The sequence below is a fragment of the Sphingobium cyanobacteriorum genome (genome assembly GCF_030580935.1).
Classification (GTDB): Bacteria; Pseudomonadota; Alphaproteobacteria; order Sphingomonadales; family Sphingomonadaceae; genus Sphingobium; species Sphingobium cyanobacteriorum.
In genome coordinates, this window is record NZ_JAUQOM010000017.1 from 1 (window position 1) to 41117 (window position 41117).

A 41117-nucleotide genomic window follows, 5' to 3' on the forward strand; every position below is an offset into this window, starting at 1 on the left:
CGTCCCGTCTCTCACCACGTGCTCAGCGTGACGAGGCGATGAAGCCAGAGGTTCGGCGCGTGTTCGACGCCAACTTCAAGGTTTATGGCGTGCGCAAGGTGTGGCGGCAGATGCAGCGTGAGGGGTTCGATATTGCCCGCTGCACGGTGGAACGGTTGATGCGTGACCTCGGCCTGCAGGGTGTGATCCGTGGCAAGCCGGTCAAGACGACGGTGAGCGACAAGGCCGCGCCCTGTCCGCTCGATCAGGTCAACCGCCAGTTCCATGCACCGGCGCCGAACATGCTGTGGGTGTCGGACTTCACTTACGTCGCGACGTGGTCGGGGTTCGTCTACGTGGCGTTCGTGATCGACGTCTACGCCCGCTATATCGTGGGCTGGCGGGTGAGCAGGACAGCGCATGCCAGCTTCGTGCTCGATGCGCTCGAACAGGCGATCCATGATCGGCGGCCCGTCCATCGTGGCGGCCTGATCCACCACAGCGACCGCGGCAGCCAGTATGTCTCGATCAAGTATACCGAGCGTCTTGCCGAGGCTGGGGTCGAGCCATCGGTCGGGAGCGTTGGCGACAGCTATGACAACGCCTTGGCCGAAACGATCAACGGTCTTTACAAGGCCGAAATGATCCACCGGCGAGGTCCGTGGCGCTCATTCGAGGCCGTGGAATACGCCACGCTCGAATGGGTCGACTGGTTCAACAACCGCCGGCTCCTCGCGCCTATCGGCAACATCCCACCTGCCGAAGCCGAGGAACGCTACTACGCCATGCTGGACGACACTCCCATGGCCGCATAACTTAAACCGAATGGCCTCCGGCAATCCCGGGGCGGTTCATTCCGCAATGCGGCTTCAACAAACGGTCTTTCTGCCATCCAACTTCCTCCCCTTATATGGACAACCGATTTGGGGAATGGTGGGCGCTCGATCAAGGTCTCTCGGGCAAGGGCTTCATCACGGGATCAATTCCGGTTCAGTCCAATGTCTCGGCTCATCAACTTCCTCTTCCACAAAGCCTCAATCTCGCCCAGGCGGCCTACGTCGTTCGTCCCAACCACCTTCAGCACGCTCACCTGGTAGTCGCTCGGGTCGCGCAAGCGAAATGGCATGGTCCAGCGGCTCCCGTTGGTCCGGCGCCCGTACATAAGGCGGGGGAAATTGCGAAGATCGCAAATCGAAAATTTGGATCGCGTCCGGTGCGAGGATCTAAATCCCGTGTATTCGGCGAGAGGCTGTGGTCGCGGGGGTCGATTCCGCCTCTTTTAACATCTTAAGAAAAAGAGAGGGCAGCCCGGCGGCCCCATGGCGCTCGTTGGTAAAATATGCGGTGCGACACCCGCGACGCCCGCGACCGCCGCATCGCTGGCGAATTTTGGCACCTATGCTAGAACCACGAATATGGACGAAAAGCTCCTAAATCTACCGTGGGAAATCCAACTGGCGCTGGGCAGCGGATATGTCGCTTATATGTTGGCGTATCTTGGGATACGCGAGCATCACAAAGCGATCGACGTTACCTTCCGCACGATCGCCTTCGGCTTGTGCGCAACGGCGGTCCTTACACTTTTGCCGGCAAGGTTCGGATGGTGGCGGGCTTCCGCCGCTATAGTGGTTGCAATTGTTGGCGGCGGCCTCTGGCGCTTCTTCCTGGCCGACGCGATGCTGTGGGTTGTCCGTAAAATCGACCTATCGTGGTCCGACGAAACACCCAGTGCTTGGTCACGAATTACCCAGCACAATCGCAAAATTTACTACTGTCAAATCACTGTCCATCTCGAAGACGACAGCGTTCTCTTCTGCAACGACACACGCCCGTTTGCGGACGCCCCGTTTGGACCATGTATCCTCGGCCCCAATGGCGACATTGCGCTATACGTCACCCACCGATGCGAGCCGGGCGCGAAGAAGTTTGTGGCCATAGACGGCATTCGCGATCAGTATCACGGCGACGAGCTTACGTTTATTCCAGCTTCGAAGGTCCGAAAGGTTAAGGTACGCCTTCTTAAGCGTCCTACCGGCTAGGCGGCGGGGGCGGAGGGGCTTCCGGCGGCGGCGGCGGCGGTGCTTTGGGTTCGCTAGACCGCTTTTCCCAGTCGTCACCCACAATCACGCATAGTTTGTGTCGCATCGCTTACCTGCTCGGCGGTGGTGGCGGCGGCGGCGGAGATGCCGGCGGGGGCGGCGCCTTCGGCTGTGTAGACGTGCCCGGATTTGGCCGATCGCGGTCAGGCATTAGCTGGCCCTTTTGCTTGGAGGTGGCGGCGGAGGCGCAGAGCTGGTGGTAGCTGGCGGAGGCTTGGGGCGAGCCGAGTCCTGGGCGATGGTCTTATTGTTCTTGGTCATGGTTTGGATTCCGGCTTCGGTGGCAGAGCTAGATGCGGCGGAAGGGGAGCTTTGGATCGAGGGGATACTGCACTTACCTTGTTCTTTGGAAGCGCCGGAAACACGGCTTTACCCGCCCCTTGCGGTCTGCATCCTAGCGCCGCAAACAAATCAGAGCTATCCGCTCTTGTTGGTTTTGCCGACAGCATGTCATTCTGTATCGCGAGACAGCGGCGATCATTAGCATTTGCCATGGCAATCATGTCGATGGTCATCCAGGTAAGTCCGAATAAACTTACGAGCGCAATCGCACTGTACACCACTTCCCAGGCAGTTCCCCATCTTTGCCTCAAGGCGAGCCAAGATCCTCCTGCGCCTATCCCTAAGCCAATACCCGCCAACGGAAACACGCCTAAATTTGCAAATCGCATTAGTGGCGACAAGAAATATGCCGTGGACGCGGCCACGATTGTGCCAGCAACCAGAAAAGCTCGAATTGCGGGATGCTCGTCGGACATTCTTTCACAATAGCATATCTGCGCCTCTATCGTCGATCAGTCTGCCAGGTGCGACAACCTCGCCTCGAACCGCACGCTCGGCACCTCTTTGGACGTGCCCCGCAGGTTAAGCCGGCCGTCGTCGATAAGGCCCGCCATCTCGATATGGATGTTCGGGTAGCCCAAGATATTCCCAATCCCGCCGGCGATTGCCCGATGCTGGGTCACGGAGAGCTGTACCGTTAGCAGGTCGCCGTCCTGCTCGTAGCTGCCGACGTAGGCCATGCCGCTGTCGCCGCCGCGCAGCCGGCCGTCTTGCATGTACGCAACGCCATAGTCGGTGCCCGATGCGGATCGAAAGGCGATCTTGTATAGGCCGTTGGGGAGAGGCATTTCTCGCTCCTTTGCCCGCACAACTTACCGCTCGCGTCAGGAGTGGACCAACTTTTATTGGCCATCTCCGGCTGTTTTGTGCGCGGCTATACCCTCGAGTAGCCCGAGAAAGTATGGCGCAAGCTGGCGGAAACGCTCACCTTGGGGCCAATTTTGCGCGCTGGCAACGCTTTGCGCTATAGCCCAGGCGATACCCGCACAGGCACTTGCAGCCTTATCTCCCCACCGGGGGAAGGCATGTAACCTACTGTTTTCTATCTATGATTTCTGGAGCGGGCGAAGGGATTCGAACCCTCGACCCCAACCTTGGCAAAACGATTCAAGCACTTTCGCCAGCCTAGCCGATTCTACGAAATAGCACGGTAAATCTGATAGTTGTTGCGGTTCACGTCGCGCCATCCTACTCTTGTTTTCGCCACGAAACGGCAAAAATTGGAGACAATACGGAGACAGAAAGCCTCGTTTCGAGCTTTGTCTCCAAATGGAGTGGTAACGATGCCGACTGCCAAGATCAATAAGCGCTCGGTCGATGCCTTCAGCGCGGACGGACAGGCGCAGGCAGTTCTGTGGGACAGCGAAATCCGGGGCTTCGGCGTCCGTGCGCTTCCGTCAGGACTCAAGACCTTCATCGTCCAGTACCGCAATGCCGAGGGCATCAAGCGGCGGATCAACCTCGGCCGATATGGGGTGATCACGGTCGAGCGCGCGCGCGATCTGGCAAAGATCAAGCTTGGAGAAGTGGCGGCGGGCGACGACCCGGCAGTGGCGGTCCACGAGGCTCGCAAGGGAATGACGGTCGCCCAGATGTGCGACTGGTACCTGACCGAGGCTCGCGCCGGGAATATTCTCGGACGCAAGAACCGGCCGATCAAGGAAACCTCGCTCAAGATGGACGAGAGCCGGATCAACACGCACATCAAGCCATTGCTTGGCAAGCGGCACGCCAAGCACCTGACGATCGCCGAAGTCGAGCAGATGCAGTCCGATGTGCGGGACGGAAAGACGGCCAAGGCGCGCGGCAGCGGACGCGGCGGCAAGGCCGCAGGCGGTCCGGGCGTCGCGGCGCGCTGCCTCGGCACGCTTCAGGCGATCCTGGGTCATGCCAAGCACAAGGGTCTGCTGACCGAGCACCCTACTCGCGGCGCGAAGAAGCTGGCCACCAACAAAAAAAACCGGCGGCTCAGTTCCGCCGAGATCGTCGCACTGGGCAAAGCGATGGCCTATGCCGAGCGCAACGGCGAGAACCCGACCGCACTTGCGGTGGTCCGCCTCCTGGCGCTGACCGGGTTCCGACGTGAGGAAGGCCAGGCAATGAAGCGCGCCTGGGCTCATGCCGAAGGAGGGTTCGTTGCCTTCCCCGATACCAAGACCGACGCCCAGGTTCGCGCGATCGGGCCGGAGGCGCTGCGGGTTGTGCTTGCGCAGGCAGAGATCGCCGGCAATCCCCATGTCTTTCCATCGTTGACGGGTGCCGGGCCGTATCAGGCCTCCAGCGCCTGCTTCATTCGCGTCTGCCGGCTGGCCGGGATCGAGGGCGCGACGCTCCACACTTTGCGCCACACCTTCGCCAGCATCGCCGGCGAGCTGGGATTCACCGAGCTGACCATCCGAGCCATGCTGGGCCACGCATCCCAGAATGTGACGCAGGACTACATCCACATTGACGAGGCGCTGAAGCTCGCCGTCCGGCGGACCTCCGACGAAATTGCCCGCCTGCTCGACGAGGGCGCGGCAGGGCTGCGGCGCGTCAATCTCGCCGCTTGATGAAGCGGTAACGTATATGTTACCATCCTGCGGCAGGTTATCCTCAAAGGGCAAAGACGTGGCGCTGACGCGGAATTTTACCGAGGCAATCAAGGCACGGGCAGCCCGCGACCCGGCTTTCGCCAGAGCCATGCTCGACGACGCTGCAACAACTTTCCTCAACGGCGAGCCGCAGATTGCGCGCCTGATCTTGCGCGACCTTGTGAACGCCTCGGTTGGGTTCGAGCAGCTGGCCGCTGAGACCAATCGGCCGAGCAAAAGCCTGCATCGCATGCTCTCTGCTCAGGGCAATCCAAGCATGGACAACGTCGCCGCCATCTTTGGCGCGGTCCGCAAGCGTCTGGGCCTGACTTTCGAAGCTCACGCAGTCGAGGCGGCATGATGCCACGTCGCACCTTGTGTGGGTCGGCCGGGCTTTCGCCAGATGAAGGTGGCACAGTCTCACCAGTGCAGGGCAGCAGGCATGCCTGGAGTGACAATGGCGCTTCTATTTTTCGGAGCCTTCACGTATCGCATAGTGCGTCGCCGATTTATCGACGCGAGGGGATGAGCGAGTAGAATAGATGTCAAACGCCAAGCAAATACTGGCGATGTTACGCAGTCGCGCCGAAGGTGACGACGCGCAATTCTATTCTATCGCCCTGCAAGTCGCGGCCTCGGAAGCACGTCAGGGTCACCGCGATACCGCAAACGAGCTCCGTTCCGCGGTCGATGCCGCGCGCGGTGCGGGCGGGGTCAAGCCGTCCATTCCCGTGTCCTTTGCCGCGCCGCGAGGCGATCTTGAAGGACTGCTCGACTATCGCGATCCCGTTGTTGATCTTCAGGATGTCATTCTGAGCTCGGCGGTGTCCGAAAGGCTCAATGCGATGCTCCTGCAGCAACGTAAACGCGATTGGCTGCGCGAGCATGCCAAGGTTCCCTCAAGAAGCCTCCTGTTCGTCGGCCCTCCCGGATCAGGCAAGACCATGACCGCCGAGGCCATCGCTGGTGAGTTGAAACTGCCGCTGTTCATCATTCGCCTCGAAACACTGATTACCCGCTACATGGGCGAGACTGCCGCGAAACTCCGTCTGGTTTTCGACGAGACCCGGCGTCGGCGCGGGGTCTATCTGTTCGATGAATTCGATGCCGTCGGCGGTCATCGCACCGCGACCAACGACGTTGCCGAAATGCGCCGTGTGCTGAACAGCTTCCTGCAGTTCATGGAAGAGAAAACGTCGACGGACAGCCCAATTATAGCAGCCACCAATCATCCTGAACTACTGGATCGGGCACTACTCCGGCGGTTTGATGACGTCCTCGAATTTGAGATGCCGACGGCCGCACAGATCCGCGCGGTCATCAAGGCCAATCTCAAACCGCTCAAATTCCTGCGCGCGGGATGGACTGCGATCGAACAGGCGGCACGCGGGCTCAGTCAGGCCGAGGTTGCTCGCGCCGCAGATGAAGTCGTGAAGACTGCGATCCTCGAGCAAAGGAATCAGACGACCACTCAAGAGGTCGTTGCCAAGCTCACTGAGCGCCAGGCCATGCGAACGGCGTTTTCAGTGAAGCGCTGAGCCCTGTGAGCGAACACAACCGACCGCACATTGATATCACTGCGCTCGCTCAGCGGCGCACATTCAAGTCGCCAAGCAGTAATGCGCGGCAGCGCGCGCTTAACAGGGTCCGCGCAGATCACGGCCTTCGCCTCATCGCGGAAATGGGCAATGCCTTTGCCGAGGCGGAGGCAGGACAGCGCGGCCTGCCCGGACAGCCCGCCGCCCTGGAGCCAGCCGCTGGGGTTTTCATCGAGGTTGAACTCAATCGGGCCGCAGGTGCCACCAACCTTGAACGGCAAAGGGAGGGGACGCGTCAAGCGGCCGAGATCGTTGATGAGAACGGAGTGCGCCGCATTGCCCTGTTCGTTCCCGATGACATGCGTGACGCTTTTTCCCAGGTCTTCGAGGATTACACAAACGGGGAACTGAGCGAGAAGGGATCGCCGCCCAAGAAGACCCGGGTCGAACCGATCGAGCACATTCGCGCGGCACGCCTGCAAAGCTTCTGGCGCGATGTTCCCGAGGCGCTGCCGGATGACCCCCAGGCGCAGATGTGGTGGGCACTCTGGTGTTTCAATGACCGCACCGACAGAGTTCTCGCCAGCGCCGCGGTGTTGGGACTGCATGTTGGAAACCCCGACACCTTCCTGCGTTTCCCGGAAACGACAGTGATCCCGGCATATGGGCGGCGCGCATCGATCGAGATGCTGTTGTTTGCAACCGCTGGAGTTTCCGAGCTTCGCCGCGCGAGCGACAATCCTTTGGTGTTCACCCGGGACCTGAAGGACGATGTGCCTGCATTTATCGATGATCTCGCAGAGCGAGTGACCTGGCCCGGCAATGACGCGCCAGCCGTCTGTCTTCTTGATACTGGGGTCAATCGCGCCCACCCCCTAATCGAGCCTGCCCTTTCTCCGGATGACCTTCTGGCGATCGAAACTGGTTGGGGCGGGGATGATCATGAACACGGCGCCGGACATGGCACCGGGATGGCCGGGCTTGCGCTGCATGGGGATCTCGTCGCACCGCTAGCCGGCAATCAGCCAATCCAGCTCAACCACCGCCTGGAATCAGTCAAGATACTGCCGCCCCCGGAATTGCCTGGCAATGATCCCCATTCCTACGGACCGATCACGCAAAGCGCTGTCCTGCTCGCCGAGATCAACAACCCTGACAGAGACCGTGTCTTCTGCATGGCGGTCACCAACGAGGGACGCAGTGGTGCTGACGCGACGGCGTGGAGCGCTGCTATCGATCAGGTGGCCGCTGGCGCGGAATCCGACGACCCTGAGAATCCACCGCCGAAACGGCTCGTACTGCTATCAGCAGGCAATATTCCCGATAATTCCGTAGCTGCCGAGATCGCTGATGCCGACGCCTTTCCGGCTGAAGACCCGTCCCAGGCGTGGAACGCTCTTACCATTGGCGGATACACCGAAAAGACCGGCATCGGCGAGGCGGGCTACGACACCTGGTCCGCGATGGCCCCGGTTGGCGCCGCCAGTCCCTACAGCCGGACGTCCTTCCTCTGGGACACCAGCCAATCTCCGTTTAAGCCCGAACTCGTTTTCGAGGCCGGGAACCGGGCGCTTAGCCCGAGCGGTGCTGAAGCGGTGGCCGGCCTCGACTCTCTATCCCTCCTTACGGCTTCTCGCCTTGTCGACCAGAAGCCGTTGGACGCATTCTGGGCAACAAGCGCAGCAACCGCTCAGGCCGCCCGAATGGCCGCCCAATTGACTGCTGCCTATCCGCAGTATTGGCCGGAAACGATCCGCGCGCTGATGGTGCATAGTGCGCGTTGGACCGGCCATATGGAACAGCAGGTCGCGCAGTGCGCGACCAAGCGTGACAAGGCTGACTGTCTCAGGCGCTTCGGCTACGGTGTTCCCGATCTCGGGCGCGCGATGGCCTCCGCTATCGATGATCTCGCATTAGTCGCACAAAGCACAATCCGTCCGTTTCGCATGGAAGGCGGAAGCGTTCGCTTCAATGAAGCCCATATCTACCAGCTTCCCTGGCCGCGGGATGTGCTCGAGCAACTCGACAACACCCGCGTCAGATTGAAAGTCGCGTTGTCCTATTTCGTGGAGCCCAATCCCAGCTTCGCGACCAATCTCGACCCAGCGCGCTACCAGTCGTTTGGCCTCCGCTTCGATCTGAAGCGCTCGCGCGAGACGCTCGGCAATTTCAACCGCCGCAACAACGCCGAAGGGTACGACCGCGACGCCCCGCGTGCCGTCAACGAAATCAACGACGGGTGGCTGTTTGGCGAAAGGCAGATTTCCTCCGGATCACTGCATGTCGATATCTGGGAAGGGCCGGCTGTCGAGCTCGCAGCCCGAAACGCGCTGTATATCCATCCGATCTCAGGATGGTGGAGAGAGCGCAAGTCGCTGGGAAGGTACGATCAAGAGGCGCGCTATTCTCTGGTGGTGAGCCTTGAGACACCAACCGTCGAAGTGGATCTCTATACCCCGGTCGCCACACTGGTGCCTGTACTTGTCGATGTCCCGATCGAAACCTGATCCACAGAATGGAAGCTGAATGACAGCCTGACTGGCGTCGGCGAGGGTTAGCGCCCGGCGATCGTTCGAATGTCCGACTATCCCCCCCACTCAGTAAGACTCTCGCCCGTGGCGGCATCTTCTAGGATCACCTGAGTGAATTCGACTGCTATGCCACAAATGGGCGGTTTGGAGGATGTATTCAGGACACAGTGAATGGGCTGGCCATCAGTAAACCCGGCAATCCGGCCAACTAGCTTTATACGAAGCCCCAGCGGCGGCGCCTGCCCTTCAGCGGCGATTTTCGCAGTGTAGGTATAGGGCCGATTGCCCCGCCGGAGTGTGCGAGGCGCATCAGGAGAGAAATACTGTACGAGGGCGAGAGAGCCATCGACGCTCCCGGATGTCACCGGTGTTGGAGCGATCCTGTTTCCGGGGTCGGTCTTCGATACTGGCGAAGGTTCCGGGACGGGGGGACATTGCTCCGCGCGGGTCCAGGGTCGTTCGATCCAGAAACCTTCGGCGGTATCATAGGCTGCCCCCGCCGCAATGCGGTTGAAAATTGGGTCATCCCCCCAGTTCTGCGGACGGAAGGTAACGCGCAATACGCGCGTTTTCGGATCAAAGCTCCATTCACCCCATTTGCCGAGAATGCCGCCGTCGCAGGCAAACGGCAGCCGAAGCTCGAAACTCCGGTTGGTCAACTGGAGATTGGATTTGGGCAACGAGTTTCCGGCGGCGACTTCGTCAGCAGCGGCAGCGGCGGCGGCGAGCAAATCGGAGCGACCAACGACAGGCAGTGGGCCGATCGTCGGGGTGTCTACGGCAGCGGAGGACTTTTCGGGTTTGGGAGCCGCCGTTTCCTCAGTGGTCGGATCGGGTTTCTGCTCGCACCCCGAGATGCCCGGCACCACGGCCGCGAGGGCCAGCGCGGCAAGAACATTTCGGCGTACTGGTCCGGCATTCCCGCGCGCGTGCATCATGGCAAAAACCTAGCATCGATTGTCCGCCTCGTCATCCGCCTGTAAGTCCTCAAGGAAATGACCCTTGAACAGATTATAACCTTGGCTGTCCTGATCGGCGTGGTGGCTGCACTCATTGCCGACCGGATGCGCGCCGACGTCGTCGCCCTCACCGGTGCCGCGATCCTGCTTGTCACCGGCGCGGTCAGGCCGAGCGAGGTCCAGGGCGCCTTCGCGAGCCCCGCGATTCTGACCCTGGCGTCGCTGTTCGTGATTGCCCATGCGCTGGAGTTGTCAGGCCTGCTCGACAAGGCGATCGACAAGGCGGTTCTGCTGTGCCGGCGCACGGGAGCGGCAGGGCTGTGGGGCCTGATTACCATGTCCGGAGTGGGGTCGGCGTTCCTCAACAACACCCCAATCGTGGTCGTGGCCGCGCCGGTCATTCGCGATGTCGCCAAGTCGATCGGCCTCGACCCTCGTCGCTTCCTGATGCCGCTGTCATACTTTGCCGTTCTGGGCGGCTGCTGCACCCTCATCGGCACGTCCACCAACTTGCTGGTTGACGACATGGCCCGTTCGTCGGGACAGGCGCCGTTCGGTCTGTTCGAAATCACGCCCGTAGGGTTCGCAATGGCGATTGCCGGAGGCATCTACCTGATGTTGTTTACCGGCCGGCTTGTCGCCAGCGGGAAAGGTGCGGACGCCCTGCCACCAGAGGATGCGGCCACATCGCTCGAGGTTGCCCGCCATCCCGTGAGCCACGTCGATCTCACGGGTGACTCCCTTGAAGACACTCGGGTCTTCGCCGAAGTCCATCCGTTTCGCCCCGCTATGGCCTTGATCTCCGTGACCGTGTTCCTGATCGTTATTGCGGTCGCGGCAGTGGATTTGGTGCCGATCGCCGCTGCCGCCTTTGCCGGCGCAGTGCTGCTCATACTCCTGCGGGTTATTTCACCGGACCAGGCCTATGCCGGCCTTAGACCTGAGATTCTGCTGCTGATTGCCGGGATGGTCGTCATCGGCATCGCCATGGAGCAGACCGGACTTGCTGCGGAAGCGACTGGGTGGATGGTTTCTTCAGTCAATGGCCTGGGACCGCTCGCAGCGCTTGTCCTGCTTTATGGGGCAACTCTGCTGCTCACCGAGCTCTTGTCCAACGCGACGGTGGCAGTCCTCCTGACGCCGGTCGCGGTTGCTTTGGCCGAGAGCCTCGCGGTCAGTCCGAGGCCCTTCCTGGTCACGATCATGATGGCGGCGAGCGCTGCCTTTGCTACGCCTTTCGGGTATCAGACCAATGTGCTGGTCTATCAGATGGGCGGCTATCGCTACACGGACTTCGTCAAGGTTGGCTTGCCGCTCAACCTGCTGACGTGGGCTGTCGCCGTACTGGCGATCCATCACTTCTTCCCATTCTGAAGTTGTGGCGAAGGGCGGCCGCTCGGACGCTCAATTCGAGCATTCAACCGGCTGCGACGAAGGTGATGAAGTGAGGCAAATGTGATTCCGGAGAAGATAACTATGAACCATGACCCTCGCTCGTCATCGGCCTTGCGCGAATTTCTGGCGAGTGAAGCCGCTGGCGGGGTCATCCTCATGATCGTGGCCGTGCTGGCGATGATCGTTGCGAACAGCTCGCTATCCGAGGCCTATTTCCATCTGCTCCACGCCCAAACCGGTCCGGTCCTGAGTGACAAACTGGGGCCGATGACCGTGCATCTGTGGATCAACGATGCCCTGATGGCGGTCTTTTTCCTGCTCGTCGGACTGGAGATAAAGCGCGAGTTCGTCGATGGCCGTCTCGTGACCTGGCAGCAGCGCCGCCTTCCGTTCATCGCCGCGCTTGGCGGCATGGCCGTGCCGGCAGCGGTATTCCTGGCCGTGACGGCGGGTTCGCGAGATCTCGCACAGGGTTGGGCGATCCCGGCAGCAACGGACATCGCGTTCGCCATAGGGGTTATGGCCCTGATCGGAAGCCGCGCGCCTACCGCGCTCAAGCTGTTCCTGACCACTGTCGCGATTGTCGACGACATGGGCGCCGTGGTGATCATCGCGCTTGCTTATACGGCCAGTATCAAAGGCGTCGCACTCCTTTCTGCCGCAGCGATCCTTGGCGGCATGATGACGATGAACCGCGCAGGTGTTCGCCATCTCGCGCCTTATCTTATCGGATTTGCCTTGTTGTGGTTCGCTGTTCTGGTGTCGGGAGTCCATGCTACAATCGCGGGCGTTCTGGCGGCTTTCACAGTGCCGGTCGTGGGAACGCCTGGTCGGCCGGATTCTCCGGACTCGCCCCTTCACAGGCTTGAGCACAGGCTGCATCCATGGTCGGCATTCCTGATCGTGCCGCTGTTCGGGTTTGCCAATGCCGGCATTTCGTTGACGGCCTTCGGACCAAGTACGCTGCTCGAGCCGCTTCCGCTTGGCATCGCTGCGGGGCTGTTCCTCGGCAAGCAGCTCGGCATCTTCTCCGCGATCTGGCTTTCGGTGAAGCTGGGCATTTCCCAGCGTCCGCGCGGCTCGACCTGGGTTCAAGTCTACGGACTGGCCGTACTGTGCGGCATCGGCTTCACGATGAGCCTGTTCATCGGCATGTTGGCCTACGCGACATCACCGGAATTAGTCGAAGAGGCAAAGCTAGGCGTTATGTCGGGCTCTTTGCTTTCAGGCTTGCTGGGTTATCTCGTCCTGCGGTTTGCAAAGCCAGCGGCGGATGCCGCGAGCGCCGAAGCGGAGATCGAAAAAGAAATCGCCGAGGATGGCGACGTCGCCGCGATCGAAACGCGCACCTGGTCGTAGGCTCTATTTCCATGTCCCCAACGACCTAGCATGCGCGACCTGGAATTGTGCGTAATGCGAAGAGTAGCGGACAACGTCTGTCTATGTGAATAATTGAGGCTGGATCTGTCCGTCGCTCTAGAATGCGATTTGGGCGCGGGTCACCGCTACGTAGACATGCTCCACCGGACCACCGATGCGTTCGCGAAACCGGCTCTGCGTCCCACTGACAAGCAAGCGGAAATTGCGTCCCAGATACAGCCCGGCAGAGACATCAACCGAGCGGGCGATGCCGCCGTCGATCGAGGCATTTTCTGCATCGAGCCACGACACTCGCGCGGCGAGTTCCAGGGCGGTCTTCTTGCGCCCAAGGTCTGGTCCGGTGAGAATACCGGCGCTGCGTGAATAGCGATAGGGCTGGCCGGTCGGAACCCAGCTCACTTGGGCATAGCCTCCGGAAAGCCGGCGGTTGCGGCCCGTCGTTTGCCGGATGTGCTGCTCGATATATTGGCCTTGCAGTGCGAGGTTGCGCGAGAAGAATGCGACCTCTGCGTTGTAACCAGTGCGCCGATCGATATTGCCCAGTTGAGGCGTACGCAGGATGCGTGGGCCAAACGTGCTGCCCGAATCTGCAACATATCGGATCGTGTCATTCGCACCGAATGAACGGCGCTCGAGCCCGACACCAAAATGGAGCTTTGTGCGCGCACGATCCACGGCAAGGACAGTGGCACGGCCGACAGCGCCGCGTCCTAGCGCAGGCGCGCGGCCTGTCGGCGTATCCATGGCATTGCCAAACCAGCCTGCACGCATCGTGAAGCGTTTTGCCGAATAGCCCGCCTGCGCACCCACAGCGAATTCCGAAGTCAGCCCCGCTGCAAGCGAGCGCTCCGGAAATGGGATGATGTTGGTGCTCTGCATGTCTTCGAGGCTGAATGGCACATTGAACTGCCCTGCCTGCAGCTGTACGCCTTTTGCTGGCCGGACCTGGGCGTAGAGGTTGCGCCATCCCCTGCTGCCGGCGAATTCTCGCTCAACGCGGACCGTTGCGATGTCCTTATAATCAATTCGCACATTCACCCGGGCACGCCGCACCTGCGCATCACTTGAGCTGCCGGTAGCACCGTCAACGGCCAGGGCATCGAGGTTCAGTTTACCTCCGAGATGAACAGTGAGGTCGCGGTCAAGAGCAGAGATTCCAACCCCCTGGTCATCGAGGACCACGACATCCTGGCCAAAGGCCGGTGAAGGCAGGGCAGGCAGGACCAGGGTAGCCACCAGGGCGGGGACAGGCTTAACCATCAATCGGCCCCCCGTGCCCCGGCAAGGTCCATCCTGCGGCCGATTACCAAAGCGAGTTCGTGCCTTTCATGTGCGGCAGTATAATCGTGGGTAAGGCCGCGCAGTTCGGTAAGGCTTACGGCAGGCAAGCCATTTCCTGCCCGTTCGCGGTTCATCTCACGCACCCAGCGGCGGGCGCGTGTCCTGCGGCCCACACCCTGCACCTCCACGACTGCCGGTGTCATGTTGAGGGCCTCCTCGATTGCCGTATCACGGCTGCCGACAACAACGTGGTGGGGCACGCTCCTCCAATCGGGGTGTACCGACATCCCCGCAGGCCCCAGATTATCCGCGATGCCGAAAGGGAACGCCATTTGCGGATCGGGAAAGGTGTACCAACCGGCCGAGCAACTGACGCAGCTTGCAACGAGATCGGCGTGATAGAAAGCAAAGCGATGCGCAAACTGGGCGCCGCCGGAAAAGCCGGTGATATGTATCTTTGAGGTCCTGATTCCGCTGCGCCGCCGCACGTCGGACAGGATGTCAATCAGCGCCAGGTCAGAGCGGATGCCGGTCCTGCTGTCCTCCAACTGTTGGTAACGGGGATAGAGCTTCTTGCGGAAACATGGGGCAATAACGGCTGCACCGACCGCTTCGGCCAGGCTTCGCATGCGTACCATATGCTCGGCCGCATTCATCGAAATCCCGTGCACCGAAACAATGATGGGCGAAGCCGCATCAAGCCCTGCCGGAAAATGGTAGAAGTACTCGCGCTGGACAGGTCCAGGAATTGTACGAAAGCCGGATTTGGCGGCGTCCAGGGCGTGAATTGGCTGATGGATCATTGCATTACGCCTTGAGAATAGATGGAAGTGGAAGCACGCTCGCAGGACGCAAGGCTGGCGCGGGACCTTCCTCGATCCCACTAGGGGTCAGCGTCCAGACGCGGTTGGCAATCGCCCGGATTTCCGGGCGCCGGCTGACCAGAATCACAACGCCGGGATGATCGCGAAGCAGTGAAGCCACCTGTTGCAGTGCGCTGTCATCGAAGCCGTCGAACAGGTCGTCGAGGATCAGGAGACGCGGATTTCCAGCCATGGCGCGAACGATTTGTATCGCCTGGATTTGCGCTTCTGGCAGCTGTTGGCCGCCGTCGTTGAGCCTTAGCGGGACAATGCCACCGTCTGCGGTGACATAGTGAGAGAGGCCAGTGGCCTTCATCAAGTCCGTCAGATCTTGCAGATCCATTGGCGGGCGCAGCCGATACTGCAAATTGGCTGCAAGCGTTGCCTGAAGCAACGGAGCCGCCTTGCCCGCAAAGCCGACAGCCTCGCGCCGAAGCTTCTGCGGCAGGCGGGTAGCGGCAAAGCCAATCGCAAGGATAAGGCCCGCAAACGGAGGTTGAAAACCGGCAATTGCAGCCAGTAGGGTCGACTTGCCGCAGCCAGCCTCGCCATCGACAAGAATGATATCGCCTGCCTTGGCGATCGTTGAAAATGGCAAAGCGCCGGTATCAGTTTTGAGCCCCTGGACACTCAGAATGGGTGCCTTGGCAGTTTTTGCGCGGCGTTTGCTGTCCACCCGCTGCATAAGCATCGGTTTGACCTCGTTCAGTCGGGTTTCCAGCCTTTGGCGCGAAATGTGCGCCGGTATTGCCAATTCGCAAGACCGGACGAGATCGCCGATGCATCCGCCCAGCAATCCGACCAAAGTCATCGAGCCGACGACCCTGTGAATTTCCATTGCTCCATTTCCGGCCAGAACAGTGGCGACAAGAAGCGTCACAAGCGTACCGGCCAGATGCGCGCTTGCGGCAATGGCGCGCATTGCGCCTGACCAGCGAGCACGGATCAATGCCGCCTTGTTCATCCGCGCGATGCGCCTGTCGATCTGACGCAATTCCCGTTGCAGTCCACCCAGAGCAAAAACGGAATGAGCGCTGGCAACTCGATCGGAAATCAGTCCGGTCATCGCGCCGCGCTCGCGGCGCTGGCTGCTGGTCGCGCGTCCGTATGGGATCGCCAGGAAGGCAATCAGGCAGAGCGCTCCCAAAACAAGCCCTCCAAGCGCAAGTGCCAACACCGGTTCATGCCAACCCAGATAGAGGCACAGGCCAATTGCGATGACGGTCGAAGATGTTCCCCGCGCCACCCCGTCAGCCCACCATTGGCGCAGGGCGGTCAGATCGCCGACGAACGGCAGCAGTACATTTCCCCGGCTGCGCGAACGGCCTCCCCGATAGGGCCGCCGAAGTAGGCGCTCGAAGAGAACCATGCGGACGGTATGGGCATAGTCGAGCCCCAGCGCCTCGGTTGTCCAACGGCGTCCGAATTCGGCCGAGCCAATCGCCAGGACCGCACCGACCAGGGTTGCAACCGCGAACCTGTCCAGCACTGCTGCCCGTGACAGCCCCGCAAACAGCTTGCTCACCGCGTCTGCAGCTGCGACCCCGAAGGCGACCTGAGCAAAAGACAACAGCAAGAGAACGGCGAACAGGAACCTGCGCCTGCCGGTGAAAAACGACGGCATATCAGGCGGCGCTGGCGAGAAGAGTTTCTCCGAAACAGAAGCGCGGCGCGATTTGCGGATCGCCAAGCTCGCTTAATGTCGCAACGGGCAGCCCGGTTGCGCAGGCGGCTTCGCGGAGTCCGAGCGGCGACGAGCCGACACAGCCAGCGATCAAAGAAATGGGCAAGCCCTTGGCCGCAAGCCATTGATACCCGAACGCTGCGCCCATGGCATCACCGGCAGCGAGAATGACCTTGTCGATGGCTCCCGCAAAGCGAGGTTCCTGAAGCAAGGCGGATGTTTCCGTTTGAAATAGCCCGTCCGCGACCTCGATCACCGCTACGTCATTGCCTTGGCTGACTGCAGCAATCAGGTTCAAGCTGTCTTCGATGAGCTGCGGGATCGGCACGCCGGCGGTGGTGCCATGGCCAGCATCGGTGAAGTCAAGCGCGACCCGCGCACCTGCATCCACCATTGACCAGATGTCCCCACCAGAACCGGTTCCGGTAACCTTGGCCGCGCCAACCTTCAGGCCAGCCCGGTTGAGCCCGTGGATCAGCGTCGCTGCGGTCGTCGTCTTCCCGGCATTCATCGAGGTGCCGACAATGACGATGACCTTGCAGAGCGGGTTGATCTGCGTAGCGGCGATTTTGGAATAGCTGCTCACATTAAGGATCATGTCACCTTCGCCCGCCAGCAAACCGATCGGCTCGATGCGAGTGGGGTTTTTCATCTTGTGATGCTTGGCCTTCATGATCGCGGCAATACCGCCGCCGGCCACGAGATCGCAGGGATCTAGGGTTTCAGGAACAACGGCATCAAATTGATCGGGAGCATATCGATTGCCGTAGACCACGACGATCTCGTCACCGGGATACAACGCTTCCCGCCGCCCCGCAGGGCTTTCCAGACGTGGATGCTGGCCAATCGCCACGACGCGGGCAAGTACGAGATCCCCTGCAGTTGGCGCGGAGCTTCGGTCAAGTGAGCGGACGTCGGCGAAGCTGACATTGCGCGTGGTGAATGCGCGACGCGCTGCCGCAAGGCGGCGCTCTATGGCAGATCCTGCCATGCGCTCGGCATCTGGAACGAGATTGGCGGATGACGTCGAAGCGTCGGCCTGAAAATGGTGGTTGGTCTCGACGAACATGTGGGTCTCCCGGCGTCACGATCAATTGGTTCAGACATTACGTTCGCGATGCCTGGTTATTCCGCACCGATCAGATTTTTATCGTCGCGGAGTGGGAGCGGCTTAAGGTCGAAGATGAAGTGGATGCGGTCGCCAGAACCACCGTTATAGGCTTCGTGCACCGCCTTGTTGTCGAAACGCCAGAGCTCGCCGGTGCGCATTTCCAGCTGTTCCTCGCCAGCTTTTAGCCAACTGCCCTCTTGCCCCTGAAGGATCAGGTGGAAGCGATCGCGCTGCGCGTAATATTCACCGCGATCGATATGTGGATAGACCCGGTGACCGGCAGGCAGGCACACAATCTTTGCACGAGCCAGTTCGCCGCCATACTCCAAGGCGAAGCTCTCCAGAAAGGCTGTCGTATAAGGGAACAAGCGTGCGGTGCTGGTATAGCGGGACTCATGGACGTCACGCCGCTCGCGACTTCCGATGGCCGATTTGCGAAGCCCTCGTATGGCGATCACCCTTGCTTCCCGTTGCACCTTGATCTTGTCCTGGCGACCGGTGGCAATGTCCCAGGGATTCTCGAGGCGATCGATTTCGGCAAGGAAAGGTGCCGGATCGACGGATGGCTTGATCAGTTCGAAATTCACGAGCGCGGTGCGCTCGGCAACGAGTTGGGACATCATATTCTCCCGCTGAAGGCTGTTCGCCGGCGAAGTGCGGCGCTGCCACAACGAGAGTTCGTGCAAATTATTCCTGTAGGACTGACTTAATCCACGAATCCATGGCCGTAGATTTCATCAAATCCGGCGGGACCCAGGTCACGCGCAGAATTTCGCAGCCGGTCCCTGCAGGATACGGCTGTCGCGCCTTCGGCACGGCATCGCGCAATCCATCCAGCAACGTGCGGAGTGGCAAAGGACGTGCCATTGAACGAAGCAACGCCGCCCGCAGATCTCGCCGCCACGACATCCACGCCTCGGGCAGCCACGACAATGTAGCGACCGCGATTGGCGTATCGGTAGATGCGCATGTCGCGGTCAACCGCAGTCACCGCAACCACGCCCGGGACTGCGGCCGGATAGGCTGGTGGCGCTGTCGGGCCGCCGTTGCCTGCGGCCGCTACGATTTGATAGCCTCTGCCCTGAGCGCCCTGAATGAGGCGGTCGAGAACAGCATTGCGCGGCCCGGCCAGGCTCATGTTAACGGTCATTACCCTGCTGGCGATCATCCATTCCAGTGCTTGCGCGATAACGTCGGCAGAAGTGTATGGCCGATTGGCCGGACCTCGAAATATGTTGGCCGAGTAGATTGTCGACGATCCTTCCCCGGCCAGGAGCGAAGCGACTGCCGTTCCGTGTTCGAAGGGGGCAGCGGCAAGGTTGCCGGCAGCCCACGGAATGACCCGCGCCGATGATAGCGCTGGATGACGCCCGACAGCCGTATCGATCATGCCAATTGTCAGCGATCCCTGACGATGCGTGATTGGCCGCTGCGATGCCAGGCGCTTGCCGTGGGAACCGGCAGTCAGGTTCAAACCGTAATAGTGGACAAGATCGACCACGGCCGCAGGATCAATCTGGCGCAACTGGTCACGCGCCATGACCGAGGTCTTGCCTTCGGGAGCAGCCAATCGAACGATTTCGCGATCAAGACCTTCGAATTTCCGACGCTCGATCAAGCGAAATCCGCGAGCCTGCGCTGTGGCAAGCGTCTCCGGCGACAAATCCATCGCGACGACCTCACCCCGGCGCACCGGAAAACCGGCTTCATCATGCTCGGCACCTTCGGCCAGCCCAAGATCGCGGATTTCGCGGCTGCTTCCGTGGCCACTATTGTCCTCTGCAGCGTCCTCGGCGCGTTCTGCAAGATCTTCGGCTGCATCCTCGGCTTCCTTCGCCGACTCCTCTGCGAAATCTTCGGATATCTTGGCGCGCTCCTCTGCCAGCTTGCCTTCCTCGCGAACCCTGTCGGCATCCAGTTTGGCAAGGTCTTCGGCAGCCCGGGCGGGTTCCCTGATCGCCCGTTCTTCTATTCTGGTGCGTTCCTCGGCATATCGGCCCGCAATTTCGTTCGCCCGTTCGGCGGCTCGCTGCAGATCCCGATCCAGTCGCTCCTGCGCCCGCGAACCATCCGGCACATCTTGAGGATCTCGGGCCAAACCGGGAACTGACAGAGACGCTGCCAAGGTCAGTGCCGCAACGGCGAAGGAGTAGCGAACCATGAACTATCCTGTCGTCAATCTTCCGTTCGGCGAGACTATTCCACGCCGACTGATTATAGAACGTCGATCAGAGGGCGTTATTCCCACAAGAGCCGTGGAGAGGCACTGTAACATAAATTCAGAATGATGCGGAATATCGCAGCAAGAGGGTCGTTATGACGGAGTTACGGGATGCCTGACGGCACGACAGCTACGGAATCGATGCGGGCGGCAATCATTGCCGCTCTGCCGCGACTGCGTCGCTTCTGCCATGCCATGGCTTCCAGTCCCGCCGACGGAGACGACCTGATGCAATCGACTGTCGAGAAGGCCCTGACCCACTGCGACCAATTTCGAGCAGGCAGCCGCGTTGATAGCTGGATGTATCGCATTGCCCAAAACCTTCACATTGATCGGTCACGTGCCACGCGGCGGCGAGGCACAGTGGTGCCGGTAGAGGATGCCTACGATCTGGTAGGTGACGACGGCCGTGCAACGGTTGAATCGCGTTCGGAACTCGCGGCGGCCCAGCATGCATTGTCGACAGTGCCAGAGGACCAGCGCGCAGCATTCGTCCTCGTGGTTGTCGAAGGCCTTAGCTACAAAGAGGCTGCAGAAGCGCTGGAGGTTCCCATAGGGACGATCATGAGCCGCATTGCGCGAGCCCGGGGCCGGATTGAACGCGCCCTCGGCGGCGACATAGGGGCGCTACAATGACCGACGAGACAGAAGAACGGCTTGCCGCATTCTTGGACGGTGCGATGAGCACAGCCGAAGCCGCAGAGTTTGAGGCCCGCCTCTCGTCGGACCCGGAACTTGCCGCCAGAGCGGAGCGCTGGCTTGCGAACGATCGCAGGATTGCGGCTGCATTTGCGCCGATAGCGCTTGCGCCGGTACCCTCGGAGTTACTGCAAACCATGGGACTTGGCGAGCCGACTCCCGTGGCTTCCGCACCCAGTGCGGCCAACGACAATCCTCCTTGGTGGCGGCGCCATGCGCTTCCACTCGGCGGGGCGGTGGCCGCCAGTTTAGTTGCTATCCTGCTGTTAGCGCCCCCAAGCACCCAAGCGCCTAAGCGTGACCTTTCGTTCGCACTGGAAACCGGTCGCTCACTGACCCCGGTGCGACTCGCGGATGGGAGTTCGGTGACCCCTACACTTACGGTCAAGGCTGCGGATGGTCGCTGGTGCCGGGAGTATCGCCGGTCCTCGACGGTAGGTCTTGCCTGCCGTGAGGCGGGGCGCTGGAAGGTGGAGGCGCAGGGCGCGGGCAGTGGACCTGCCGACGGCAGCGAAATCGCCGTAGCATCAGGTGCCGATGGTTCTGCACTGGACGCAGGATTTGCCCGCCTCGGTGCTTCTGATCCCGTCAATGGGAATGACGAGGCAGCGTTGATCAGAGACGGCTGGCCCGCTCGCTAAGCGTGACAATCTGACAGCAAAGGCCCGCCCCGATCAAATCGAGGCGGGCCTTTTGCCCTTCATGCGGAATAGGTCAGTTGAGGCGATAACTCAGCGACAGGCCACCGGCAAAATTCGTGCTGTTGGTGGTAAAACCGGTCGAGGCAAAGACTTGCATGCGCAGCTTTCGCGTCAATCCAAAATTGACCCATCCGGTCACTTCACTGCTCGGGCCGTTGCTCGCACTTGACGACTGCTGCCAATCATAGTCTGCGCCGATGACCGTTCCGCCGGCAAGACGGTAGCTGGCGCCACCACCGACGCCCCAGGTGTCGCGCAGCGTCGATCCTACCGGCTTGCCCATGAATTTGCGGCGCCCGCCAACATAGACCGTTGCACGCCCGATATCTTGAACCAGATCACCACCAACCGTAAAATCGACCTTACCAGTGCCGAGACGCTTGGCCGTTGAAGCTGTCGGCACCTTCATGCGGCCGGACAAATCGAAGTAAGTCGATTCTCCAAGGTTGAACGAATAACCCAGTGTGACGGCAATATCGCCGATGCCGCTGCGGCGATTGTTTGCTGCCCCAGGGACACCAACGACCGCGCCGCCCCCCGTAACAGTATCGCTGCCCGAGGGGGAATCGTCCGATCCGCCGGAATGCGAACTGCCCGACCCACCCGACCCGGACCCACCACTCGAGCCGGAGGACCCTGACGAGCCCGAACCGCTGTTCGAGCCTGAAGATCCAGATCCACTGTTTGAACTCGATGAGCCGGATCCGGAATTTCCTGAGCTGCCGCCATTGTCATCGAAGCCGCTATCGTCGCCGAACCCGGCGTCTCGACCCTGCGGCGTGTCGAGAAGACTGCCTGGGCCGTCGATATGAACATAGGGAATGGAGACGCGCACGGAAAAGCCGCCACGCCTGTATTTCACGGCCATCGGCGCAGAGACCACCTTTGTGTCCTGCGCCTCACCATAGTCGCCTTGCGAATAGTTGACGCCGGTGCTGATGCGCCATGTGCCGGGATCCGACTGCCCACTATCTTTTTGTTCATCGGCATAAGCTGCCGCCGGAAAAACCAGAAGGGCTGCGCCCGCCAGTCGAGCCATATGAATGCCGTATCTCATCATCCCCCCAAAACCTTTCGAGCCGCCAATCGCTTGATGGCACAGAAACTGGAAGCCTGGTCAGCCAGAGCCACCAGTAGTCCAACAACGTCCAGTCGCGCGGCCTATTCCCCAAATCGATTACAAAGTGAAGAAATTTGCGGTCTTTTCTCTGCGTTCAAATCGAACGGGAATAGATCGGCCATCGCATCGTTGTGGCTGTCGTTCACGAAACTGTGGACCCGCAAACGGGAGATTTCCAATGCGAACTTTCATCAGGAACTCACTGGCCACGGCGGTGGTCCTTGCCAGCCTCGCAACTTCTGGTCCGGCGTTTGCACGGCGCGGTGCTGATGATCCGGCCGATCATGTTCGCCAGTGCCGCGGCTGTGACGATGCACCCGGCGACGTGCGTCGCGGCCGCGGCGCAGATGATGGGCCAGGTGATGTTCGTCGTGGTCGCGGGTCAGACGATGCACCCGGTGATGACAGGGGGCGCGGTCGTGGGCGCGGCACAGATGACGCTCCGGGCCATCGATAGATTGACTACACGATCCTCATGATGGCCAAGAGCACCCCGTCGCGGTGTTGGCCGTGGCGGCCGAGCGGAAATGTCAGTGAAGCGTAAGGATCATCCATGCCATACTACATTGCCGTGACATCGCCCTTGCCTTTTGATGACGCCATCATGCGCGCGGAGGCGGCTCTTCAAGCCGAAAGGCTTCGGCATCATCAGCAGGATCGACATCCAGCAGACCTTCAAGTCGAAGATCGAAGTCGATTTCCGGCCCTATGTGATCCTCGGGGCATGCAACCCGCGCCTGGCACGTGAGGCATTGCAACTGGAGGACAAGGTCGGCCTGATGTTGCCATGCAACGTCAGCGTGCAGCAAATACGTGCGGGCGAAGTTGAAGTGGCCGCGATCGATCCGGTTGCGTCGATGCAAGCCATCGACAATCCCGACTTGAAAGAAGCCGCGATGGTCGTGCGTGACAAGCTCTCGCGGGCGATTGAATCCCTGGCGCAAACCGCACCAACACAAATGCGCTGACCTGGCGGTAGGGCCTATCGCGCTGGCATGCTAGGTACCTGCCAGGCGCCGCTTGACTGCTGGCTAGATGACTCCAGTCATTAGACTCTGCGGCTAACGACGCGATGAAAATCTGGAGATGCCGATTAATCCCCCAGCAATGCTCGCAAACACCGCACCGGCCAAAAAAGTGGCGACGGGTCCCGCCGCTTTCCACAGTGCCCCGGCAAGCAGGCTGGCGAAAAGCATGGCGATCCCGGTTGCTAGGTTGAACAGTCCGAACCCCGAGCCGCGCAAATGGTCCGGGACGGCATCGGCAACCAGCTTGGCAAGAATGCCCTGCGACAGAGCCATGTGCGCACCCCACAAAGCGATCCCGAGGAAGGTGGCCGCGAGCCCTGAACCAAATCCGAGACACATGTCCGCCAAAACTAGGCACACAAGTCCACCGGCCATAGGCCAGACGGGATCGACCCTGTCGGAGATGCTGCCCGCGGGATAGGCGCCAAGCAAGTAGACGAGGTTCATAGCCACAAGGACGAGCGGCGTCCAAGCGAGTGGGAGCCCCTCGTCATTGGCCCGCAGCACAAGGAAGGATTCGCTGAACCGAGCAAGCGTAAAGACAACGCCGATTCCCACCACGATCCAGAACCGGCGATCGAACGATTTAAGATCTCCCAACCTCAGCGGCGGTCCCTTGTCCTTGCCCGTTGACCGGTCAGCGCCTTCACCGACCCCGAAAATAACCAGCAAGACCGAGACTAGCGCCGGGAGCAACGCGATCCAGAAGATGGCTCGCATATCATTTGCGAGCACGAACATCAGCGCAATCGCAGCGAGCGGGCCGAGGAAGGCGCCCACCGTGTCGAGCGACTGGCGCAGGCCTTAGGCACGGCCCCGCAATTCCGCGGGTGTAACGTCCGCCACCAGCGCGTCGCGCGGCGCGAAGGCCCTTACCGATCCAATCCGCGAACCGTGTGCCAAGCACTGGCAGCGGCCCGGCGGCGATCGCAAAGAAAGGTTTGGACAGGGCGCCCAGCCCGTAGCCGATCAAGATGAGCGGCTTCCGGCGCCCGATGCGGTCGGAAATGTAACCCGAGAACACCTTGGTGATGGAAGCAGTGGACTCGCCGATCCCGTCGATCAGTCCGAGCGGCGCAACACTCGCACCGAGCGTTGTCGTCAGGAAGACCGGCAAGAGTGCATGGATGATCTCGGACGAGACATCCATAAACAGGCTGACAAAACCAAGCGCCCATACGGTGCGAGGTACGCGCATGCAAGCGCCGGCTTGTGCGACGGCAGGCCGGATGCTGCCGTCGTTCACCCGGTGTGTCCTGCTGGATCGCAGCTCTTATGCGGGGTTCGATCCAATGTGGTTCCTTGATCGCTGCTGCACAGTGATCCGCTATCCTTACCTGGAATTTCCCGGCGGCGATGGTGACGCGGAAGCTTGCACCGGCCCTTGCGTCCGGTTGTACCGTCATCTTGAAGCCATCTGAGTTGACGCCGTTCACGGCTTTGGCGTTGGCGCTGTTGGGCGAGGAGGCGGGGATTCCCGCCGGTGCGCTTAACGTCATTTGTGGTGCGCCGGCGCCGATCGGCGAGGTTCTGCTTGCGGACCTCAGAGTTCGAAAATTTACGTTCACAGGCTCCACTAATGTGGGCAAAAGGCTGGCGGCGAGATGCATGGATCCGCTTAAGCGCGTTTCTCTGGAGCTTGGCGGTAACGCGCCATTTATTGTCTTTCATGACGCCGACTTAGAGAAGGCGGTGGCTGGCGCTGTTGCTTCGAAGTTTCGAAACGCGGGTCAAACGTGTGTTTGCGCCAATCGATTTGTAGTCCAGGGAAAGGTTTACGCAGAGTTTAGCGAGCGGCTCGCTGAGGCTGTGCGATCATTCAAGGTTGGCGACGGCTTCGGGGAAGAGGTCACTCAGGGACCGCTCATCAATGACTTGGCGGTCGACAAGGTGGCTCGCCATGTTGAAGACGCGCGCGCGCGAGGTGCGATTCTGCTCTTTGGAGGCGAACGTCATGCCGCGGGCAAGCAGTTCTTTCAACCGACTGTGCTCACAGAGGTGCCGCGAGACGCCTTGCTCTGCAGCGAGGAAACGTTTGGGCCTGTCGCGGGTCTTGTTCGTTTTGAGTCAGAACGTGAAGCGATTGAGTTAGCCAATGCATCGAGCGCGGGTCTTGCATCGTATCTCTTCACCAAAGACTTTGACCGTGCGCACCGTGTCTCAAATGCGCTCGACTACGGGATGGTTGGATTGAACACAGGGCTTATTTCGAGTGAGCTCGCGCCATTTGGGGGATGCAAAGAGTCCGGGATCGGCCGGGAGGGGTCGAAGTACGGCATGGCGGAGTTCGAAGAACTGAAAACGATCTGCGCCGAGTTCGGCGAAGCCACAACCCCATGAACTGCGGCCCACTCGGCAACATCTCCTCTAATCTTCAAACCGCAAAGCATGATAGCCGTCCCGGTCAGGCGGGCCGATGCTAAACCAGGCGGATATAAGGTCGACCCTGAATTCCAGGCGAGCGATCATCGAGCCCGTGGTGAAGTTGGTATTGTGCTGAGATTGCGCGCCCGGATGGGGCCGGCAAACTGGGTGAGTTGCGTGATCGGACGCGCAGAGCGCATTCTGGATAACGGTCAATGTTGGCTTTGCACTTGTGAGCCTGTCGCTTAGCGACGTTAAGCGGCATTTGCTGTTCAGTTGATCATATGTCGAAGTCACTTGTTGAAGCTGCGGGGCGAGTGCGTGATTGGTATGGAATAATCTATCCGCCGTTGCGCCACTGAGTTCGACGATTGTGTCATGGCCAACTTCAAAGGAGCGCAGCCCTGTCGGGTCCGCAAGCAGGTAATGCTGGCAGGTTGCGTGCTCAGTAGCCAATAGGACTGCGCTTGCGTCCGTCAGGGATGTTGCCTGCAGCAGTTTTCGAATGATGAATGCGACGGGGAGGCCCGGTCGCAACCTTGATAGTTCAGGAAGAGCGTTAACTGCTACCGCGAGGCCGCATTCGTTCACGCCCATTAGCCCAATCATGCCTGCGAGAGAAAAAACGAGGGCGTCGGGATTGCCGTCGGGCTCAGCGATGTGCAGCACGACCTGGTGGCCATCGGTCCACGCGCCGAGGTCCATATTCTGACCGATCCAGACCGGCGAGCCCGCCGAAGCAATCGCCAGCGTGCTGCATTTTTCGGGTTTTGTGAATCGAGTATTTTGCGATCGTCGATACTCCCATTCCTCGTCCATGAGCTGCGCCGCTAGCACGAGATCGAACGGGACATTAGCGCCGAGAGACGTTCCCCGTATCTCCTCGAGCAGATCGGGAGCGTCGTGCTCAATGCAAACAACTAGACCGGACTCGGCTAGAAACCGCCGCGCGTAGACGTCAGGATTGCCCACGCCGGCGGCCTGCAAACTTTTGAGCCAAGCGCCTAGCCACGATTTTATCGCGGCAGCGTGTGTGCGACCGTGCGCTAGACCTCGGGACTTCGGTTCGCCGGCGAGTGAAAAAACCTGCATCATTGGGCGGTGACCGTGCCCGTCGCCGTCGAGCCTGCCGCGCCAACGCTTTCTTTAAAATAGCGGCGAGCCAGAAAGAACGCGAAAGTCGATCCGAGTGCCGCGGCCACACACACGATGGAGAGTGCTTTGCCGATCATGTCGATCCCTCCGAGCACGTTGGACAAAACGCTAACCAGCGGTGGCGCTACTGCCAGCGAAAAGAGCAGGATTGCTGCGACGAGCACGGACATGCAGAGGCCGCGAAGACGGTCGGGAACGACATTCATCACGAGCGTGATGCCCATCATCGCCACGCCAATCATCAGGGTAAGCGAGACCATCAAGAGAGCGCTCGCCCAAGAAAAAGTCGGAGCAAATGCGAACAAGCTTGCGGGTGCGCCCAGGGCGGCTAGCAACACGAGAAAGAGCAAGGCTCGGCCAGTGCCGCCCGTGCGTTGACAGTAGTCGGCAAGGCCTCCCCCGATGACTGGGCCCAATACACCGCTGATCAGCATGCCTGAGCCCATGAGAAAGCCGATCGCGTCGGGCGCTGCGGCATAGGTGCGTGAGAACATCGGACTAGCCCAGATAATCATGGCTCCGATGGCAATTTCTGCGCAGATAATTCCGGCTGAAAGCATCAAGATAAGAGTGCGTGTGTGGCGCAACTCTTCCCACGCGCCAGCGATCGTCTGCGTCCCTTTAGCCTCCTCCAAGCGCGGAGGCTCGCGGAGCAAGAGCATGAGCAGCACAACGGCGACGCCCGGTGCGGCAAGCCAACTCAAGGCCGTGCGCCAGTCCCCGCTGTGGGCCTGCGCCAGCACTAGAAGTTCTCCCCCCAGGGCGAAAGCCATGGAGTTGCCGACAATTTGTCCGATGGTGGCGACGGTAATCATGCGACCACGCAGGTGCGGCGCGAAGTGGTCGGCGACTAAGGAATAAACTACGGGCAGGATCGCTAACGCGGACACCCCGGCAATTGCTCGCGTGCTGAGGAGCTGTGTGAAGTCGCGCGCAAATGCGGTGGCGAAATTAGCGGCAACAGCGATTGTCACAAGACCAAGGAGCAGCCGCGCGCGATTGGCGCGATCGATCAATAGACCCAATGGTATGGCTGTTAATGTCACCGGAACCCCAATGATCGGTCCTTGCAACAGGGCCATTTGATTGTCGGATAGATGAAGGGACAGGCGCATCGCCTCCTGCAGGGGGCTGATAGCCGTGCGCACATAGCCGGCGATCAGCATCGCCAGCGCCAGCAGGAATATTTGGAAGATGCTTTTGAGAGTCATAGAAATCGCTCGAACCAATCCAACAATGCTACGTTTTGTGCGCGCCGCGCCGACAGCGGCCCGTAGGAATCGCCCATGTGCGTCATGCCTGGCACGCAGACGAACTCAGTGACGCAACCAACGTCGTGCAGAGCTCGGTAAAACTGTTGGGCCTCCGCGAGTGGGCACTATTAATTTTCTTCGCCGCATCGCTCTTTCTCTTCGTCATATCTTCTCCGTTTCGCTGATAAATCGCATGCTTTCGCCTCTGACGCGATCATGCCTTGAGACGCGTGCGGATGTAACCGACATTCCCCAAGTGGCCTGCCGCTTGACTTCAAGATCGCCTGATTTTGCTCGCTGGGCAAGCGTTTTTCGCCCCGAGCGGTGTCTGTCGTCGCGCAAACGGCCGAAGTCGGGTGGATCAAGCCTCGAACCCGCAGCATTCTGGCCCGGCAGAGCCGCTTTTCCGCGCGGCAGACGGACCTGTCCTGCCGCTTTCGTTCAGCTTGGGCATGGATCGTGGTCATGCGCATGACGGAGGCGTTCGAAGACGGCGGATGGCGGCAAGGACGGCCCGCACCATCGGGCCGGTGACGGCGACCTCGGCCAACTGGAAGGTAATGGCGCGGGCGTGGCGGACGACGCGGGCGCCGATCTTGATCAGCTTGAGTTGCAGGCTGGTCAACGACCAGTCCGCCATGGCCTCGGGCAGTTCGATGCAGCGCAGGAAGGTTGCCAGGTTGTAGGCCAGCGCGTGCAGTTGCAGCCGCACCTCGTTGTGCCGGAACTTCCGGCATGACAGCCGCGTCCAGCGAAAGGCATATTTGCCTTCCTTGATGTGCTGCTCTGCGGTGCCGCGCTGGTTGTAGAACCTCACCACCCAGTCTGGCTCCATCGGCAGGTTGGTGACGATGAAGCCGACTTTGGGGAACAGCTCGCCCGGATGCCATTCGATCTTGGCGATGACGCGGCGCGGCTTGTCCCAGGACGCCGCCTGATACTCGAAGTCCTCGAAGAACCGTTTGACCTTGGTCAGCGAAGGCCGTCCCACGGGCCGTGTCAGCCGATGCGCGATCTTCTCGCGCAAGACGGCGTTGGCGGGCAGACGGATGGCGTAGAAGAACCTGGCTTCTTCCAGCCGCATATAGATCGCGGGGATCGCGTAGGCAGCGTCGGCCCGGAAGAAGCGTCCACCAAGGTCGCGGCCAGCATATCGGGCAATGACGGGATCAAGGACATCCCGCCAGCCATCGGCGCTGTGGACATTGCCGTTACGCAGGGCGCAGCGCTCCAGCATGCCAAACTGGTTGAACAAGAAGATGGGGTGATAGCAGGTGCAGTCGAAATGCCCGTTCCAGGCAGCACCTTCCTGATCGCCGTGGGTGGGGCTGACCGAGCTGTCCATGTCCAGCACGATGTATTTCAACCCGTTGCGGTCATGAAACCGGTCGATCCATTGGCCGTTCAGATCGGCCAGCGCCGCCCGGTTCGCGGCCAGAGCCAGCGTCTCGGTCTCGAACCGTCCCATCTGCGATGCCGAAGCAGCTTGCGCCTCGACGGCCCTGCCGCCAACGACCTGACGCATCACGGGATCGAGGGCCAAGCGGTCGGCATCGTTCACATCCTCGTATCCGGCCAGTCGTCCGAACACCGATTGCCGGAACAATCCGTCAAGCCGATGGAGCGTGTTCTTCCCGGTGCGGCTGTCTCGCAGCGCCTCCGACGCCAGATTGGACAGGCCGAGCACGTCATCAAGCTCGCGCATCACCAGCAGGCCACCGTCTGAACTGATCTGCGCACCACGGAACTCCAGACGCACACGGCGGTCGAAATCAACCCGATCTCCCCGCGCCAAGCCCGCACCCTCCAGGTGATCCATGAAACGCGCCCCTCGCAGCCGTCAACGCCATGATTTATATGCGAAATATCACGATTACGACAGCGAAATCAGCGACTTACTTGGAGAATGTGGGCTTACGCAGCCAGCATGCCTATTCCCATCAATCATCATATAGGATAGCGGGGTATCCTATGGCTCACTTAACTTCAAACAAGGACGCACTCGTCGCCCGCGTGCGCCGAATCGCCGGACAGGTCGCCGCCATCGAATCTGCGATCACAGGTGACGCCGGTTGCTCAACGGTCCTCCATCAGGTTGCAGGCGTGCGCGGAGCAGTGATCGGCCTGATGGACGAACTGCTGGAAGATCATGTGCGGGAACACCTTGCTCGTCCCGGCTTGTCCGATGCCGAACGGGCCGAGGCTGCCGATGAACTCATCACTGCCATTCGCCGTTACGCGAAGTAGAAAGTCGCTTCATGTCGCTCGACAAGCAAATCGAGGAACTTGCCCACGACCACTTTTTCCTGGGTAAGGGTCATGACGAGAACGCACGTCGCACGCTGTGGGTGGTGGCGCTCACCGCCGGCATGATGGGCGTTGAGATCGTCGCCGGCTTCATGTTCAATTCCATGGCGCTCCTGGCCGATGGCTTCCACATGGCAACTCATGCCGGGGCGCTGGGCGTGGCCGCCATGGCCTATGCTTATGCGAAGAAGCATGCCAGCAGCCGCCGTTACAGTTTTGGAACGGGCAAGGTCGGCGATCTGGCTGGCTTTGCTTCAGCCTTGGTGCTGGGCCTTGTTGCGCTGGGCATTGCGCTTGAATCGGCACAGCGCCTGCTCGATCCGCGCCCAGTGGCGTTTGGAGAAGCCACGATCATCGCCGTGGTCGGGCTGGCCGTGAACATCGCGAGCGCCCTTCTGTTGGGCGGCGGGCACCATCATGCCCATGGCCATGACGATCACCATCACGATCATCATGGCCACGACCATTCAGGGCATAATCACGACAACAATCTCCGTTCAGCCTATGTCCATGTGCTGGCCGATGCGCTGACCTCGGTCCTGGCCATCGCCGCACTGCTCGGCGGTCGTTATTTTGGGCTCTCCTGGCTCGACCCCGTCATGGGCGTCGTCGGTGCGATTGTCATCGCCACCTGGGCCTGGTCGCTGATGCGGGACACGGCAAACGTGCTGCTCGATGCGCACGATCTTCCCATCGAACAGGAAATCCGCGAACTGGTCGAAGGCCCGGGTGACGCACGGATCAGCGATCTTCACGTCTGGCGGGTCGGCCCCGGCGCGCATGCCGCTATCGTTGCGGTGCGCGGGGTCGACGGCGACGTCGTTCGCCGCCGGATGATGCCGGTTCACGAAATCGCCCATCTGACCGTCGAGACGGGGTAGTTGCCAAGCCCGACCGGGCCGACTACACGCATCCCGTCATCTGGGGAGTAGCCAGCCGTCCATGAAGGACGGGCCTTCGCGTCAACATACTCGGTCGAGAGGCCGTGGTGCGAAGGAAGCGGGACACCGCTTGGGCGAGACCAATGGCACCGAATCTCCGCTCGGGTTGGGCGGCGGGATCGGTGTCCGTTGGATCTTGCACGCCGCCCGACCCGGAGACATTGCATGGAAGCACTACTGACCTCGACTGCGGTCGTGGCCCTCGCGGAAATCGGCGACAAGACCCAATTGCTCGCGATCGTCCTTGCCACCCGCTTCAGGAAGCCAATGCCGATTGTCGCCGGCATCTTCGCCGCGACCATCGCCAACCATTTCCTTGCCGCCCTGGTCGGTTCGCAGGTCGCGTACATTCTCGATGGCCAGTGGTTCCGCTATGCCATCGCCGTCTCGTTTATCGCCATGGCAGCCTGGACGCTCGTTCCCGACAAGCTGGACGACGAGGACGAGAAACCTGCGCGTTTTGGCGCTTTCATCACGACGCTGATTGCATTTTTCCTGGTCGAGATGGGCGACAAGACGCAGGTGGCGACAGTGGCGCTGGGCGCCCGGTTCCACGATGTCTTCGCTGTGACCACCGGTACAACACTCGGCATGATGATCGCAAATGTACCCGCTGTGATCCTCGGACACGAGGTGCTGAAGTATGTCCCGTTGAAGATTGTGCGAACAATCGCCGCTGTATTGTTCTTGGTTATCGGCCTTTGGGTTTTGGGACAGACTGCTCATTGGTTCGGCGCATGAAGCGCATGTCCGGAGCAGCCGTCCGGCCGGAGTTGGAACACGACATACTGCGGGAACAGTCCGTCCTTCCCCTAAGCTCCCGCTAGGTGTGCGAGTGGGTCGCCTGTAGCATAGAGGCCAACCGGGTGAATCTTGAACGGGACGAACCCGGGAAGGCTTTCAATGCGATCGAGCCACCCGTTCAGGCATGCATAAGCATCCAAAGCAACGTTGCCTTCCGGCGCTCGTGCCACATAGCTGTAGAGCGCAACATCTGCGATCGTCGCGCGATCGGCGGCAAGCCATCCGGTTTGCTCAAGTTCAGTCTCTATAACCGCCAGAAGGGCATGCGCGCGATCGATTGCGGATTGCGCATCGATCTTCGCACCGAACAGGGTCGCGAGTCTCGCGCTTGCGGGACCCTGGACCAGCTGACCGGCGGCAGCCGATAGCCAGCGCTGCACACGCGCGGCACCCGGTGCATCGTCTGGATACCAGTCCGTCCGGCCGAACTTTCGGGCCAGATAGACGAGGATCGCGTTCGAATCCGCGATCACTAATCCATCGTCCTCCAACACCGGGACTTGTCCGAACGCATTCATCCGGAGGAAGTCGGCACTCTTGTGCTGACGCGCTGCGAGATCGACTTCGACCAGTTCGTACTCCGCGCCAAGCAAGGACAGGAAAAGGCGTGCCCGGTGCGAATGCCCGGATTTGGGGCTGTAGTAGAGTTTCACGAACGATCTCCACTGTCGGCGAGCAGTTCCTCAGGGAGGGCGGCCAGAGCCCTATGGAACGGCGCGGTCGATCCAAGTCCCCTGGCGAGAACGAGGCTGCCCTGGATCAGCACGAGAGCCCGCTCAGCCCTCTCTTGCGCCACGACTGAAGGGCAACCGGTTTCGGCGATCACGTTCGCCAGTGCCTCGATGAAGGCATCGAACATCGCCCGGATTGTCGCTTTGAATGGACTCTCTTCGCCGATCGGCGAGGAGAGCAGGTTAAGCAGGCAAGCCTGCTTACCGCCCTGGTAAAAGGAATCGAGCTCGCGCGTCATCGCGGCGATGCGCTCGCGCGGGGTGCCCGCCCCAGCGAGCGGGGTCAGCACATGCTCACCAAGCCAGCGCCCGGCTTCCTGAAGAACCTCCAGCCCCATCTGCTCCTTGCCGCCAGGGAAGCGGTGATAGAGGCTCGCCTTCTTCAGGCCGCTCGCCTCCGACAGAAGCGCAAGTGACGCACCTTCGTACCCGACCTCGCGGAAGGTCGCGCTCAGGCGATCCATCAGAGCATTGCTTTCAATCATCGCCTTGCGGGCCATCCGAGCGGATCTCCATATTTACCGAATGATCGGTATATTATCTTGACGACCACCTGTCGAGGACCTAGTTCAAATTTACCGTTCGTTCGGTAATGATTCGCAAGCAGCAAATGGAGAACCCAATGACCAAGGCCGCCATCATCATCTATTCCGATCCCAAGCCGGGTACTGAAGAAGCGCTGGGCCGCCTCTTCAACGCCCTTTTCCTCGCCTATGAGCTGAAGGAAAAGCAGCAGGAAGTCGCCATCATATTCCAGGGCGCGGGAACGCGCTGGCCGGCCGAGCTGGTCAAGGCCGATCACCCTGCGCATGCCCTCTATGAAGCGGTCAAGGACGTCGTCGCCGGCGTATGTGGCGGCTGCGCAGATGTATTCGGCGCGACCGAAGACGCTCGCAAGACCGGGCTCAAGCTCGATTACGAGAAGACGATCCCGGGTACGCCCGGCATCCTCGATATTTCGACCTATCTCGACCACGGTTACGCGCTGGTCACGTTCTGACCGGCGCGCCGGCGCCCGGTCTCTTCCCCCCGCCTAGACCGGGCGCCGCCCCCCTTACGAAAAGGCTGCCGACATGGACCACCACACGCCCGTCAGCGACATCGCCTTCACCGATACCGTCAAGCAGCTTCAGGCCCGCAACGGCTCGCGCGATGCCTATGCGAAGATGGAAAACGGCATGGGCTGGCACGATACCATAACGCCTCAACTCGCCGAGTTCATATCCCGGCAGAACAGCTTCTATCTCGCCACGGTCAATGCAGAGGGGCGGCCCTATATCCAGCATCGCGGCGGGCCGCGCGGCTTCCTGAAGCCGCTCGACGACCGCACGCTCGGAATGGCGGACTTCAGGGGCAACCGGCAGTTTATTTCCCAGGGCAACCTCCAGGAGAACCGCAAGGCCTTCATCTTCCTGATGGATTACGCCAACCGCCGCCGGATCAAGATCTGGGGTGAGGCATGGATGATAGAAGGCGACGATGTCCTGCTTCGGACGGTCATGCCAGAGGGGTATGCTGCTTCCCCCGAGCGCGTACTCCTGTTCAAGGTTTCCGCCTGGGACCCTAACTGCCCGCAGCACATTCCGCGCAAGATCGATGCCGATGAAGTCGATGCCATGCTGGCGGAACGCGATCAGGAAATCGCGAGACTCAACGCCGAGATCGAACGGCTGCGGACGCGGACGACATGATTTCAATCCTTACACGTCGGCTAGCCCGCCGTCGAAGGCAGTCGCACACCGCATGGCCGTCATTCCCGTCTGCTGACTGGTTCGGCGAATTGGTCAGGACGGCAAGGTCGGGGCCAGTCGATCCGGAGACGCTTGCCAGACTGCTGTAACCGGGAGCTTTGTCCCAACGAAACATGAAGTGCGCCCCCGCAAGACTCCATCTGGAGATGCTTTTGCGCAGGCAAAAACACAAAATCAGAAAACCTGCGCAGGCCGGCCAGGCCACCCCTCATCGGTCTGGCCGGCCATCCGGCGTACAGGTCAGCGAAAATCCACGATCAGGTGGGTGTGACGAATGCCAATGCCGCCGCGTCAATGAGATGACCTGACTTGATCAGCACCCTAGCGCCGTTTGTCCCTGCACACGCCACGAAAGGTTCGGATGGCGGCAGGCGCAGCCAGGAATGCGTCACGAAGGTTTCCTTTCCTTCGGTAAAGCCCCCCTCGAGGACGAGCACTTCGATTCCACCGTGGCCCCAGTTGTCGATCTCGACCCCGGGTTCCCAAATCTCGATACGGACGTTCTGCTTGCCGAGGCTGTGCAATTGAAGGCTCTGGATTGCCGGACGCTTGCCGCCCGTCTCCCCAGAAAAATTTCGCGTGTCTGTCGATAGGCCGTCTACATCGCCAGCTGCGAATTGCGAGAGCTTCACGAAGATCGTCGCACCTTTCGGCGCGAGTGGAGCATGGCGCGATCCAGGAGGATTGCGAACGTAGGTTCCCGCCTTGTGCGAGCCCTCCTCATCGACGAAGTCTCCTTCGAGGACAAAGTACTCCTCGCCGCCATCGTGGCTGTGAGCCGGAAAGGCGCTGCCGGGGGCAAATCGGACGATCGTGGTCGCGCGGGCCACCTCGCCGCCTACCCGGTCAAGCATGCGCCGCTCGACTCCTCCACTCGGTGATGCGACCCATTCAGAACTCGCCGCATGATTTGCAGCGCGGCGGCTGAAATCGGCGTTGATCAGCATTTCGCTTCAGCCTTGCATCGCCATGATTGGGCCGTCCCGCCAGCAAGTTCGCAGGAAGCAGATTGTGCCATCGGTATACCTTTCGCGCCGTGTTTGCGGTTGGTTACAAGCCAAGTTCGGAGAGACCTGGGTGATCCTGCGGGCGCGGCCCTAGCGGCCAGCGGAACTTTCGCTCGATTTCATCTATCGGCAAATCATTGATGCTGGCGAAGCGCCGACGCATCAGACCCTCGGCATCGAACTCCCAGTTCTCGTTTCCGTATGATCGGAACCAGTTCCCGGAATCATCATGCCATTCATAGGCAAACCGGACCGCGATGCGGTTGCCAGCATAGGCCCAGATTTCCTTGATCAGGCGATAGTCGAGTTCGCGTAGCCACTTGCGCGTCAAAAAGGTCTCGATCTCGGCTCGGCCAGTGACGAACTCGTTTCGATTGCGCCAGCGGCTGTCCGGCGAATATGCCAGGGCGATCCTTGCGGGCTGGCGGGTGTTCCAAGCGTCCTCGGCAGCGCGGACCTTTGCGCGTGCCGTTTCTGAAGTGAACACATAGTTTTCGGACTCAATCATCTTGGTTCTCCAAGCGGGGGCCGGTCCAGGACCGGCCCCTCCGGGGTTGCGACTATTTGTGGTGGTTGGCTCGGATCGCGCTGACGACCGTGCCGGTGTCGGCGACATGGTTTGCGATCATGCGGAAGTTGGCCAGGGCTGCCGCATAGCCATCGAGGCCAGGCAGTTGAGCCGCAGCAGTCGCATCCGAGACGACCATGACTTCGAAGCCTTGCTCGACGAGTTCGCGCATGTGCGCTTCGGTGCAGAGGTTCGCCGACATCCCGGCGATGATCACCTTCGAGATCCCGCGCTTGCGCAGTTGAAGGATCAGATCGTTGGTTTCGGGTCCGAACACTTTGTGGGGACTCGTCACGACGGTCTTTCCATCGTTGATGTAGGGCTTGTACTGGGCAAGCCAGTCGGCACCTGAGCCTTCGAACCCTTCTATCGTCAGCGGCCCCTTGCGATCGAACATGCCGATCTTGTGCATCAGCGCCTCAAGCGCGCCTTCGAAATGCCAACTGTGGTCCTGAGGATAGTAATAATGGGGCGAGACGAACACCGGCATTCCGGCGGCCTTCGCGGCGGAGAACAATTGGTCGATATGGCCGATGGTGCCGTTGGCTTCGACATTCTTGCCAACGACGCCCCAAGCGACACCGTTGGGGCTGAGGAAGTCGTTCTGTGGATCGGTGACGAGCAATGCCGTCTGGCCCTGGGCGATCTGGAAGCCGGGATCGGGCAGGCCATCGGCCTGGGCCGACGCGAGCGGAAGGAGGCTGGCCATGGCGGCGGCACCGATCAGCATCGCCCGGCGGATCCGGGCGGCGGCGGAAATTTTCATCATGAACCCTTTCAAACTTGGAATTGGCGGGAGGAGTGCTAAAAGGTTTACCGATCGGTACTCCATTAGGTGTACTGATCGGTAAACCCTGTCAACCCCTATCACCCATTTCGGGTGATCGGTCCGATCCAAGGTTCTGAATTCATGAGGCCAATCATCGTTCGGCATCGGGTCTTGCTGGCTTGGAGGACCCGCTGATGCGGCAGACCAAGCGCGATGAACTTGTCGAGAAGGCGACCGCGATCTTCTACCGCAATGGCTTTCAGGCCACGGGCATGGACAGGCTCGTGGCGGAAACGGGCATTTCCAAAACTTCGATTTACAAGCACTTCGAGACGAAGGACGACCTGATCGTTGCGACGCTCAAATCACGTGACGCGTTCCTGCGTGGATGGCTCTTCGGGCGAATGGCTGAGCTCACTTCGTCCCCCCGCGAACAGCTGATCGCCATGTTTGATGCGCTGCACGAATGGTTCAACGAACCCGATTTCCATGGCTGCATGTTCGCGAAGGCCAGCTCGGAGTATCAGGATCCCGAACATCCCATCAATCGGGAAGCCACGGATCACGTCGCGCGCATATCTGCGCAACTCGCGGAGATTGCCGAAAAAGCAGGCTTGAACCATCCGAGCGAACTGGCTCGTCAGTTGGCGCTGCTGAAGGAAGGGGCGGTAGTCCTTGCGACGATGGGCCGAGGCGGTTCACCGGCGCTGGACGCAAAAGCCGTGGCGACAAAGCTCGTCGAAGAGGCTGACCCCGATAAATGAACGCCTTCACAGGCGGGCCGTTCGAATAATCGCCCCTAATTGTAACCAAACCGGCAGGCCGACCGAACTGGGTGATGTGAGCGCTGTAAGCCTCACCTCAGATTCGAAAGGTATGCTCATGAAACCCACGACCGGAATTGCTGCCGCTGCTGCGACTCTCGCTGCTGCCGCTCTCCTTGCTGCCTCGCCCGCATCGGCTGCGGGCGAGAACGCTGGTGCCAAGGAAAAGTGCTACGGCGTCGCGCTCGCCGGCAAGAACGACTGCGCTGCCGGCCCCGGCACGAGCTGCGCCGGCACTTCGACTGTCAATTACCAAGGCAACGCCTGGAAGTTCGTGGCTGCTGGCACCTGCGTTTCGCAGGGCGGTTCGCTGACGCCGAAGGCCGGGAACGAACGACCGGTCCCGCGTCGCAGCTGACGCAAGCGAAAGGCCCTCGCCATGACCAGACACCCAATGCCGTTGCCTGGCTTTGCCGCGGCACTCGCCGGTGCCGCGATGCTGGCGGCCTGTGGTTCAGGCGGCAAGTCCGCCGACGAATCCCGTGCCGAGGCTAGCGCCAAGGCCACTGAAGTCGCCGCCAAGGAGAAGTGCTACGGCGTGGCGCTAAAGGGCAACAACGACTGCAAGGCAGGCCCCGGCACCACCTGTGCTGGCACTTCGACGGTCGACTACCAGGGCAATGCCTGGAAGTACGTCGATGTCGGAAGCTGCGAGACGATGGGTGGCTCGCTGGCCGAACGTGCCGAAAACACTCCACCCGCCGCCCAGAAGGGCTGAAGCCCTCGGGTCGCATGGATGTTGGCTGACATGAACCTCCCGCCAAACCTGCCCCCCTTGCCGGGAGTTGGATTGAAGCCACAGCACTACGCCCAAGTGCTTCAGCCCATGTCAGCCAGCATTTCACCGCCAGCGCCGATTCCCGCCTGGCTCGAAATTCATCCGCAGAATTACTTTGGCGCGGGCGGCCCGCCGCATCGCTGGCTGTCTGCCATCGCGGAGAGCTTCCCCTTGAGCTTTCACTCGGTCGGTCTGTCGCTTGGCAGCTCCGGCGGGGTAGACTTGGCTGAACTTGAACAGCTGGCGGCTCTTTGCGAGCGCTATGAGCCAGCGATGGTATCGGATCACCTCAGCTGGAGTGGAAGCGCCAACAATCGCTATCCCGATCTTCTGCCCGTTCCCTACACCGATGAAGCGCTTGGGCATTTCGTCGCGCAGATCGGCCGTGTGCAGGACCGGCTGAAGCGCGGCATTCTGATCGAGAATCCGTCCCGTTACCTGGCGTTCGCACGCGACGATATGAGCGAGGCGCAGTTCCTTCACTTGCTTTGCGACCTCACGGGTTGCGGCATTCTCCTCGACATCAACAACATCGAGGTTTCCGCGACGAACCTCGGTCTCGACGCGCAAGCGATGGTCGATTCGATCGATCCGAGCCTGGTTGGCGAAGTGCATCTGGCTGGCCATGCAAGGGAGGAGCACCCGGATGGTGTCCTCCTGATCGATGACCATGGCTCCGCAGTCTCAGAAGCGACCTGGTCGCTCTTTGCCAGGTTCATCGGACGGGCTGGCCGCAAGCCGGTTCTGATCGAGTGGGACACCGATGTCCCCGATTACGCCGTGCTGCTGGCGGAAGCAGCCAAGGCTGAGACGATCATGCGGGAACAGGCGAGTTTCGCATCGCTGAACACTCCTTCTCTGGACCAGGCCCATGTTTGCGCTTGAACAGGTTCAGACAGCCATGATGCAGGCCCTCGATCATGGCCCCGGGTTCCTGCCGGACCATCTTTTTGCAGGAACGCATGCGCGCATCCTGGCGGGCATGAAAGTTCATGCCAACACGATCAGTCACGCCCGGCTTGTCGCGCTGGAGGACACGTTTCCGCGCGTGCTCGCCCTACTAGGCCACGCGCGCTTCAATGAACACTCCCGGTTGTATCTCGAACAGCCGGGAGTGACGGCAAAAACCCTGGCAGGCATCGGGGAAGCATTCCCGGCCTGGCTGGCCACGTCTGGCGAAACAGGCGCGGCAGTCGATCTGGCGCGGTTCGAGTGGCTTTGGCTTGAAGCCTATCATGCCGAAGATGCAGTGCCGCTGCGCCTTGCCGATCTTGCCGGGCTAGATGAACAGGCGCTTCTCGAGGCGGCCATCGCGGCGCATCCTTCCGCATCAATCGGGACATTCGATCGCAACGTGCACGAGGCAATCGGCAAGGAAGTGCCCGGCCTTGCCGATGCGGCGGCAATTTTGGTCGTCAGGCCCGATGCTGACGTATTGGTGTCGCCGGCAAACGTGGCGATGCGCGCGATCTTCGAAAGGCTCGAAGATTCTCAAACCATCGGTAACCTTCTTGGCCACTTCGACGAACCTGACTGTAAGGATCGACTGTCATCCAACGACTTCATGGCCGCGCTGATCGCGCTGCTCGAAGTGGGCGCGCTGATCCGGGCAGACTAGCAACAGGTGGCGTGATGGACCGGATACTCAAATTCTACGACCGGATGGTTGCTTTGGTCAGCAACTGCAAACTGCAAAACCTGACCCTGCTGTTCACCCGCATCGTGCTCGCCGGCGTGTTCTGGCGGTCGGGCCGCACCAAGGTCGATGAAGGGAGCTGGTTTTCGATCAGCGACAACACCTATTTCCTCTTCCAGGAGGAATACAAAGGCGTGCCGCTGCCGAGCGATCTCGCTGCGGTCATGGCGACAGTCTCGGAACACCTGTTCCCGATCCTGCTGGTGCTCGGCCTGTTCACGCGCCTTTCAGCGCTGGCCCTGCTGGGCATGACCCTGGTTATCCAGATCTTCGTCTATCCTGAGGCCTGGTGGCAGGTGCATTCGCTGTGGGTGGCGATGGCCCTGGTACTGATTGTGCGGGGCGGTGGCAGCATCAGCCTTGACGCGCCACTGGTGCGTCGGCGGGCGGCATGAGGGCCGACGAGCCAACGCTGGCCCGCCTGATGGGACAAGCGCAGGCTGGCGACAAGCAGGCCTATGCTGCCCTGCTGGGCGAATGTCAGCGCTGGCTGCGGCGCTATTTCGGACGGCGGGTCGCTCCCGGACAACTGGATGACCTCGTCTGTCAACGGCGGAGCAAAAGTCGGCCATTCGGCGGCGTAAAACCAGGCCATCGTGTTACATGCCGGGGGGAGTGGCGTGAGGGCGTAGCCCGAGGGCCACTCCCCCCGGCATTGGTGTAAT

Annotated in this window: 43 protein-coding genes and 1 riboswitch; of the genes, 24 read left to right on the forward strand and 19 right to left on the reverse strand. The window is 60.7% G+C overall.

Features of this window, described 5'->3' with window-relative positions; translation table 11 throughout:
- On the forward strand, window positions 1-794 hold a 794-nt coding region (locus tag Q4610_RS19040; RefSeq protein WP_304537451.1), incomplete at its 5' end, for an IS3 family transposase.
- A gap of 504 nt (window positions 795-1298) precedes the next feature.
- The gene (locus Q4610_RS19045; RefSeq protein WP_304537452.1) at window positions 1299-2018 is read left to right on the forward strand and encodes a hypothetical protein; all 720 of its coding nucleotides are present in this window, start codon (window positions 1299-1301) and stop codon (window positions 2016-2018) included.
- Between the two features lie 854 nt (window positions 2019-2872).
- Here Q4610_RS19045 and Q4610_RS19050 read toward each other — a convergent pair.
- Window positions 2873-3208, reverse strand: coding sequence for a GrlR family regulatory protein (locus tag Q4610_RS19050; RefSeq protein ID WP_304537453.1), 336 nt, complete (start codon window positions 3206-3208; stop codon window positions 2873-2875).
- Between the two features lie 495 nt (window positions 3209-3703).
- Here Q4610_RS19050 and Q4610_RS19055 point away from each other — a divergent pair, with 495 nt between their 5' ends.
- The 4 genes from Q4610_RS19055 to Q4610_RS19070 all read left to right on the forward strand — a co-directional run bounded on the left by Q4610_RS19055 (window position 3704) and on the right by Q4610_RS19070 (window position 9038).
- Window positions 3704-4972 carry a tyrosine-type recombinase/integrase gene (locus Q4610_RS19055; RefSeq protein WP_304537454.1) on the forward strand — a complete coding sequence of 423 codons (1269 nt, stop codon included), beginning with the start codon at window positions 3704-3706 and terminating at the stop codon, window positions 4970-4972.
- A 58-nt stretch (window positions 4973-5030) separates the two neighbouring features.
- Window positions 5031-5354: a helix-turn-helix domain-containing transcriptional regulator gene (locus tag Q4610_RS19060; RefSeq protein ID WP_304537455.1), complete on the forward strand. Its 324-nt coding sequence runs from the start codon at window positions 5031-5033 to the stop codon at window positions 5352-5354.
- A 181-nt stretch (window positions 5355-5535) separates the two neighbouring features.
- Window positions 5536-6531 carry an AAA family ATPase gene (locus Q4610_RS19065; RefSeq protein WP_304537456.1) on the forward strand — a complete coding sequence of 332 codons (996 nt, stop codon included), beginning with the start codon at window positions 5536-5538 and terminating at the stop codon, window positions 6529-6531.
- A 5-nt stretch (window positions 6532-6536) separates the two neighbouring features.
- A complete protein-coding gene (locus Q4610_RS19070) occupies window positions 6537-9038 on the forward strand; it encodes a S8 family peptidase (RefSeq protein ID WP_304537457.1) in 2502 nt (833 codons plus the stop codon).
- Between the two features lie 77 nt (window positions 9039-9115).
- Here the strand turns inward: Q4610_RS19070 and Q4610_RS19075 are convergent, their stop codons facing one another.
- The gene (locus Q4610_RS19075) at window positions 9116-10000 is read right to left on the reverse strand and encodes a hypothetical protein (protein WP_304537458.1); all 885 of its coding nucleotides are present in this window, start codon (window positions 9998-10000) and stop codon (window positions 9116-9118) included.
- A 57-nt stretch (window positions 10001-10057) separates the two neighbouring features.
- Between Q4610_RS19075 and Q4610_RS19080 the strand changes: the two genes are divergently transcribed.
- Together Q4610_RS19080 and nhaA are read left to right on the forward strand one after the other, a co-directional pair.
- Entirely contained in the window at window positions 10058-11395 is a 1338-nt protein-coding gene (locus tag Q4610_RS19080) for an SLC13 family permease (RefSeq protein WP_304537459.1), read from the forward strand.
- Window positions 11396-11497: 102 nt separating this feature from the next.
- Entirely contained in the window at window positions 11498-12775 is a 1278-nt protein-coding gene (nhaA, locus tag Q4610_RS19085) for a Na+/H+ antiporter NhaA (RefSeq protein WP_304537460.1), read from the forward strand.
- 117 nt (window positions 12776-12892) lie between these two features.
- On the opposite strand, the gene Q4610_RS19090 is transcribed toward nhaA, so the two are convergent.
- The 6 genes from Q4610_RS19090 to Q4610_RS19115 form a co-directional block, all read right to left on the reverse strand.
- On the reverse strand, window positions 12893-14056 hold the full coding sequence (locus Q4610_RS19090; protein WP_304537461.1) for an OprO/OprP family phosphate-selective porin: 1164 nt from the start codon (window positions 14054-14056) through the stop codon (window positions 12893-12895).
- Window positions 14056-14880, reverse strand: coding sequence for an alpha/beta hydrolase family protein (locus tag Q4610_RS19095; RefSeq protein WP_304537462.1), 825 nt, complete (start codon window positions 14878-14880; stop codon window positions 14056-14058). Before Q4610_RS19095 ends, Q4610_RS19090 begins: the two co-directional genes overlap by 1 nt.
- 4 nt (window positions 14881-14884) lie before the next feature.
- Window positions 14885-16630: an ABC transporter transmembrane domain-containing protein gene (locus Q4610_RS19100; protein ID WP_304537463.1), complete on the reverse strand. Its 1746-nt coding sequence runs from the start codon at window positions 16628-16630 to the stop codon at window positions 14885-14887.
- Window positions 16566-17693 carry a DUF1611 domain-containing protein gene (locus Q4610_RS19105; protein ID WP_304537464.1) on the reverse strand — a complete coding sequence of 376 codons (1128 nt, stop codon included), beginning with the start codon at window positions 17691-17693 and terminating at the stop codon, window positions 16566-16568. The genes Q4610_RS19100 and Q4610_RS19105 overlap by 65 nt, the downstream gene beginning before the upstream one ends.
- 56 nt (window positions 17694-17749) lie before the next feature.
- Window positions 17750-18358, reverse strand: a complete 609-nt coding sequence (locus tag Q4610_RS19110; protein WP_304537465.1) for an aspartyl/asparaginyl beta-hydroxylase domain-containing protein — start codon at window positions 18356-18358, stop codon at window positions 17750-17752.
- Between the two features lie 83 nt (window positions 18359-18441).
- Window positions 18442-19896, reverse strand: a complete 1455-nt coding sequence (locus Q4610_RS19115) for a S8 family serine peptidase (protein WP_304537466.1) — start codon at window positions 19894-19896, stop codon at window positions 18442-18444.
- A 171-nt stretch (window positions 19897-20067) separates the two neighbouring features.
- Here Q4610_RS19115 and Q4610_RS19120 point away from each other — a divergent pair, with 171 nt between their 5' ends.
- Together Q4610_RS19120 and Q4610_RS19125 are read left to right on the forward strand one after the other, a co-directional pair.
- Window positions 20068-20592: an RNA polymerase sigma factor gene (locus tag Q4610_RS19120; RefSeq protein ID WP_304537467.1), complete on the forward strand. Its 525-nt coding sequence runs from the start codon at window positions 20068-20070 to the stop codon at window positions 20590-20592.
- A 428-nt stretch (window positions 20593-21020) separates the two neighbouring features.
- A complete protein-coding gene (locus Q4610_RS19125; protein ID WP_304537468.1) occupies window positions 21021-21296 on the forward strand; it encodes a hypothetical protein in 276 nt (91 codons plus the stop codon).
- A 73-nt stretch (window positions 21297-21369) separates the two neighbouring features.
- Here Q4610_RS19125 and Q4610_RS19130 read toward each other — a convergent pair whose 3' ends face one another.
- The gene (locus tag Q4610_RS19130) at window positions 21370-22395 is read right to left on the reverse strand and encodes a hypothetical protein (RefSeq protein ID WP_304537469.1); all 1026 of its coding nucleotides are present in this window, start codon (window positions 22393-22395) and stop codon (window positions 21370-21372) included.
- A gap of 350 nt (window positions 22396-22745) precedes the next feature.
- Between Q4610_RS19130 and Q4610_RS19135 the strand changes: the two genes are divergently transcribed.
- Both Q4610_RS19135 and Q4610_RS19140 read left to right on the forward strand, forming a co-directional pair.
- Window positions 22746-22955, forward strand: a complete 210-nt coding sequence (locus tag Q4610_RS19135; protein WP_304537470.1) for a hypothetical protein — start codon at window positions 22746-22748, stop codon at window positions 22953-22955.
- Between the two features lie 114 nt (window positions 22956-23069).
- Complete coding sequence (locus tag Q4610_RS19140) at window positions 23070-23444, forward strand: DUF302 domain-containing protein (RefSeq protein ID WP_304537471.1); 375 nt, start codon at window positions 23070-23072, stop codon at window positions 23442-23444.
- 93 nt (window positions 23445-23537) lie between these two features.
- Here the strand turns inward: Q4610_RS19140 and Q4610_RS19145 are convergent, their stop codons facing one another.
- Both Q4610_RS19145 and Q4610_RS19150 read right to left on the reverse strand, forming a co-directional pair.
- Window positions 23538-24245, reverse strand: coding sequence for an MFS transporter (locus Q4610_RS19145; protein ID WP_304537472.1), 708 nt, complete (start codon window positions 24243-24245; stop codon window positions 23538-23540).
- Window positions 24226-24750 (reverse strand): MFS transporter, encoded by a 525-nt coding sequence (locus Q4610_RS19150; RefSeq protein WP_304537473.1) that lies wholly within the window; start codon window positions 24748-24750, stop codon window positions 24226-24228. Before Q4610_RS19150 ends, Q4610_RS19145 begins: the two co-directional genes overlap by 20 nt.
- Before the next feature lie 83 nt (window positions 24751-24833).
- On the opposite strand from Q4610_RS19150, the gene Q4610_RS19155 reads away from it, so the two are divergent.
- The gene (locus tag Q4610_RS19155) at window positions 24834-25844 is read left to right on the forward strand and encodes an NAD-dependent succinate-semialdehyde dehydrogenase (RefSeq protein WP_336622881.1); all 1011 of its coding nucleotides are present in this window, start codon (window positions 24834-24836) and stop codon (window positions 25842-25844) included.
- Window positions 25845-25871: 27 nt separating this feature from the next.
- Here the strand turns inward: Q4610_RS19155 and Q4610_RS19160 are convergent, their stop codons facing one another.
- From Q4610_RS19160 to Q4610_RS19170, 3 genes are all read right to left on the reverse strand, one after another.
- Complete coding sequence (locus Q4610_RS19160; protein WP_336622880.1) at window positions 25872-26963, reverse strand: C45 family autoproteolytic acyltransferase/hydrolase; 1092 nt, start codon at window positions 26961-26963, stop codon at window positions 25872-25874.
- Window positions 26960-28234, reverse strand: coding sequence for an MFS transporter (locus tag Q4610_RS19165; RefSeq protein WP_202084661.1), 1275 nt, complete (start codon window positions 28232-28234; stop codon window positions 26960-26962). The genes Q4610_RS19160 and Q4610_RS19165 overlap by 4 nt, the downstream gene beginning before the upstream one ends.
- Window positions 28235-28739: 505 nt before the next feature.
- Window positions 28740-30095: an IS1380-like element ISPme1 family transposase gene (locus Q4610_RS19170; protein ID WP_012112698.1), complete on the reverse strand. Its 1356-nt coding sequence runs from the start codon at window positions 30093-30095 to the stop codon at window positions 28740-28742.
- A 152-nt stretch (window positions 30096-30247) separates the two neighbouring features.
- Between Q4610_RS19170 and Q4610_RS19175 the strand changes: the two genes are divergently transcribed.
- The 3 genes from Q4610_RS19175 (at window position 30248) to Q4610_RS19185 (ending at window position 32265) form a co-directional block, all read left to right on the forward strand.
- Entirely contained in the window at window positions 30248-30523 is a 276-nt protein-coding gene (locus Q4610_RS19175; protein WP_304537474.1) for a metal/formaldehyde-sensitive transcriptional repressor, read from the forward strand.
- An 11-nt stretch (window positions 30524-30534) separates the two neighbouring features.
- Window positions 30535-31464, forward strand: coding sequence for a CDF family Co(II)/Ni(II) efflux transporter DmeF (gene dmeF, locus Q4610_RS19180; RefSeq protein WP_304537475.1), 930 nt, complete (start codon window positions 30535-30537; stop codon window positions 31462-31464).
- Window positions 31465-31493: 29 nt separating this feature from the next.
- Window positions 31494-31677, forward strand: a riboswitch (yybP-ykoY riboswitch).
- A 12-nt stretch (window positions 31678-31689) separates the two neighbouring features.
- Window positions 31690-32265 (forward strand): TMEM165/GDT1 family protein, encoded by a 576-nt coding sequence (locus tag Q4610_RS19185; protein ID WP_304537476.1) that lies wholly within the window; start codon window positions 31690-31692, stop codon window positions 32263-32265.
- 71 nt (window positions 32266-32336) lie between these two features.
- Here the strand turns inward: Q4610_RS19185 and Q4610_RS19190 are convergent, their stop codons facing one another.
- Window positions 32337-32981: a glutathione S-transferase family protein gene (locus Q4610_RS19190; protein WP_304537477.1), complete on the reverse strand. Its 645-nt coding sequence runs from the start codon at window positions 32979-32981 to the stop codon at window positions 32337-32339.
- Window positions 32978-33559 carry a TetR/AcrR family transcriptional regulator gene (locus tag Q4610_RS19195; protein WP_304537478.1) on the reverse strand — a complete coding sequence of 194 codons (582 nt, stop codon included), beginning with the start codon at window positions 33557-33559 and terminating at the stop codon, window positions 32978-32980. The genes Q4610_RS19190 and Q4610_RS19195 overlap by 4 nt, the downstream gene beginning before the upstream one ends.
- Window positions 33560-33681: 122 nt before the next feature.
- Here Q4610_RS19195 and Q4610_RS19200 point away from each other — a divergent pair, with 122 nt between their 5' ends.
- Together Q4610_RS19200 and Q4610_RS19205 are read left to right on the forward strand one after the other, a co-directional pair.
- Window positions 33682-34059: a DsrE family protein gene (locus Q4610_RS19200; protein ID WP_304537479.1), complete on the forward strand. Its 378-nt coding sequence runs from the start codon at window positions 33682-33684 to the stop codon at window positions 34057-34059.
- A gap of 73 nt (window positions 34060-34132) precedes the next feature.
- A complete protein-coding gene (locus Q4610_RS19205; RefSeq protein ID WP_304537480.1) occupies window positions 34133-34750 on the forward strand; it encodes a pyridoxamine 5'-phosphate oxidase family protein in 618 nt (205 codons plus the stop codon).
- A 317-nt stretch (window positions 34751-35067) separates the two neighbouring features.
- Here Q4610_RS19205 and Q4610_RS19210 read toward each other — a convergent pair whose 3' ends face one another.
- The 3 genes from Q4610_RS19210 to Q4610_RS19220 all read right to left on the reverse strand — a co-directional run bounded on the left by Q4610_RS19210 (window position 35068) and on the right by Q4610_RS19220 (window position 37319).
- Window positions 35068-35757: a cupin domain-containing protein gene (locus Q4610_RS19210; RefSeq protein WP_304537481.1), complete on the reverse strand. Its 690-nt coding sequence runs from the start codon at window positions 35755-35757 to the stop codon at window positions 35068-35070.
- 103 nt (window positions 35758-35860) lie between these two features.
- On the reverse strand, window positions 35861-36325 hold the full coding sequence (locus Q4610_RS19215) for a nuclear transport factor 2 family protein (RefSeq protein WP_304537482.1): 465 nt from the start codon (window positions 36323-36325) through the stop codon (window positions 35861-35863).
- A gap of 52 nt (window positions 36326-36377) precedes the next feature.
- Complete coding sequence (locus tag Q4610_RS19220; protein ID WP_304537483.1) at window positions 36378-37319, reverse strand: cysteine hydrolase family protein; 942 nt, start codon at window positions 37317-37319, stop codon at window positions 36378-36380.
- A gap of 29 nt (window positions 37320-37348) precedes the next feature.
- On the opposite strand from Q4610_RS19220, the gene Q4610_RS19225 reads away from it, so the two are divergent.
- From Q4610_RS19225 to Q4610_RS19250, 6 genes are all read left to right on the forward strand, one after another.
- Complete coding sequence (locus tag Q4610_RS19225; RefSeq protein ID WP_304537484.1) at window positions 37349-37918, forward strand: TetR/AcrR family transcriptional regulator; 570 nt, start codon at window positions 37349-37351, stop codon at window positions 37916-37918.
- A 118-nt stretch (window positions 37919-38036) separates the two neighbouring features.
- Window positions 38037-38336 carry a BufA1 family periplasmic bufferin-type metallophore gene (locus tag Q4610_RS19230; RefSeq protein ID WP_304537485.1) on the forward strand — a complete coding sequence of 100 codons (300 nt, stop codon included), beginning with the start codon at window positions 38037-38039 and terminating at the stop codon, window positions 38334-38336.
- 21 nt (window positions 38337-38357) lie between these two features.
- Entirely contained in the window at window positions 38358-38696 is a 339-nt protein-coding gene (locus Q4610_RS19235) for a BufA1 family periplasmic bufferin-type metallophore (protein WP_304537486.1), read from the forward strand.
- A 30-nt stretch (window positions 38697-38726) separates the two neighbouring features.
- Window positions 38727-39641, forward strand: coding sequence for an MNIO family bufferin maturase (gene bufB / locus Q4610_RS19240; RefSeq protein ID WP_304537487.1), 915 nt, complete (start codon window positions 38727-38729; stop codon window positions 39639-39641).
- Window positions 39628-40374 carry an HvfC/BufC family peptide modification chaperone gene (locus Q4610_RS19245; RefSeq protein ID WP_304537488.1) on the forward strand — a complete coding sequence of 249 codons (747 nt, stop codon included), beginning with the start codon at window positions 39628-39630 and terminating at the stop codon, window positions 40372-40374. Before bufB ends, Q4610_RS19245 begins: the two co-directional genes overlap by 14 nt.
- Window positions 40375-40388: 14 nt before the next feature.
- Window positions 40389-40847 carry a DoxX family protein gene (locus Q4610_RS19250; protein ID WP_304537489.1) on the forward strand — a complete coding sequence of 153 codons (459 nt, stop codon included), beginning with the start codon at window positions 40389-40391 and terminating at the stop codon, window positions 40845-40847.
- Window positions 40848-41117: the final 270 nt, after the last annotated feature.

Excerpts from the sequence above, each read along its gene's own strand:
- Q4610_RS19140 (WP_304537471.1), top strand. The coding sequence starts at position 23,070 with ATGACGCCATCATGCGCGCGGAGGCGGCTCTTCAAGCCGAAAGGCTTC.
- Q4610_RS19185 (WP_304537476.1), top strand. The coding sequence starts at position 31,690 with ATGGAAGCACTACTGACCTCGACTGCGGTCGTGGCCCTCGCGGAAATC.
- Q4610_RS19135 (WP_304537470.1), top strand. The coding sequence starts at position 22,746 with ATGATCCGGCCGATCATGTTCGCCAGTGCCGCGGCTGTGACGATGCAC.
- Q4610_RS19215 (WP_304537482.1), bottom strand. The coding sequence starts at position 36,325 with ATGATTGAGTCCGAAAACTATGTGTTCACTTCAGAAACGGCACGCGCA.
- Q4610_RS19045 (WP_304537452.1), top strand. The coding sequence starts at position 1,299 with ATGGCGCTCGTTGGTAAAATATGCGGTGCGACACCCGCGACGCCCGCG.
- Q4610_RS19235 (WP_304537486.1), top strand. The coding sequence starts at position 38,358 with ATGACCAGACACCCAATGCCGTTGCCTGGCTTTGCCGCGGCACTCGCC.
- Q4610_RS19105 (WP_304537464.1), bottom strand. The coding sequence starts at position 17,693 with ATGTTCGTCGAGACCAACCACCATTTTCAGGCCGACGCTTCGACGTCA.
- Q4610_RS19230 (WP_304537485.1), top strand. The coding sequence starts at position 38,037 with ATGAAACCCACGACCGGAATTGCTGCCGCTGCTGCGACTCTCGCTGCT.
- Q4610_RS19225 (WP_304537484.1), top strand. The coding sequence starts at position 37,349 with ATGCGGCAGACCAAGCGCGATGAACTTGTCGAGAAGGCGACCGCGATC.
- Q4610_RS19205 (WP_304537480.1), top strand. The coding sequence starts at position 34,133 with ATGGACCACCACACGCCCGTCAGCGACATCGCCTTCACCGATACCGTC.
- Q4610_RS19175 (WP_304537474.1), top strand. The coding sequence starts at position 30,248 with ATGGCTCACTTAACTTCAAACAAGGACGCACTCGTCGCCCGCGTGCGC.
- Q4610_RS19110 (WP_304537465.1), bottom strand. The coding sequence starts at position 18,358 with ATGATGTCCCAACTCGTTGCCGAGCGCACCGCGCTCGTGAATTTCGAA.
- Q4610_RS19090 (WP_304537461.1), bottom strand. The coding sequence starts at position 14,056 with ATGGTTAAGCCTGTCCCCGCCCTGGTGGCTACCCTGGTCCTGCCTGCC.
- Q4610_RS19080 (WP_304537459.1), top strand. The coding sequence starts at position 10,058 with ATGACCCTTGAACAGATTATAACCTTGGCTGTCCTGATCGGCGTGGTG.
- Q4610_RS19245 (WP_304537488.1), top strand. The coding sequence starts at position 39,628 with ATGTTTGCGCTTGAACAGGTTCAGACAGCCATGATGCAGGCCCTCGAT.
- Q4610_RS19055 (WP_304537454.1), top strand. The coding sequence starts at position 3,704 with ATGCCGACTGCCAAGATCAATAAGCGCTCGGTCGATGCCTTCAGCGCG.
- Q4610_RS19130 (WP_304537469.1), bottom strand. The coding sequence starts at position 22,395 with ATGGCTCGACTGGCGGGCGCAGCCCTTCTGGTTTTTCCGGCGGCAGCT.
- Q4610_RS19210 (WP_304537481.1), bottom strand. The coding sequence starts at position 35,757 with ATGCTGATCAACGCCGATTTCAGCCGCCGCGCTGCAAATCATGCGGCG.
- Q4610_RS19170 (WP_012112698.1), bottom strand. The coding sequence starts at position 30,095 with ATGGATCACCTGGAGGGTGCGGGCTTGGCGCGGGGAGATCGGGTTGAT.
- Q4610_RS19200 (WP_304537479.1), top strand. The coding sequence starts at position 33,682 with ATGACCAAGGCCGCCATCATCATCTATTCCGATCCCAAGCCGGGTACT.
- bufB (WP_304537487.1), top strand. The coding sequence starts at position 38,727 with ATGAACCTCCCGCCAAACCTGCCCCCCTTGCCGGGAGTTGGATTGAAG.
- Q4610_RS19250 (WP_304537489.1), top strand. The coding sequence starts at position 40,389 with ATGGACCGGATACTCAAATTCTACGACCGGATGGTTGCTTTGGTCAGC.
- Q4610_RS19050 (WP_304537453.1), bottom strand. The coding sequence starts at position 3,208 with ATGCCTCTCCCCAACGGCCTATACAAGATCGCCTTTCGATCCGCATCG.
- Q4610_RS19095 (WP_304537462.1), bottom strand. The coding sequence starts at position 14,880 with ATGATCCATCAGCCAATTCACGCCCTGGACGCCGCCAAATCCGGCTTT.
- Q4610_RS19195 (WP_304537478.1), bottom strand. The coding sequence starts at position 33,559 with ATGGCCCGCAAGGCGATGATTGAAAGCAATGCTCTGATGGATCGCCTG.
- Q4610_RS19220 (WP_304537483.1), bottom strand. The coding sequence starts at position 37,319 with ATGCCGAACGATGATTGGCCTCATGAATTCAGAACCTTGGATCGGACC.
- nhaA (WP_304537460.1), top strand. The coding sequence starts at position 11,498 with ATGAACCATGACCCTCGCTCGTCATCGGCCTTGCGCGAATTTCTGGCG.
- Q4610_RS19065 (WP_304537456.1), top strand. The coding sequence starts at position 5,536 with ATGTCAAACGCCAAGCAAATACTGGCGATGTTACGCAGTCGCGCCGAA.
- Q4610_RS19120 (WP_304537467.1), top strand. The coding sequence starts at position 20,068 with ATGCCTGACGGCACGACAGCTACGGAATCGATGCGGGCGGCAATCATT.
- Q4610_RS19160 (WP_336622880.1), bottom strand. The coding sequence starts at position 26,963 with ATGATGCAGGTTTTTTCACTCGCCGGCGAACCGAAGTCCCGAGGTCTA.
- Q4610_RS19075 (WP_304537458.1), bottom strand. The coding sequence starts at position 10,000 with ATGATGCACGCGCGCGGGAATGCCGGACCAGTACGCCGAAATGTTCTT.
- dmeF (WP_304537475.1), top strand. The coding sequence starts at position 30,535 with ATGTCGCTCGACAAGCAAATCGAGGAACTTGCCCACGACCACTTTTTC.
- Q4610_RS19165 (WP_202084661.1), bottom strand. The coding sequence starts at position 28,234 with ATGACTCTCAAAAGCATCTTCCAAATATTCCTGCTGGCGCTGGCGATG.
- Q4610_RS19145 (WP_304537472.1), bottom strand. The coding sequence starts at position 24,245 with ATGTTCGTGCTCGCAAATGATATGCGAGCCATCTTCTGGATCGCGTTG.
- Q4610_RS19115 (WP_304537466.1), bottom strand. The coding sequence starts at position 19,896 with ATGGTTCGCTACTCCTTCGCCGTTGCGGCACTGACCTTGGCAGCGTCT.